General features: G+C 73.0%; 47 protein-coding genes and 1 pseudogene (1 of these 48 only partly in view). 23 read left to right on the top strand and 25 right to left on the bottom strand.

The window, feature by feature from the left end:
• Positions 1–564 carry the start of an FAD-dependent oxidoreductase gene (locus ACFXAZ_RS18795; protein WP_384591950.1) on the bottom strand. 846 nt of this gene lie to the left of the window's left edge, so only the first 564 of its 1,410 coding nucleotides appear in the window; its start codon is at positions 562–564; the stop codon falls past the left edge of the window.
• 53 nt (positions 565–617) lie between these two features.
• Positions 618–1,649 carry a DUF4349 domain-containing protein gene (locus tag ACFXAZ_RS18790; protein WP_384591947.1) on the bottom strand — a complete coding sequence of 344 codons (1,032 nt, stop codon included), beginning with the start codon at positions 1,647–1,649 and terminating at the stop codon, positions 618–620.
• Positions 1,650–1,848: 199 nt separating this feature from the next.
• On the opposite strand from ACFXAZ_RS18790, the pseudogene hemG reads away from it, so the two are divergent.
• Positions 1,849–3,349, top strand: a pseudogene (gene hemG, locus ACFXAZ_RS18785) (protoporphyrinogen oxidase).
• Positions 3,350–3,353: 4 nt separating this feature from the next.
• Positions 3,354–4,079 (top strand): hydrogen peroxide-dependent heme synthase, encoded by a 726-nt coding sequence (gene hemQ, locus ACFXAZ_RS18780; protein WP_384591944.1) that lies wholly within the window; start codon positions 3,354–3,356, stop codon positions 4,077–4,079.
• A gap of 150 nt (positions 4,080–4,229) precedes the next feature.
• Here the strand turns inward: hemQ and ACFXAZ_RS18775 are convergent, their stop codons facing one another.
• From ACFXAZ_RS18775 to ACFXAZ_RS18765, 3 genes are all read right to left on the bottom strand, one after another.
• Positions 4,230–5,813 carry an alpha/beta hydrolase gene (locus tag ACFXAZ_RS18775; protein ID WP_384591942.1) on the bottom strand — a complete coding sequence of 528 codons (1,584 nt, stop codon included), beginning with the start codon at positions 5,811–5,813 and terminating at the stop codon, positions 4,230–4,232.
• 194 nt (positions 5,814–6,007) lie between these two features.
• On the bottom strand, positions 6,008–7,282 hold the full coding sequence (locus ACFXAZ_RS18770) for a DUF692 domain-containing protein (RefSeq protein ID WP_384591982.1): 1,275 nt from the start codon (positions 7,280–7,282) through the stop codon (positions 6,008–6,010).
• 320 nt (positions 7,283–7,602) lie between these two features.
• On the bottom strand, positions 7,603–8,220 hold the full coding sequence (locus ACFXAZ_RS18765; RefSeq protein ID WP_384591939.1) for a TetR/AcrR family transcriptional regulator: 618 nt from the start codon (positions 8,218–8,220) through the stop codon (positions 7,603–7,605).
• 122 nt (positions 8,221–8,342) lie between these two features.
• Here ACFXAZ_RS18765 and ACFXAZ_RS18760 point away from each other — a divergent pair, with 122 nt between their 5' ends.
• Positions 8,343–9,362 carry a phosphotransferase gene (locus tag ACFXAZ_RS18760; protein ID WP_384591937.1) on the top strand — a complete coding sequence of 340 codons (1,020 nt, stop codon included), beginning with the start codon at positions 8,343–8,345 and terminating at the stop codon, positions 9,360–9,362.
• 19 nt (positions 9,363–9,381) lie between these two features.
• On the opposite strand, the gene ACFXAZ_RS18755 is transcribed toward ACFXAZ_RS18760, so the two are convergent.
• The 7 genes from ACFXAZ_RS18755 to zapE all read right to left on the bottom strand — a co-directional run bounded on the left by ACFXAZ_RS18755 (position 9,382) and on the right by zapE (position 16,228).
• Positions 9,382–10,125: a peptidyl-tRNA hydrolase gene (locus ACFXAZ_RS18755; protein ID WP_384591934.1), complete on the bottom strand. Its 744-nt coding sequence runs from the start codon at positions 10,123–10,125 to the stop codon at positions 9,382–9,384.
• A 28-nt stretch (positions 10,126–10,153) separates the two neighbouring features.
• Positions 10,154–10,336 (bottom strand): hypothetical protein, encoded by a 183-nt coding sequence (locus ACFXAZ_RS18750; protein WP_384591931.1) that lies wholly within the window; start codon positions 10,334–10,336, stop codon positions 10,154–10,156.
• Positions 10,337–10,403: 67 nt separating this feature from the next.
• Positions 10,404–11,258: a polysaccharide deacetylase family protein gene (locus ACFXAZ_RS18745; RefSeq protein WP_384591928.1), complete on the bottom strand. Its 855-nt coding sequence runs from the start codon at positions 11,256–11,258 to the stop codon at positions 10,404–10,406.
• 145 nt (positions 11,259–11,403) lie between these two features.
• Entirely contained in the window at positions 11,404–12,195 is a 792-nt protein-coding gene (locus ACFXAZ_RS18740) for a slipin family protein (protein ID WP_384591925.1), read from the bottom strand.
• Between the two features lie 154 nt (positions 12,196–12,349).
• Positions 12,350–13,846 carry a SulP family inorganic anion transporter gene (locus ACFXAZ_RS18735; RefSeq protein WP_384591922.1) on the bottom strand — a complete coding sequence of 499 codons (1,497 nt, stop codon included), beginning with the start codon at positions 13,844–13,846 and terminating at the stop codon, positions 12,350–12,352.
• Between the two features lie 8 nt (positions 13,847–13,854).
• Positions 13,855–14,436, bottom strand: a complete 582-nt coding sequence (locus ACFXAZ_RS18730; protein WP_384591920.1) for a carbonic anhydrase — start codon at positions 14,434–14,436, stop codon at positions 13,855–13,857.
• A 676-nt stretch (positions 14,437–15,112) separates the two neighbouring features.
• The gene (gene zapE, locus ACFXAZ_RS18725; RefSeq protein ID WP_384591917.1) at positions 15,113–16,228 is read right to left on the bottom strand and encodes a cell division protein ZapE; all 1,116 of its coding nucleotides are present in this window, start codon (positions 16,226–16,228) and stop codon (positions 15,113–15,115) included.
• Positions 16,229–16,265: 37 nt separating this feature from the next.
• Between zapE and ACFXAZ_RS18720 the strand changes: the two genes are divergently transcribed.
• From ACFXAZ_RS18720 to msrB, 4 genes are all read left to right on the top strand, one after another.
• The gene (locus ACFXAZ_RS18720; RefSeq protein WP_384591914.1) at positions 16,266–17,177 is read left to right on the top strand and encodes a pyrimidine reductase family protein; all 912 of its coding nucleotides are present in this window, start codon (positions 16,266–16,268) and stop codon (positions 17,175–17,177) included.
• 124 nt (positions 17,178–17,301) lie between these two features.
• Entirely contained in the window at positions 17,302–17,775 is a 474-nt protein-coding gene (locus ACFXAZ_RS18715; RefSeq protein ID WP_384591911.1) for an indole-3-glycerol phosphate synthase, read from the top strand.
• Between the two features lie 272 nt (positions 17,776–18,047).
• A complete protein-coding gene (murC, locus tag ACFXAZ_RS18710; RefSeq protein WP_384591908.1) occupies positions 18,048–19,439 on the top strand; it encodes a UDP-N-acetylmuramate--L-alanine ligase in 1,392 nt (463 codons plus the stop codon).
• Between the two features lie 13 nt (positions 19,440–19,452).
• Positions 19,453–19,860, top strand: coding sequence for a peptide-methionine (R)-S-oxide reductase MsrB (gene msrB, locus ACFXAZ_RS18705; protein ID WP_382690345.1), 408 nt, complete (start codon positions 19,453–19,455; stop codon positions 19,858–19,860).
• A gap of 59 nt (positions 19,861–19,919) precedes the next feature.
• Here msrB and ACFXAZ_RS18700 read toward each other — a convergent pair whose 3' ends face one another.
• The 3 genes from ACFXAZ_RS18700 to ACFXAZ_RS18690 form a co-directional block, all read right to left on the bottom strand.
• Positions 19,920–20,924, bottom strand: a complete 1,005-nt coding sequence (locus tag ACFXAZ_RS18700; protein WP_384591905.1) for a YbhN family protein — start codon at positions 20,922–20,924, stop codon at positions 19,920–19,922.
• 695 nt (positions 20,925–21,619) lie between these two features.
• On the bottom strand, positions 21,620–23,119 hold the full coding sequence (locus ACFXAZ_RS18695) for a sensor histidine kinase (protein WP_384591902.1): 1,500 nt from the start codon (positions 23,117–23,119) through the stop codon (positions 21,620–21,622).
• Complete coding sequence (locus ACFXAZ_RS18690; RefSeq protein WP_384591899.1) at positions 23,116–23,805, bottom strand: response regulator transcription factor; 690 nt, start codon at positions 23,803–23,805, stop codon at positions 23,116–23,118. The genes ACFXAZ_RS18695 and ACFXAZ_RS18690 overlap by 4 nt, the downstream gene beginning before the upstream one ends.
• 152 nt (positions 23,806–23,957) lie before the next feature.
• Here ACFXAZ_RS18690 and ACFXAZ_RS18685 point away from each other — a divergent pair, with 152 nt between their 5' ends.
• The 6 genes from ACFXAZ_RS18685 (at position 23,958) to ACFXAZ_RS18660 (ending at position 29,428) form a co-directional block, all read left to right on the top strand.
• The gene (locus tag ACFXAZ_RS18685; protein WP_384591896.1) at positions 23,958–25,295 is read left to right on the top strand and encodes a ferric reductase-like transmembrane domain-containing protein; all 1,338 of its coding nucleotides are present in this window, start codon (positions 23,958–23,960) and stop codon (positions 25,293–25,295) included.
• 87 nt (positions 25,296–25,382) lie between these two features.
• Positions 25,383–25,811, top strand: a complete 429-nt coding sequence (locus ACFXAZ_RS18680) for an FMN-binding protein (RefSeq protein ID WP_384591894.1) — start codon at positions 25,383–25,385, stop codon at positions 25,809–25,811.
• A gap of 1 nt (position 25,812) precedes the next feature.
• Positions 25,813–26,565 carry an FAD:protein FMN transferase gene (locus tag ACFXAZ_RS18675; RefSeq protein WP_384591891.1) on the top strand — a complete coding sequence of 251 codons (753 nt, stop codon included), beginning with the start codon at positions 25,813–25,815 and terminating at the stop codon, positions 26,563–26,565.
• Between the two features lie 297 nt (positions 26,566–26,862).
• On the top strand, positions 26,863–28,050 hold the full coding sequence (locus ACFXAZ_RS18670) for an ABC transporter ATP-binding protein (protein WP_384591888.1): 1,188 nt from the start codon (positions 26,863–26,865) through the stop codon (positions 28,048–28,050).
• Entirely contained in the window at positions 28,047–28,754 is a 708-nt protein-coding gene (locus ACFXAZ_RS18665; RefSeq protein ID WP_384591885.1) for an ABC transporter permease, read from the top strand. Before ACFXAZ_RS18670 ends, ACFXAZ_RS18665 begins: the two co-directional genes overlap by 4 nt.
• A complete protein-coding gene (locus ACFXAZ_RS18660) occupies positions 28,751–29,428 on the top strand; it encodes an ABC transporter permease (RefSeq protein WP_384591882.1) in 678 nt (225 codons plus the stop codon). The genes ACFXAZ_RS18665 and ACFXAZ_RS18660 overlap by 4 nt, the downstream gene beginning before the upstream one ends.
• Before the next feature lie 91 nt (positions 29,429–29,519).
• Here the strand turns inward: ACFXAZ_RS18660 and ACFXAZ_RS18655 are convergent, their stop codons facing one another.
• The 4 genes from ACFXAZ_RS18655 to ACFXAZ_RS18640 are packed head-to-tail and all read right to left on the bottom strand — an operon-like array spanning position 29,520 to position 33,687.
• On the bottom strand, positions 29,520–30,119 hold the full coding sequence (locus ACFXAZ_RS18655; protein WP_384591879.1) for an ATP/GTP-binding protein: 600 nt from the start codon (positions 30,117–30,119) through the stop codon (positions 29,520–29,522).
• A complete protein-coding gene (locus tag ACFXAZ_RS18650; RefSeq protein WP_384591876.1) occupies positions 30,106–30,528 on the bottom strand; it encodes a DUF742 domain-containing protein in 423 nt (140 codons plus the stop codon). Before ACFXAZ_RS18650 ends, ACFXAZ_RS18655 begins: the two co-directional genes overlap by 14 nt.
• A gap of 43 nt (positions 30,529–30,571) precedes the next feature.
• Positions 30,572–31,048, bottom strand: a complete 477-nt coding sequence (locus ACFXAZ_RS18645) for a roadblock/LC7 domain-containing protein (protein WP_384591874.1) — start codon at positions 31,046–31,048, stop codon at positions 30,572–30,574.
• On the bottom strand, positions 31,045–33,687 hold the full coding sequence (locus ACFXAZ_RS18640) for an ATP-binding protein (RefSeq protein ID WP_384591979.1): 2,643 nt from the start codon (positions 33,685–33,687) through the stop codon (positions 31,045–31,047). Before ACFXAZ_RS18640 ends, ACFXAZ_RS18645 begins: the two co-directional genes overlap by 4 nt.
• Positions 33,688–34,108: 421 nt before the next feature.
• Here ACFXAZ_RS18640 and ACFXAZ_RS18635 point away from each other — a divergent pair, with 421 nt between their 5' ends.
• The gene (locus ACFXAZ_RS18635; protein WP_384591871.1) at positions 34,109–35,068 is read left to right on the top strand and encodes an ABC transporter substrate-binding protein; all 960 of its coding nucleotides are present in this window, start codon (positions 34,109–34,111) and stop codon (positions 35,066–35,068) included.
• Positions 35,069–35,221: 153 nt separating this feature from the next.
• Here the strand turns inward: ACFXAZ_RS18635 and ACFXAZ_RS18630 are convergent, their stop codons facing one another.
• Positions 35,222–36,574, bottom strand: a complete 1,353-nt coding sequence (locus ACFXAZ_RS18630) for an endonuclease/exonuclease/phosphatase family protein (protein ID WP_384591868.1) — start codon at positions 36,572–36,574, stop codon at positions 35,222–35,224.
• Positions 36,575–36,797: 223 nt separating this feature from the next.
• Between ACFXAZ_RS18630 and cyc2 the strand changes: the two genes are divergently transcribed.
• On the top strand, positions 36,798–39,071 hold the full coding sequence (gene cyc2 / locus ACFXAZ_RS18625) for a germacradienol/geosmin synthase Cyc2 (protein WP_384591865.1): 2,274 nt from the start codon (positions 36,798–36,800) through the stop codon (positions 39,069–39,071).
• Here cyc2 and ACFXAZ_RS18620 read toward each other — a convergent pair.
• On the bottom strand, positions 39,064–40,593 hold the full coding sequence (locus ACFXAZ_RS18620; RefSeq protein WP_384591862.1) for a hypothetical protein: 1,530 nt from the start codon (positions 40,591–40,593) through the stop codon (positions 39,064–39,066). The genes cyc2 and ACFXAZ_RS18620 overlap by 8 nt on opposite strands.
• Positions 40,594–40,862: 269 nt before the next feature.
• Between ACFXAZ_RS18620 and ACFXAZ_RS18615 the strand changes: the two genes are divergently transcribed.
• The 3 genes from ACFXAZ_RS18615 to ACFXAZ_RS18605 all read left to right on the top strand — a co-directional run bounded on the left by ACFXAZ_RS18615 (position 40,863) and on the right by ACFXAZ_RS18605 (position 43,874).
• Complete coding sequence (locus ACFXAZ_RS18615; RefSeq protein ID WP_384591859.1) at positions 40,863–41,471, top strand: PDZ domain-containing protein; 609 nt, start codon at positions 40,863–40,865, stop codon at positions 41,469–41,471.
• A 336-nt stretch (positions 41,472–41,807) separates the two neighbouring features.
• Positions 41,808–42,935 (top strand): aminopeptidase P family protein, encoded by a 1,128-nt coding sequence (locus ACFXAZ_RS18610; protein ID WP_384591856.1) that lies wholly within the window; start codon positions 41,808–41,810, stop codon positions 42,933–42,935.
• Between the two features lie 27 nt (positions 42,936–42,962).
• Positions 42,963–43,874 carry an aminoglycoside phosphotransferase family protein gene (locus ACFXAZ_RS18605; protein WP_384591853.1) on the top strand — a complete coding sequence of 304 codons (912 nt, stop codon included), beginning with the start codon at positions 42,963–42,965 and terminating at the stop codon, positions 43,872–43,874.
• 629 nt (positions 43,875–44,503) lie between these two features.
• Here the strand turns inward: ACFXAZ_RS18605 and treZ are convergent.
• Complete coding sequence (treZ, locus tag ACFXAZ_RS18600; protein ID WP_384591850.1) at positions 44,504–46,249, bottom strand: malto-oligosyltrehalose trehalohydrolase; 1,746 nt, start codon at positions 46,247–46,249, stop codon at positions 44,504–44,506.
• A 191-nt stretch (positions 46,250–46,440) separates the two neighbouring features.
• On the opposite strand from treZ, the gene ACFXAZ_RS18595 reads away from it, so the two are divergent.
• From ACFXAZ_RS18595 to ACFXAZ_RS18585, 3 genes are all read left to right on the top strand, one after another.
• Positions 46,441–46,992 (top strand): FHA domain-containing protein, encoded by a 552-nt coding sequence (locus ACFXAZ_RS18595; protein WP_384591847.1) that lies wholly within the window; start codon positions 46,441–46,443, stop codon positions 46,990–46,992.
• A gap of 70 nt (positions 46,993–47,062) precedes the next feature.
• Positions 47,063–47,227 carry a hypothetical protein gene (locus tag ACFXAZ_RS18590; protein WP_384591844.1) on the top strand — a complete coding sequence of 55 codons (165 nt, stop codon included), beginning with the start codon at positions 47,063–47,065 and terminating at the stop codon, positions 47,225–47,227.
• Between the two features lie 112 nt (positions 47,228–47,339).
• Positions 47,340–47,768: an SSI family serine proteinase inhibitor gene (locus tag ACFXAZ_RS18585; protein WP_384591841.1), complete on the top strand. Its 429-nt coding sequence runs from the start codon at positions 47,340–47,342 to the stop codon at positions 47,766–47,768.
• 627 nt (positions 47,769–48,395) lie between these two features.
• Here the strand turns inward: ACFXAZ_RS18585 and ACFXAZ_RS18580 are convergent.
• From ACFXAZ_RS18580 to ACFXAZ_RS18570, 3 genes are all read right to left on the bottom strand, one after another.
• Positions 48,396–49,628 carry a M14 family zinc carboxypeptidase gene (locus ACFXAZ_RS18580; RefSeq protein ID WP_384591838.1) on the bottom strand — a complete coding sequence of 411 codons (1,233 nt, stop codon included), beginning with the start codon at positions 49,626–49,628 and terminating at the stop codon, positions 48,396–48,398.
• Between the two features lie 258 nt (positions 49,629–49,886).
• A complete protein-coding gene (gene treY, locus ACFXAZ_RS18575) occupies positions 49,887–52,268 on the bottom strand; it encodes a malto-oligosyltrehalose synthase (protein ID WP_384591835.1) in 2,382 nt (793 codons plus the stop codon).
• Between the two features lie 141 nt (positions 52,269–52,409).
• Entirely contained in the window at positions 52,410–52,892 is a 483-nt protein-coding gene (locus ACFXAZ_RS18570; protein ID WP_384591833.1) for a hypothetical protein, read from the bottom strand.
• A 1,083-nt stretch (positions 52,893–53,975) separates the two neighbouring features.
• Here ACFXAZ_RS18570 and ACFXAZ_RS18565 point away from each other — a divergent pair.
• Both ACFXAZ_RS18565 and ACFXAZ_RS18560 read left to right on the top strand, forming a co-directional pair.
• Positions 53,976–54,956, top strand: coding sequence for a ParB/RepB/Spo0J family partition protein (locus ACFXAZ_RS18565; RefSeq protein WP_384591830.1), 981 nt, complete (start codon positions 53,976–53,978; stop codon positions 54,954–54,956).
• Positions 54,957–55,555: 599 nt separating this feature from the next.
• Positions 55,556–57,671, top strand: a 2,116-nt coding sequence (locus ACFXAZ_RS18560; RefSeq protein ID WP_384591827.1) for an ABC transporter ATP-binding protein, incomplete at its 3' end; no start/stop codon positions are given.

Raw genomic sequence — 57,671 nt, 5'->3', positions numbered from 1 at the left:
GCCGCGGTTGATCAGCGCCTCGGCCATCTCCACGCCGATGTACCCGGCCCCGACGACCACCGCGCGGCGGCCCCGCGTCGCCCCGAGCGTGTCGAGCAGTGCCTGTCCGTCGTCCAGCGTCTGCACCCCGTGCACACCGGGCGCGTCCATGCCCGGCAGATCCGGCCGGATCGGCCGCGCCCCGGTGGCGATCACGAGTTTGTCGTACGACGTCCAGGACCCGGCCCCGGAATCGACGTCCCGCGCGCGTACCCGCCCGCCCGGCACGTCGATCTCCGTCACCTCGGTGCGCATCCGCAGATCGATGGCACGCGCGCGATGCTCGTCCGGCGTACGGGCGATCAGATCGTCCCGCGCCGGTACGTCGCCGCCGACCCAGTACGGGATCCCGCACGCCGAGTAGGAGGTGAAGTGTCCGCGCTCGAACGCCACGATCTCCAGTTCGTCGGGGCCCTTCTGCCGGCGGGCCTGTGACGCCGCGGACAAGCCCGCGGCGTCACCGCCGATCACGACCAGTCGTTCCCGTTCCGGTTTCCGCGCGTCCCGCGTGCCGCTGATGGTCATGGGCCCACGCTACGGGCCCACGCGAGGCCGGTCCCGGCCGCCCCGCTGCGGGGTCAGTCCTTCCCGGAGTCCTCCTGGGGGGCGCCGTCCTCCGACACCGGCCGGGCGGACGGCAGGGGGCCCAGGGCCGTCGTCGCGGGCACCGACTCCGCGCGGCGCGGCAGCCGGGGCCGTACGATCCGCAGCCACACCAGCAGCAGCAGCGCCCCCGCCGCCACGAACGGCAGCACCGCGCCGATCATCACCAGCAGCCAGCGCAGCATCGCCACGAACGCGTCCCAGCCGCCGGAGAGGGCGTCCACGAAGCCGGGGTCGTCGTCCTTGACGTCCGGGTCGATCGGGGTCTCGGTCAGGGTGAGGGTGATGGTCGCCAGCGTGGTCCGGTCCGCAAGGGAGGACTGGCGGGCGAGCAGGGCCTCCAGCTCGGTCTGACGCCTGCTCAGCTCGCCCTCCAGGGTGACCACGTCGCTGAGCTTCTCGGCCTGGTCCATCAGCTCGCGGACCCGGTCCACGCTGGCCCGCTGGGACTTGATCCGGCTCTCGACGTCCACCACCTCGTCGGTGACGTCCTCGGCCTTGGTGGCGCGTTCCAGCAGCTTGCCCGAGCCGACGCCCTCCAGATCGCCCAGGACACCGTCGTAGCGCTCGACGGGCACACGCAGGGTGACATCGGTGTACTCGGCGTCGTCCTCGTCGCGCGTGGTGTGCTCCTCGCCGACATAGCCGCCCGCCCCCTCGACGGCCGTACGCGCCTCCCGCAGCGCCTTGGGCACGTCCTTGACCTGCACGGTCAGGGACGCCGTACGGATGATGTGGCTCGCGGGGAGGCCGGGCTGCTCGGTGGACGCCTCGGTGGCCTCGTCCTTGGCGGCGCCCTCCTGTGCCCCGGCCGCCGCCTCGGCCGCCGCCTTGCCGTCGGCCGCCCCGGCGTCAGCGGAGGAGGTGGCCCGGTCGTCGGCGCCGGTGCAGCCGGTGAGCGCCAGCGCCCCGGCGAGCAGCAGGCCCGCGAGCACCTGGACCGGGCGTCGGACGGGCGGCCGTACGGACGGTCGTACGGGCGGTCTTACGGATCGATGTGCGCGCATCTGCGCCTACCCCCGAGGGTCTTGACGATGTTGACGTGCTGACGTTCTGTCGCTCCTTCGACGCCGGAGCCGGGCCGGACGTTGGACCTCACGGGTCCCGATGCGGTCACGGTCGGGACTCGGGGCGGGCACGGGGGGAGCGGGCCGGTCGTCAGTGGGGTCCGCGCGGGTTGTCAGTGGGGTCTGAGAAGGTGGACGCATGAGCGTTGCTGCTACGGACACCAGGCATGTCGTCGTCATCGGGGCCGGGATCGCCGGGCTCGCCGCCGCGCACCGGCTGCTGGGGCGCGGGGCCTCGGTGACCGTCCTGGAGGCGGCGGACAGAGTGGGCGGCAAGCTGCTGCCGGGGCGGATCGCCGGGGTGCGGGTCGACCTCGGTGCCGAGTCGCTGCTCGCCCGGCGCCCCGAGGCGATCGGGCTGGCCCGCGAGGTGGGTCTCGCCGACCGGCTCCAGCCGCCCGCCACGGCCTCCGCGTCGCTGTGGACGCGCGGCACGCTGCGCCCGATGCCCAAGGGGCATGTCATGGGCGTACCGGGGGCGGCCGACGCGCTCACCGGAGTGCTCTCGGCGGACGGCGTCCGGCGGATCGCCGAGGACGCCGAGCTGCCGCCCACGGAGATCGGTGACGACGTGGCGGTGGGCGGGTTCGTGGCCGCCCGGGTCGGGCGCGAGGTCGTCGACCGGCTGGTGGAGCCGCTGCTGGGCGGGGTCTACGCCGGGGACGCGTACCGCATCTCGATGCGCTCCGCCGTGCCCCAGCTGTTCGAGGCCGCCAAGACGCACACCTCGCTCACGGAGGCGGTCCGCGAGATCCAGGCCAGGGCGGCCGGCGCGGCGGCGGCCGGTCCGGTGTTCATGGGCATCACGGGCGGCGTCGGGACCCTGCCGCTCGCGGTGGCGGACGCGGTACGCGCGCGGGGCGGCGAGATCGTCACCGGGGCCGCCGTGACCGCGCTGCGGCGCGAGCGCACCGGCTGGCGGATCGACGCCGGGGACCGGACCGTGCACGCCGACGCCGTGGTCGTCGCCCTGCCCGCGCCCGCCGCGGCCACCCTTCTGCGCGCCGAGGCCCCGGCCGCGGCGGCCGAGCTGGCGGCGGTGGAGTACGCGTCGATGGCGCTGATCACCCTGGCCTACCGCCGCGCGGACGTCCGTCTCCCCGAGGGCAGCGGCTTCCTGGTCCCGCCGGTCGACGGCCGCGGCATCAAGGCGTCGACGTTCGCCTCCCAGAAGTGGGGCTGGATCGCCGACGAGGACCCGGACACCCTCGTCCTGCGCACTTCCGTCGGGCGGTACGGCGAGACGGCGATCCTGGACCGCCCCGACGCCGACCTGGTGGCCGTCTCCCGGCACGACCTGCGCGAGGCGCTCGGGCTGGCCGCCGCCCCGGTCGAGACCCGGGTGACCCGCTGGCCGGACGGCCTGCCCCAGTACCCGGTGGGCCACCACGCGCGCGTGGCCCGCGTCCGCGAGCACGTGGGCAAGCTCCCCGGGCTCGCGGTGTGCGGCGCGGTCTACGACGGGGTGGGCGTCCCGGCGTGCGTCGCGAGCGCGTACGCCGCCGTCGACCAGCTCGACGGCGACCTGGGGCGTGTCTGACAATTCCCGCCTGCCCCGCGACGCCACGCACGCGCTCCGGGCCGTGCGGCAGCTCACCTCGGCCCCGGTGCGGAGCCCGCACGGCGGAGCGGGAGAATAGCCGCATGAGTGACGACGCCCCCACCACCGACCGGATTCCGAACAAGGGCAAGCTGGCGAAGGACCTCAACGAGGTCATCCGTTACACGCTGTGGTCCGTCTTCAAGCTGAAGGACGTGCTGCCCGAGAACCGCGCGGGGTACGCAGAAGAGGTCCAGGAGCTGTTCGACCAGCTCGCCGCCAAGGACGTCACCGTCCGGGGCACCTACGACGTCTCCGGCCTGCGCGCGGACGCCGACCTGATGATCTGGTGGCACGCCGAGACCAGCGACCAGCTCCAGGAGGCCTACAACCTCTTCCGCCGCACCCGCCTCGGCCGCGCGCTGGAGCCGGTGTGGTCGAACATGGCGCTGCACCGCCCCGCCGAGTTCAACCGCTCGCACATCCCGGCCTTCCTCGCCGACGAGACGCCCCGCGACTACATCAGCGTGTACCCGTTCGTGCGCTCCTACGAGTGGTACCTGCTGCCGGACGAGGACCGCCGCCGGATGCTCGCCGACCACGGCAAGATGGCCCGCGGCTACCCCGACGTGCGCGCCAACACGGTCGCCTCCTTCTCCCTCGGCGACTACGAGTGGGTCCTGGCCTTCGAGGCCGACGACCTCTCCCGCATCGTCGACCTCATGCGCCACCTGCGCGCCTCGGAGGCCCGCCGCCACGTCCGCGAGGAGATCCCGTTCTACACGGGCCGCCGCAAGGACGTGGCGGACCTTGTCGCGGGCCTGGCCTGACCACGCCCCGAGCGCCCCGCGCCGCCCTGCCGGGGCGCGGGGCTGTGGCCGCCGGTTCGCCACCACGCCCCCAAGGGACGCGGGGCCGTGTCGATGCGCGGCTCCGCCGCGCGGGCCCGACCAGCCATGGCGGCGAGCCCGTGGACGGCGTCAGGACGCGCCCTCCGCCTCCGGCTCCGCCCGCCCCTCGCAGGACGCGGACCGCGCCGGAAGCCGCCCCTCCAGCAAGTACGCGTCCACATACCCGTTCACACACGCGTTGGGCCCACCCACCACCCCATGGGACCCCGCGTCCCGCTCCGTCACCAGCACCGCCCCGGAAAGCCGCCGCTGCAACGCCACCGCCCCCCGGTGCGGCGCGGCAGCGTCCCGCTCGGCGGCCACGATCAGCGTCGGCGCCAGCTCACCGACCCCGGTCCGCACGTCGAGAGGCCGCTGACGCGGCACGGCCCAGTACGCGCACGGCAGATTCAGCCACACGTTGTCCCACGTCTCGAACGGCGCCACCCGCGCCAGCCGCGTGTTGTCCCGGTCCCACACCGCGAAATCCGTTGGCCAGGGCGCGTCGTTGCACTCGACGGCCGTGTACACCGCACGGGCGTTCTCCGCCTCCTTCGCCGCCTCCTCGACCGGCGCCGCGATGTCGATCAGCGGCTGCGGATCGCCCTTGAGGTACGCCGACAGCGCGTGCGCGCGATAGGGCCAGTGGTCGTCGTAGTACCCGGCCTCCAGGAACGTCCCTTGCAGCTGTCCGGGCCCGACCTTCCCGCCCGCCGGTTCGGCGGCGAGCCGCGCCCGTACGGTCTCGTAGCTGCGCAGCACCGCGTCCGGTGTGGCACCGAGTCCGTACACGTCGTCGTGGCGGGCCGCCCACACCCGGAAGTCCGCCCAGCGGCCCTCGAACGCGGCGGACTGGGCGAGGTTGCTGTGGTACCAGATCCGCGCCGGGTCGGGATCGACGGCCGAGTCGAACACCATCCGCCGTACGTGCGAGGGGAACAGCTCGGCGTACAGCGCCCCGAAGTAGGTGCCGTACGACGACCCCATGAAGGTCAGTTTCGGCTCACCCAGCGCGGCCCGCAGCACATCGAGGTCGCGGGCGTTGTTGAGCGAGTGGTAGTGCCGCAGATCGCCGCCCGACCGCTCGACGCACCCGCGCGCGTACGCCTTGGCCTGGGCGACACGCTCCTTCTTGTACGACTCCGAGGGGTGCGTCGGGGACTGGCTGGGGCCCTTGAAGAACCGTGCGGGGTCCTGGCAGGACAGCGGCGCCGAATCGCCGACGCCCCGTGGGTCGTAGCCGACCAGGTCGTACGCGGCGGCGAGGCGCTTCCACTCGGGGAGCATGCCGATGAGCGGGAAGTAGCGGCCCGAACCGCCGGGCCCGCCCAGGTTGTAGACCAGGGCGCCCTGTCGGGGCACCTTGCGCTTGCTGTTGCCGGGGTCGGTGTGGGTGGCCCGGACCCGGCTGACGGCGAGCTCGATCTGCTTGCCGCCGGGGTGCGCGTAGTCGACCGGGACGGAGACGGTGCCGCACTCCATGACGCCGGGCAGATCCTCGCCGTCGGCGCAGGAGCCGAAGGCGATACCGGCCACGCGGGCCCGCTCGGCGGCGACCTGGGTGCCGCGCGCCTCGGCCGTGTCCACGAGCGTGGGGGCGGCGCCCGCCGGGGTGGCGGTGAGGGCGGTCAGCAGCAAGGACCCGGCGGCCGAAAACAGGGCGGCGGCTCGCATAGGAGGTATCCCTTCGGTGCACGGGGTGAGGGGTGACAAAAGGGATGCTTGGTTCAGGGATGGGGGAAGGCAAGTACCGACGGCCGGTGTGGCGCACCCAATATGCCGATAAGCACCGCTTTATGACGCCGTCGCTCCCTCACGCGCGGGACGGCTCGAACTGCCGTAGGGCGGGCCGCCGCCCCGCCCTGCCGTCAGCCGCGCAGCAGCCCCCACCCCCGCCTGGCGGCCCGCGCGAGCCGTGCGCCGGGGCGGGCGGGGCGGGGGGCCGGGCCGGACCGGTCGAGCCACCACTCCCGCAACTCCCGGCGGGCGCGCGGGTCCTGCGGCTGTTCGCCGTTCAGAAGGTGGCGGACGAAGTCCAGGGCGTCCCGCCGGTACCCGCCCGCCATCGGCTGCCGGTGGGCGTACGCCAGGAACGCCGGCCGGTAGCCGCCGCCGAGGAGCGCCGCCACCTCGGGCGCCACCTTCGCCACCACGTCCGCCCGCTTCCCGGCGAGCGCCCGCGACTGCACCCGCAGCCGGGCCCGGTCGAACCCCTCGGGCGCGGGCGTACCGGCGACCAGGGCGGAGAGCAGCGCGGTCTGGGCCAGGCCGAGCCGCTGCCGGGCGGGCGCGGCGAGGTCCCCGTCCGGCGCCCCGCCGCCGCCCGCCCCCCGCTCCCCGCCCGGCACGCCCTCGCCGCACCCGGCGCTCCCCTTCCGCCGTCCCTGCGCCACGGCCTCCCGGATGCGCTCGACCTCGCGCTCCAGCTCGCCCGGCTCGGGGAAGTTCTCGTCGCGCTCCAGGAGCACGCCGGGCGGGGCCACCCGGGAGGCGAGGTCGGTGAGGATGTCCAGGACCGGCTCCGGCACCGGGTGGGCGTGGCTGTCGTGCCAGACGCCGTCCCGCTCGAAGCCGCCCGCGACATGGACGTACGCGAGGGCCTCCAGGGGCAGTTCGGCGAGCGCCTCGGCCGGGTCGTCGCCGCTGTTGACGTGGTTGGTGTGCAGATTGGCCACATCGATGAGGAGCCGTACGCCGGTCCGGTCGGCGAGTTCGTACAGGAACTGTCCCTCGGTCAGTTCGTCGCCGGGCCAGGACAGCAGGGCGGCGATGTTCTCGACGGCGAGCGGGACCGGCAGCGCGTCCTGCGCGATGCGGATGTTGGCGCAGAGCACGTCGAGGGCGTCGCGGGTGCGCGGCACGGGCAGCAGATGACCGGCTTCGAGCCGTGGCGACGCGGTGAGCGTGCCGCCCGCCCGGACGAACGCGATGTGCTCGGTGACCAGCGGTGCCCCCAGTGCCTCGGCCCGCTCGGCGAGCGCCGCGAGCCGCCCGGCGTCGGGCCGTTCGGCCCCGCCGAGCCCGAGCGACACCCCGTGCGGTACGACGGTCAGCCCGCGCTCGCGCAGCCGCACCAGCGACTCGGGAAGATGCCCGGGGCAGACGTTCTCGGCGACGACCTCCACCCAGTCGATACCCGGCATCCGCTCCACGGCGTCGGCGATCTCCGGCCGCCACCCGATCCCCGTCCCCAGCCCGCTCCCCGTACCCCGCCCGCTCCCCGGCCCCCGCCCCTGCGCGGGCGACGGTATTCGTGCGGTCCCCCGTGCCTGTGCGGTCGGTGCTGTCCGTGCCGTCCCCCATGCCTGTGCTGTCCCCATGTCCCCTCCTCCTACGGCACCCACGGTCCCGGTGTGACGGGGTATGGCCCCGGCCCGTCCCGCCGAACCCTGCCGGGCCACCCTTCAGAGCAACATTTGAGGTTCGGCCGGGCCCGGGGGACCCGACGACGGCCCCGGCCCGGTCAGCTTTCCCGCCGGGCCGCCGCCTCGATCAGCCGCCGGATGTCCGCCAGGTCGGCGTCGAACTCGGCGGTGAGGTCGAGCGGCAGCTCCAGCCAGGGGCCGAGCCTGCGGTGGCCGGGAAGCCCGACCTCGGGCGACGGGCCGCCCCGGTGGCCGGGGGCGAACCGGCCCGACGCCTCGGAGGCCGCGAAACCGATCACGAACGTACTGACCAGCCGCTCCAGCCGGGGCACGGCCGGCTCCGGGACCCCCGCGTCGAGCAGCGCGGTGTAGATGATGTCCACCGCGCGCACGGCGTCCGGGGTGACGGCGGGCCGGGAGAAGAGCAGGTGTGCCGCCCAGGGGTGACGCTGGGTCACCCCACGGCAGGCGTGCGCGAGGGCGGTGAGCCGGACGTCCCAGGGCTGCTCCGCCGTGTCACCCGCCGGGACCAGCGCGGCGAGCAGCCGCCCCGCCATCCCGTCAAGGAGTGCCGCCTTGTCCTCGACATGCCGGTACAACGCCATCGGTGTGACGCCCACGCGTTCGGCCAGCGTCCGCATCGACACGGCTTCGAGCCCGCGCTCATCGGCGATGGCCAACGCGGCGTCCAGGATCTCTTCCCGTCTGCCACTCATCAGTTTACAGTGTATACGTTTACGGCGTACACGCGGTAAACGGCCCCACGCCTGCCCTGGGGTACCGCCCTGACCAGGAAATACGCTGGAGGCGGTGCCCCGACCGGTGGTGGGATGGAGCGATGCGACTCGATCTCACGCCCTCGGCCGTCGACCGCGGCGGCTACGGGGACGCCGTCACCCCCTGGGAGAACCCCGGCTGGCGGGCGGACGCCCTCGCCTGGGCGACCCGGGAACTGTCCGGCGCCGGGCGCCCGGCGACGGGGGAGTGGCGGGCCCGGGTGCGGCCCTGGTCCGTGCTGCTGAGGTTCACCGTCGCGGACGGCGGTGTGGTGTGGTTCAAGGCCAACCCGCCCGGCAGCGCCTTCGAAGCCGGACTCGCCCGCGCGCTGGCCGACTGGGTGCCGGAACACGTCCTGCGCCCGCTCGCCGTCGACACCGGGCGCGGCTGGTCCCTGCTGCCCGACGGGGGCGACGACTTCCGTACGCTGCTCGCCCGCGAACCCGCCGACCCCCGGTCCTGGGAAGCGCCGCTCCACCAGTACGCCGCCATGCAGCGCGCCCTCGTCCCGCACGCCGACGCCATCGAACGGCTCGGCGTCCCCGGCGCCCGCACCACCGACCTGACCGGCCTGTTCGACCGCATCCTCACGGAGAGCACACAGAGCACCGCCCTGCGCCCCGACGACCGTACGCGTCTGCTCGCCCTCCGGCCCCAGGTGGCCCGGTGGTGCGCCGAACTCGCCGCCGCCGGTGTCGCGGACACCCTCGACCACGCCGATCTGCACGAGGGGCAGCTGTTCCGCCCACGGCCCGGCCGCTTCACCTTCTTCGACTGGGGCGATGCCCTGGTCTCCCACCCGTTCTGCAGTTTCCTGGTCCCCGCCCGCCAGGCGGTGCGGGCCCACGGCCCCGGCGTACTGCCCCGGCTGCGCGACGCCTACCTGGAACCCTGGACGGGCGACGGGCACACCGCCGCCGACCTCCGGCACGCCCTCCGCCCGGCCGGCCGCCTCGCCACCCTCGGCCGCGCCGCCGCCTGGGGCCGTCTCTTCCCCGGCGCGTACACCTCCGCGACCTCGACCGGCCCGGTGGAGACCGCCGGTTCCCTGCTCGCGATCCTCGACGAGCCGCCGGTCTAGGACCGGCCCCGGGCTCCGGCTAGCGCGTGCCCCCGCGCAGCGCCGGGTGGTCCGCCACCACCGTGGCGGAACCCGGCGCGATCTCCGTGTAACCCGCGTCCCTGACGACCGGCAGACCGCTTGTCGTCAGGGCCCGCCACCCGGCCGGGTCCGCCGTGCGCACGGACAGCGGGAAACCGGCGTCGTGCCAGGCCGCGCGCTCCGCGTCGGGCAGTTCCCACCAGGCGAGCTGGGCGCCATGACCGGCCTGGGCCATCGCCTTGCCCGCCGACATGTCGACGTCGGGGCTCAGCCACAGCACGGGCGCACCGCGCTCCGGGGCCGCCGGGGGTTCCGGGTCGTCCAGATCGGTGCCGGAGACCTGGAGCCGGGCGAGATCCTTGGGCCAGCCGTCCAGCGGAACGGGCGGGAAGACCCGTACCTCCGCCGCCTTCCCGGTCACCGTGATGCCGGGCAGCGCCTCCGCGCGCCGCCACTCCGCGCCGCGCGCCCGTCGCACCACCTTGCGGATCCGGGCGTCCTGCCAGTCCCGCACGGCCCCCGCCCACTCCCCGTCGCCCAGCGAGCGCGGGTCGGTGAGCATCACCAGCACCGCGCGGGCCGCCGTCTCCAGCGCGTCCGTGCGGGGCGGCGGGGCACCGCGCTCGATCCGCACGACCAGCGGCAGCACGAACTGCCGCGCCGTGTCACGGTCACCGGTCTCGGGCTGGAAAGGGCTGTCGTCGCTCACGGTCCGCAGGGTACTTGACGGCTCCCGGGGCATGTCAGGGCCCGGGAGCCGGCCCGCGCGATCATCCCGAGCACGCCGTCCGCTGCGCCTCCTGCCACTCGCAGACCGGGCACAGCGTGATGCCCTTGTACGACTCCGGGTACTCCGTCCGCTCCCGGCAGAGCACACACTCCGCGTACGGCGGCCCCGCGGCCTGCGACGGCCGGGTCGCGTCGATGAGGCAGGGGTCGCGGTCCTCGTTCATGTGTCCACCGTAGGCCGGGGCGGACAGGGGCGGACAGGGGCGCGTACGGGCACGGCGGTCGTGCCGCTCAGGAACGGCCCGCGCCGGATCCGATCAGCTCCGACACCTTCACGAACCGGAAGCCCCGCTCGCGCAGTTCCGGCACGATGGCCCGGATCGCCTCCTCGGTCACCGGCGCCGCGCTGCGCGTGCAGTGCATCACCACCACCGACCCGGGCCGTACGCCGTCCAGCACCTGCCGGGCCACCGCGTCCGCGTCCGTCGCGAACGCGTCGCCGCTGACCACGTCCCACTGCACCGCCGTGACCCCGGTGGCGCTGAGCGCGCGCAGTGCCTGCTGGTCGTAGCAGCCGCCCGGGAAACGGAAGTACGGCATCGGGTCCGGCACCCCGGCCGTGCGGAACGCGGCGTACGCCCGCTCCACGTCGGCCTTCATCCGCTCGGCGGGCACGGTCGGCAGGCCGTAGCAGTCGTCGGTGAAGGCGTAGTGGCTGTACGAGTGGTTCGCGACCTCGAAGAGCGGGTCCCGGCCGATGGCGCGCGCCTGCACCGGGTACTCCTCCGCCCAGCGGCCGGTCATGAACACCGTCGAAGGGACCTTGAGTTCGCGCAGGGTCGCGATGAGTTCCGGGTTGTCGAAGCGCTCGCCCGCCGCCGCCCGCTCGCCCTGATCCGCGGTCATGTCCGCGTCGAAGGTGAGGGCCACGGTCTTGTCCTGGGTCCGGAGGCCGTTGCTGAAGACGGGGGCCAGCGCGGAGGGGCCGGGGGCGAGCGTGGGGGGACGGGAGGCGGGGGCGGAGGAGGCCGGGTGCGCCTTGGCGGTGTGCGCGGGGTCGTCGCCGCAGGCGGTGAGGGAGGCGAGGGCGGCGGCGAGGGCGCAGGCCGCGGTGAGACGTCGTACGCGTCGAACGGGGAGGATCACCGGACGAACGTAACTGTGCAAATACTACTAAATATGTATTGCGGGGGTGTGGGGGTGGGGGCGCGGTCCGATCGGGCTAACGGGCGCTTCGGGGGCGGGGGGGCGGGAGTGGCGGCGTCCGGCACGCGCTTCCGCCGGCTCGTGCTCAGGCCTCCAGTGGCTTGTGCGGTGGCTCCGGCTGCTGTGCCTTCTCCAGGAAGCGCAGCAACTCCACCGGGAAGGGCAGCACCAGCGTGGAGTTCTTCTCCGCGGCGACCGCGACGATCGTCTGGAGCAGCCGGAGCTGGAGCGCGGACGGCGTGGCCTCCATCTGCTTCGCGGCCTCGGCGAGCTTCTTGGACGCCTGGAGTTCGGCGTCGGCGTTGATGACCCGGGCGCGGCGCTCACGGTCGGCCTCGGCCTGGCGGGCCATGGAACGCTTCATGGTCTCCGGCAGTGACACGTCCTTGATCTCGACCCGGTCGATCTGCACACCCCAGCCGACCGCCGGGCTGTCGATCATCAGTTCAAGTCCCTGGTTGAGCTTCTCGCGGTCGGAGAGCATGTCGTCCAGCTCGCTCTTGCCGATGATCGAGCGCAGGGACGTCTGCGCCATCTGCGAGACCGCGAACCGGTAGTCCTCGACCTTGATGAGCGCGCTCGCCGGGTCGACCACCCGGAAGTAGACGACCGCGTCCACGCGCACCGTGACGTTGTCCCGGGTGATGCCTTCCTGGGCCGGGACCGGCATGGTGACGATCTGCATGTTGACCCGGGTCAGATGGTCCACGAAGGGCACGATCATCGTCAGCCCCGGGGGCCGGACATTGCCCCGGAGGCGGCCCAGCCGCAGGATCACACCGCGTTCGTACTGCTTGACGACCCGGGCCGACGCGGCGAGATACACCAGACCCACCGCGCCGATCGTCACGATGGTCACCAGGAGTGCTTCGAGCATGTCGACCTCCTCGCGCAGAGGCCCGTAGGTGCTGGTCCCTTATGGGTCATTCGTATGTCAATTAACGATATGCCCGAAAGGTGAATTCGTATGCCGCTGTCCGGCCGGAAGGCCGTGAGGCCCCCGGCCGGACACCGGGACTGTCAGCGCGGGGTCACCGGGCCGTCACCGTCGCCGTCACCTTCACCGGGTCCGTGCCCGCCGCGCTGTGCCGCTCCGCCCAGCTCTCCAGGGCCGTACGGCAGGCGTGGTCCAGGTGGTGCAGACCGGAGAGGTCCAGCTCGACCGGGCGGTCCTGGGGGAGCGCCTCCAGGCTGTCGAGTATTTTCGGCAGCCGCAGGAAGGTCGCGTTGCCCGACAGATAGGCCTGGACCGGTCCGGCGCCCTTGTCGATGACGTCCAGCTTGAGGTGCGAGGCCTCCCAGGCGGCTTTGACGACGGACAGGGCGAGCCCGATCAGAACGCCCTCGAACATGTTCACCGCGACGATCGCCACGGCGGTGACCACCAGGATCACCGCCTCGCCCCGGTGCTCCCGCCACAGCCCGCCGAACTGCCGGAACGGGATCAGCTTCCAGCCCGCGTGCACCAGGATGCCGGCCAGCGCGGGTATCGGGATCAGCGCGAGCGCCTGGGGCAGCAGCGCCGCGAACAGCAGCAGCCACACGCCGTGCAGCACCCGGGACGCCTTCGTCCGGGCGCCCGCCTGCACATTGGCCGAGCTGCGCACGATGACGGCCGTCATGGGCAGCGCGCCCAGCGCCCCGCACACGGCGTTGCCCGCGCCCTGGGCCATCAGCTCCTTGTCGTACTGGGTGCGCGGACCGTCGTGCAGCCGGTCCACCGCCGCCGCGCTGAACAGGCTCTCGGCGGAGGCGATCAGGGTGAAGGCGAGGATCGTGCCCAGCAGGGCCGGGGTGACCAGCTCGCCCAGCGCGTCCGCCCCGGGCGGCTGGATCGCGTCCAGCAGGCCCCGGACCTCGACCGTGGCCACCGGCAGGTCGAACACCAGCGTGACCAGGGTGGCCAGCCCGACGGCCACGAGCGCGCCGGGCACGGCCCTGGCCCGCGCGGGCAGCCGCGGCCACAGCGCCAGTACGGCCATGGTGCCCGCGCCGATCGCGAGCGAGGTCAGGGCGGCGCTGCTGCCCAGCGCCTCGACGGCCGCGCCCGGCAGTCCGATGAGTTTGTCCAGGCCGGAGACGGGGGCGGCCAGGCCCGCCGCCGTGTAGAGCTGCCCGGCGATGATCACCAGGCCGATCCCGGCCAGCATGCCTTCCACGACGGAGACGGAGATGGCCCGGAACCAGCGCCCCAGGCGCAGGGCGCCCATCAGGAGCTGGAGCGCGCCCGCCGCGAGCACGATCACGCCGAGCGCGGGCAGCCCGAACTCCTGGACGGCCTCGAAGACGAGCACGGTCAGGCCCGCCGCCGGGCCCGACACCTGGAGGCTGCTGCCCCGCATCATTCCGGTGACGATGCCGCCCACGATGCCGGTGACCAGGCCGAGTTCGGCCGGCACACCGGAGGCGACGGCCACGCCGACGCACAGCGGCAGCGCGACCAGGAACACGACCAGCGAGGCCGCGAAGTCCTGCTTGAGGAAGGGATACCTGGGAGGAACCCGGGTCGGGTGAGGGTGGTGGTTCATGGCAGGACTCACAGAGCCTCGAAGCGATCGGTGTCGGCGCGGTGTGCGCGGACACCACCGGTGTGCACCTCGTAGTACCAGCCGTGCAGGGTCAGCCGGCCGGCGGCCAGACCGCGTTCCACACAGGGGTACGAGCGCAGCCGCAGCAGCTGGGCCAGCACATGGTGCTGCACGCCGCCCTCGACCGTGGGATCGGCCGGGTCGTCGGACGGTGGCTCGTCGGCGGCGTGGCCCAGCCAGTCGCGCACGGCGGGCACGGCGTCGAGGTCGTCGCCGCGCACCAGCGCGCCGACCGCGCCGCAATGGGAGTGGCCGCACACCACGATGTCGCGGACGCCGAGCACCTCCACCGCGTACTCGATGGTGGCCGCCTCGCCCGTGGGCTGCTGCGAGGCGTAGGGCGGGACGATGTTGCCCGCGGTGCGCAGCTCGAAGAGCTGGCCGGGGCGGGCGCCCGTGATCAGGGCCGGGACGACCCGGGAGTCGGAGCAGGTGATGAAGAGCACCTGGGGGGACTGGCCGGAGGCCAGCTGGGCGAACTCCTCAGGGCGCTGTCCGAACGTACGGGCGTTGTCGATGAGGGGCTGCATGTGTCGTGTTTCCTCCTGGCGCGCTGTGGGGTGCGCGTCGGCGGGCCTGCGGGACGGTGAGAGGGGCCGCCCGCGCGTCGTCGCGACGCGGGAGAGCGGGTTCGTCCCTCTCGGTGGCCGAGCGCGGGAGAGATCCCGCTCGGCGGCTGAAGCACCGGGGTGGCGGCCGTTGACCGGCTGTCGGGCTACTCGGCTATTCGATGCCCTGAGGCGTCCGAGGCGTCCGGCCGGCCCGGTGGTCTCGATGCGCCCGACGGTCTCGACGGACCGTCGGACCCGGCGGTGGACGCCGGTGCGGTGCGTATGCCCCGGGGGTGGAGCGCGACCTCGATGTCACGCGCGGTGGCCCGGGAGCACGGGGATACCGGCCAAGCTTTGGCCGTGGTTTGACGGATCGTATGCACGGTCGCGAAGAGCGGCGCGAACACGGCGAGCGGGAGTCCCCGGGGCGCGACGGCGTACGGCGGCTGCGCCGCTCGTACCGTCGTACCTCGCATCTTGTGCTCCCTCACGCGTCTCATACACATACCAACAGTTGGTCAACAGCTGGTCAAGAAACACGTTAACCCTGCAATGTTGTTTGCAGGGTTAACTCGACGTTTCACATCGGAGGGAGCCTCAAAAGTGCGGGTCCGATGGCGTGAACCCGTCCATGATCCCGGCGTGTCGGGGTGGGTCAGCGGGCCTCGGTCAGCCGCTGCGCGTCGCGGGCCAGCGCGGTCAGCCGGGAGATCGCACGGAAATACTTCTTGCGGTAGCCGCCGGCCAGCATGTCCGCGCTGAACAGCTGATCGAACGGAATTCCCGCCGCCAGCACGGGCACCTCGCGGTCGTACAACCGGTCCGCGAGCACGACGAGACGCAGCGCGGTCGACTGGTCGGGCACCGGCCCGACGTCCGTCAGGCACACCGCTTTCAGGCCGTCGGTCAGCGCGCCGTACCGGCTCGGGTGCACCTTGGCCAGATGCTCCAGCAACCGGGGAAAACCGTCGAGCGAGGCGCCGGGGGTGGCATGAGCCGTCCGGGTGACCACCTCCTCGGGGAAGGGCGCCGGTGCCTGCGGCAGACCGCGGTGGCGGTAGTCCTCACCGTCGATCCGCAGGGCGTGGAAGTGCGCGGACAGACCCTGGATCTCGCGCAGGAAGTCCGCCGCGGCGAACCGGCCCTCACCGAGCTTGCCCGGCAGGGTGTTGGAGGTGGCGGCGAGCGCGACGCCCGCGTCCACCAGCTTGCCCAGCAGCGTCGAGACCAGCACGGTGTCGCCCGGGTCGTCCAGCTCGAACTCGTCGATGCACAGCAGCCGGTGGCCGGAGAGCGTGCTCACGGTCTGCTGGAAGCCCAGCGCGCCGACGAGGTTGGTCAGCTCCACGAAGGTGCCGAACGCCTTGCGGGCGGGCTCCGCCGGGGTGGCGTGCCACAGGGAGGCCAGCAGATGGGTCTTGCCGACGCCGTAGCCGCCGTCCAGATAGACACCGCGCGGGCCGGCCGGCCGGCTGGGCGCCTTCGCCCTGCCGAAGCCCAGGAAACCGCGCCTGCCACCGCCGCTCGCGGGCGCCCCGTCGAGCCCCGCCGCGAAGCCCTCCAGCACCCGGACGGCCTCGGTCTGGCTGGGCTGTCCCGGATCCGGCAGATACGTACTGAAGCGCACCGAGTCGAACCTGGGCGGCGGCACCATCTCGGCGACCAGCCGGTCCGCCGGGACACGCGGCTCGCGGGCGCACAGGGAGAGCGGGGCCGCGCCGGCTATCGGACCGGAGGCGGGGCCGGGGGCGGCGGCGGGGGAGGAGGACACGGTTCACCATGGTAGGCGGCGTGGAACACTGCACGACATGCGACGCCTGTTCCCTGTGACCGATGAGACAGCGACTGCCACGGGGGGTGGTGGGAGCGGGGGTGTGACGGGGGGTGAGTGGAGTCTCGACGCGCTCGCCGACGCGTACGCCTATCCGTCGGCGGCCGGGGAGGCCGGGGGTGGCCGGGACTCCGGGGACGGCGGGGATTCCGGGGGTGCCGGGGATTCCGGGGCCGCCAGGGATCTCGCCGGGGAGCCCCGGGCATGGCTGCGGGCCAACATGGTGTCCACCCTCGACGGGGCCGCTCAGCACGACGGGCGGTCGCAGCCGATCTCCTGCGCGGCGGACATGCGGCTCTTCGGCGTCCTGCGGGCGCTGGCCGATGTCGTGGTCGTTGGCGCAGAAACGGTACGCCAGGAGCAGTACCGGCCGGCCCGCGCCCGAAGTGAGTTCGCCGCGCGACGGGCGGCGGCCGGGCAGGCGCAAGCTCCGGCGATCGCGGTGATCTCAGCCGGTCTCGACCTGGACTTCTCGCTGCCCCTGTTCACCTCGCCGCTGGTGCCCACGCTGGTGCTCACCGGGTCCGCGGCCCCGCCCGAACGGGTCGCGGCGGCGGAACGGGCCGGGGCCCGGGTGGTGGTCGCCGGGGACGGAACCCGGGTGGAGCCCGCCCGGGTCGTGGGGGCGCTGGCCGCTCAGGGCCACCGCCGGCTGCTCACCGAGGGGGGACCGCGGCTGCTGGGGCAGTTCGTGGCCGCCGGGGTGCTGGACGAGCTGTGTCTGACCCTCTCGCCGATGCTCACCGCGGGGGACGCGCAGCGGATCGCGGGCGGGCCCCGGGTGATCGTGCCCGAGCGTTTCGAACTAGTGTCTTTGCTGGAAGAAGCCGGGTTTTTGTTCGGGCGCTACCGTCGGCCGGAAATCAGCGGAATCTATCGTTCCGTTTAGCTTCCGGTGGGCACACTAGACACGCAGTGCCCGTGCGATCACGGGGCAGGATGGTTTCAGCAGGGCCTGGAACGGCCCACGCAGGACGGAGGGCCCGAGGGCCCTCGAAGAGAAGGGGCGTCTGGTGTTCACAAGCGTTTTGATGATCGAGAAGGCCCTGACGTCCGCCGACGTGGAGTTCGTCACGACCTTGCACGGGGACGAGTCGGTCGCCTTCCACGTGCTGCTCCAGCCGCGGGGGGATCAGGCGGACCGGTTGCTGCGGGCCATCGACGATCTCGCCCTCGGCGAACTCGACGAGGCGGCGCGCGAGCGGGAGACCCCGGAGGGGGATGCCGCCCGGGGCGAGGGGCGGCAGGCGCTGGACGTGTCCTTGCAGGCGTTGCGCTCCGCGGGGAGTCGGGCGGAGGGGCGGCTGATCGAGGATCATCCGCTGGACTCGCTGAGGGGGTTGGTGGAGGAGGTCGGCGCGGATGAGGTGATCGTGCTGACGGATCCCCACTATGTGGAGGAGTTCTTTCACCGGGACTGGGCGTCTCGGGCGCGGCACAAGGTGGGGGTGCCGGTGTTGAAGCTGTTCTCGCACAGCAAGGTGTAGTCGGGGGGCGCGGTCGGGGGTGGGGGGTCGGGGTTCTCGTGCGGGTGCGGGTGCGGGTGCGGGTGGGGGTGGGCTGGTCGCGCCCCGCGGCGCAGCCGCAGATCGATACAGCCCCGCGCCCCTCAACCCGGCGTCACTGTCGGCGTCGGCGTCACTTGCCAGGAGCCCGGGGTCCGCACGCAAGGTAGGGCCGTGAGCCGTCCGAGGTCCACGTCTCCCAGGCAATAGGCTGAGGGCGATTTCGGATCTCGGTACGGCATAGGAGAACGCGCATGGCATCCGGTATTCCTCCCGCCATGGAACGGCCCCACTTCATCGGGATCGGGGGGGCCGGGATGTCGGGGATCGCGAAGATCCTGGCCCAGCGGGGGGCCCGGGTCGCCGGGAGCGATGCCAAGGAGTCGGCGACCGCCGAGGCGCTGCGCGGGCTCGGGGCCACGGTGCACATCGGGCACGCGGCCGGGCATCTCGCGGACGACGCCAGCAGCGTCGTCGTGTCGTCGGCGATCCGCGACGACAATCCGGAGCTGGTGCGCGCCGCCGAACTGGGCGTGCCCGTCGTGCACCGGTCCGACGCGCTGGCCGCGCTGATGGACGGGCTGCGGCCCATCGCGGTCGCCGGCACGCACGGCAAGACCACCACCACGTCGATGCTGGCGGTCTCCCTGACCGAACTGGGGCTGCACCCGTCGTACGCCATCGGCGGCGACCTGGACGCGCCCGGCTCGAACGCCCTGCACGGCCCCGGCGAGATCTTCGTGGCCGAGGCGGATGAAAGCGACCGCAGCTTCCACAAGTACGCGCCCGAGGTCGCCGTCGTCCTCAACGTGGAGCTGGACCACCACGCGAACTACGCCTCGATGGAGGAGATCCACGAGTCCTTCGTGACCTTCGTGGACCGGATCACCGAGGGCGGCACGCTGGTGATCGCCGCCGACCAGGAGGGCGCCCGGGAACTGACCCGGCGGGTCGCCGGGCGGGGCGTGCGGGTGGTGACGTACGGGGAGTCCGCCGAGGCCGGGGTGCGGATCACCTCGATCGTGCCGCAGGGACTGAAGAGCGAGGTCACCGTCCTGCTCGACGGGACCGAGCTGACCTTCGCCGTGTCCGTGCCCGGCCGGCACTACGCGCACAACGCCGTCGCCGCGCTCGCCGCGGGCGTGGCCCTCGGGGTGCCCGCCGCCGAGCTGGCGTCCGCGCTGGGCGCGTACACGGGCGTCAAGCGGCGGCTCCAGCTCAAGGGCGAGGCCGGGGGCGTCCAGGTGATCGACTCCTACGCCCATCACCCCACCGAGATGACCGCGGATCTGGAGGCCATGCGGTCGGCGGCCGGGGACGGCCGGATCCTGGTCCTCTTCCAGCCGCATCTGTTCTCCCGCACCCAGGAACTGGGCAAGGAGATGGGCGCGGCCCTCGCGCTCGCCGACGCCTCCGTCGTGCTGGACATCTATCCGGCGCGCGAGGACCCGATCCCGGGCGTCACCAGCGAGCTGATCATCGGGGCGGCCCGCGCGGCGGGCGCCGACGTGACCGCCGTCCACGACCAGGGCGAGGCCCCGGCCGTGATCGCGGGAATGGCGAAGCCGGGCGATCTCGTTCTCACCATGGGCGCGGGAGATGTCACCGACCTGGGCCCGCACATCCTGGACCGCCTGTCGAATTAAGGGGCTGAAGGCCATGTCGTACGACGTCGAGAAGCCGGACGAGCAGTGGCGCGCGGAGCTGAGCCCGGCGGAGTACGCCGTACTGCGCCAGGCCGGCACCGAGCCCGCGTTCGTGGGGGAGTACACCGACACCAAGACCACGGGTGTCTACTCCTGCCGCGCGTGTGGCGCCGAGCTGTTCACCTCGGACACCAAGTTCGAGTCGCACTGCGGCTGGCCGAGTTTCTTCGATCCGAAGGACACCGACGCCGTGGAGCTGATCGAGGACCGTTCGCACGGGATGGTGCGCACGGAGGTGCGGTGCGCGCGCTGCGGCTCGCATCTCGGGCATGTGTTCGAGGGGGAGGGGTATCCGACCCCGACCGATCAGCGGTACTGCATCAACAGCATCTCGCTGCGGCTGGCGCCCACGGAGGCGTGAGCCGGGCGGGTCCCGGTCCCCCCGGGTCCGAACCGATCCGGGGGAGATCCGCCGAGGGGTCAGAGCACCTTGCGCTGGACGAGTGCCGACAGGACCAGCGCGCCCGGGATCAGCGGGATCCAGACCGTCATCACGCGGTAGCCGATGACGGTGGCGGTGGCGAGGCCGACGGGGGCGCCGAAGGCGCTCATGGTGAAGACCATCGCCGCGTCGACCGGGCCGATGCCGCCCGGCGCGGGCACCGCGCCCACCGCCGTGCTGGCGATCAGCAGCGCGAAGATCACCTGCGCCCAGGACAGCGGCAGGCCCAGCGCGTAGCCGACGGCGGCGATCACACTGCCCTGGAGGAGCGGGGTGGCGGCGGCGCCGAGCCACAGCGGCAGATAGCGGCTGGGGCGGGTGTGCAGGACGCGCGCGTCGGTCAGCGCCGTGCGCAGCAGACCGGTCAGCGGGCGGCGCAGCGCCGGTACGACGGTCATGAGGACGCCCGTGGCCGCGAGGGCCACCGCGGCGCCGCCCGCCATCAGCAGCAGGGTCCAGGAGTCGGGCATCAGGTCCCCGAAGTGCAGCATGCCGGGGAAGGCCACCAGGAACACCAGCAGGACGACGGTCTTCGCCACCGGCTTGACCACCGAGTACAGGGCGAGGGACGCGGTGCCGCGGGCCAGCGGGATGCCCTGGCCCTGGAGGAAGCGCAGGGTCACGGCGTGGGCGCCGATGCTGGCGGGCAGGACGTGGTTCGCGGCGCCCGCGGCGACCTGCGAGGCCAGCAGCAGCCCCGGCGGCAGCCGCTCGGGGACGGCGCCCTGCCGGACACAGGCGGCGGCCACCCAGCCCAGGCAGGTGAAGACGCCCGCGACCAGCAGCCATCCGGGGTCGGCGGCGGCGAGGCGGGCGACACCGTCGTACAGGGAACGCCAGTCGAGCACGGCCCAGGCGGCGATCAGCAGCAACGGCAGCAGGCTGACGGCCAGCCGGACGGCTCGCGCGTGGGTGGGCGCGGCCGGGGGAGCGGCGGGGTCCGGGGCGGGACCGGGCAGGCCGTCGAGCGGCGTGAGCGTCACGGCGTACGTCGTCCTTTCGCATCGCGCCCGGGTGATGAGGGGTGCGGACGGATGCAAGGCGAGCGAGCGGGGAGGGGACGGGGCGGCACCCGGCTGGGGAAACCGGGTGAGGAACCTAGGGAAAGGTCCCCGCTCGGTGTGACGGACGGGTGTCCAGGAGCCGACGAAGTGCGGGCGGATGGGCGACACCGCCTCCGGCACCGCTCCGGGCGGCTGCCCGGCGCCGGTTTCGGGCCACCACGGAGGTCATCCCCGCCACCACCCCGTGCCACACCCATACACCCCCCGGACCGCCCGACGGTGGGACAAAACCCGCAGGCCGAAGCCACATGGTGTGGCGGATGCCACGCGCACCCGCCCCGGGCCAACACCCCATCGCCTCGCCGGTACGGGCCGCCCGCCCGCTCGGCCGGACCACCCTCCGGGACGGACGAGCCACCCGCTCGCTCGGACGCGCCGTCCGCCGGCCGGTGCGGGTCGCTCGCTCCTTCGGCCAGGCCAACCTTGGGGCTCGGACATGGCGCCCGCCGGCTCGGACACGCCACCTGCCCGCCCCGCGTGGGCCACCCGCCCGCCCGGACGCGCCACCCGCACGCCCGGCCGGGCCCCGCGCACATGCGGGCCCGCCTGCTCACGCGGGACGCCCGCCCGCTCAACCGCACGTGGCATCACGGCGCCCGTAAGGGCACGGGGCGTCACGGTGCCGTGGCGGGGGCGATTTGTTGGTTCTTGCGGAGTGCGGTCGGGCGGGTGGCGGGTTTCAGGGGGAGGTGGATGGTGAAGGCCGTGTGGCCCGGGGTGCTGGTCAGGTCGATCGTGCCGCCGTGGGCGTGGATCAGGGAGGCCGCGACCGCCAGGCCCAGGCCGCTGCCGCCGCGGTCGCGGGTGCGGGCCTTGTCCACCCGGTAGAAGCGGTCGAAGACCCGCTCCTGGTCGGCGGGCGGGACACCGGGCCCGGCGTCGGTCACCCGCACCAGCGACTCGTCGCCCGCGACCGTCAGGGACACCGACACCCGTGTGCCGGGCGGAGTGTGCACCGCCGCGTTGGCCAGCAGATTGTCCAGGACCTGGCGCAGCCGCTGGGCGTCCACCGGCAGGCGGAGCGGGGCCGGGCCGGTCGTCACGGTGAGCGGATGGTCCGGGCGGGTCGCCTCGAACGCGTCCGCCGCCTGCCGCACCAGCTCCCTCAGATCCGTCTCCGCCAGCCGCAGCGGCGCCTCCACCTCCGCCGCGTCCAGCCGCGCCAGCAGCAGCAGATCGTCCAGCAGGACACCCATCCGGGCCGCCTCCGCGCGCAGCCGGGACAGATGCCGGTCACGCTCCGCCGGCTCGTTCGCCGCCGCGTACTGGAAGAGGTCCGCGTAGCCCCGTACCGACATCAGCGGGGTGCGCAGCTCGTGCGAGGCGTCCGCCACGAACCGGCGCAGCCGCTGCTCGGCCTCCGCGCGCACCGCCAGCGAGTCGTCGATGTGCTCCAGCATCGTGTTGAACGCCGTGCGCAGCTCCTCCACCTCCGGCCCGCCGCCCCGCCGGTCCGCGCGCAGCGGCAGCCGGGCCGCCGACTCGGTCAGATCGTGCGAGGCGATGCCGTGCGCGGTGTGCGCCATGTCGCTGAGCGGCTTCAGCCCGCGCCGCAGCGTGCGCCGCCCGAACACGACCAGCGCCAGCAGCGCCAGCGCGAACGCGATCACCTGGACCGTGATCAGCTGGGTGACGGTGTTCTCGATGTCCGTCGTCGGCGCCGCCGTCACCAGCACCACCCCGGGCTCCACCTCACAGGCCCGCAGCCGGTAGGTGCCCTCCCCGTCGATGAACCGGGTCGCGAACACATCGCTGACCTGCGTATCGGCCAACTGCCCGGCCAGCGCGGCGAACGCGCTGCTGTCGGCCGGCAGCGCGGCCGGGGTCCGCACCAGCGGATCACCGCCGGAGACGTCGTACACCGCCTGGTACCAGCCGATGTACGTCTCCCGCTTGAGGGTGCCGTGCTCGATGGCGTCCTTCGCCTGGACCACCTGCGCCGACCGCATCTGCTCGGCGAGCTGCGCCTCCAGATAGTCCCGCATGTACGTGGTCATCGCCGTGCCGACGATCGCGAACACCAGCAGCGACAGCACGCCCAGGCCCAGCGCCAGCCGCGTACCCAGGCGCAGCCTGCCGTACGTGTGCCGCAGCCGGGCCGCCGCCCGCCTCACCCGGCGGCCTGCTTGATGACGTACCCGAAGCCGCGCACGGTGTGGATCAGCGGGTCACCCGTGTCGTCCAGCTTGCGGCGCAGCCTGCTGACCACCAGCTCCACCACGTTCGAGCGGCCCCCGAAGCCGTACTCCCACACATGGTCGAGGATCTGCGCCTTGGTGAGGACGGTCGGGGAGCGGCGCATCAGATAGCGCAGCACCTCGTACTCGGTCGGGGTGAGGGTGAGCACCCGCTCGGCGCGGCGCACCTCCCGGGTGTCCTCGTCCATCGTCAGATCGCCCACCCGCAGCACCGAGCGCTGGAAACCGGGCCCCGCGCTGCGCCGCAGCACGGTCCGCAGCCGGGCCATCAGCTCCTCCACCGCGAACGGCTTGACGAGATAGTCGTCCCCGCCCCGGGTCAGCCCCGCCACCCGGTCCGCGACCCCGTCCCGGGCGGTGAGGAACACCACCGGCACCATCGTCCCGGAGCGCCGCAGCCGGTCCAGCACCCCGAAGCCGTCCACGTCCGGCAGCATCAGGTCGAGCACCACGATGTCCGGCCGGAACTCCCCGGCGAGCCGTAGCGCGTCCTCGCCGCAGTTCGCCGTCACCGCGTCCCAGCCCTCGTAGCGGGCGACGGTCGCCACGAGGTCGGCGATGGGCGGGTCGTCGTCCACGACCAGCACTCGAACTTTGTCCACCCGTCCATACTGCGGCACCCGCCCGCCCGCGCCAGACCCCCGTCATGGTCCGGCGGCGATCGATAAAGACTTGAAAGTGGTCCGACAGGGGTTCGACAGCTTCCGGCCGTCAAGCTCGGTGGTACCGAGACCCGATCGAGGAGTTGCCGTCCGTGACGACCGTAGAATCGCGTCCCACCCCCACCACGGGCATACGGCCGAAAGTGCTGGCCCGCACCGGCCTCTACGCCGCCCTCGCCGCCAACGCGGCCATCGTGACGTACTTCTTCGTCCAGGCCGGATTCGCCTCCAACGCGCTGATCGTGCTGGGCCGGCTGACCGGCCTGTACGCCGCCCTGCTGATGGCCTTCCAACTGCTGCTGGTGGCCCGGCTGCCCTGGCTGGACCGCCGCATCGGCATGGACCGGCTCACCTCCTGGCACCGCTGGACCGGCTTCGGCCTGCTGTGGCTGCTGCTCGGCCACGCCGTCTTCATCGTCCTCGGATACGCCGAGCCCACCGGCATGGACCCGGTCAACCAGCTCGTCGACCTCGCCGAGACCGTCGAGGGCGTGCTCCGCGCGATCGTCGCCCTGGCCCTGATCCTGCTGGTCGGCGCGGTCTCCGCGCGCTTCGCCCGGCGCCGGCTCGCGTACGAGACCTGGCACTTCATCCACCTCTACACCTACCTCGCGGTGGTGCTGGCCTTCACCCACCAGGTCGCGGCCGGTACGTCCTTCGCCTCCTCGTCCCTCGCCACCGCGTACTGGTACCTGCTGTGGGGCGGCGCGCTCGGCGCGGTGGTCACCGGCCGGGTGGTGCTGCCGCTGTGGCGCAACTGGCGGCACCGGCTGGTCGTCACCGCCGTCGTCCCCGAGTCGGACGACGTCGTCTCCGTCTACATGACCGGCCGGGACCTGGACCGGCTGCCCGCCCGTGCCGGACAGTTCTTCCTGTGGCGGTTCCTCACCCGGGACCGCTGGTGGCAGGCCAACCCCTTCTCCCTGTCGGCCGCGCCCGACGGCCGCACGCTCCGGCTCACCGCCAAGGCCGCCGGGGCCGGCAGCGCCGCCCTGCGCCATCTCAGGCCCGGCACCCGCGTGTTCGCCGAGGGCCCTTACGGCGCCTTCACCACCCTGCACCGCACCCGCCCGGACGCCGTGCTGATCGCCGGCGGCGTCGGCGTCACCCCGATCCGCGCCCTCCTGGAGGACCTGCACGGCCACGCCGTCGTCCTCTACCGCGTCGGCAGCGACAAGGACGCCGTCCTCTACGACGAGCTGCGCGGCCTCGCCCTGGACCGGGGCGCCGAACTGCACCTGGTCGCCGGCCCGATCGCGCCGGACCCGCTGGCCCCCGGCGCACTGTCCCGGCTGGTGCCGGACATCGCCGGACGGGACGTGTACGTGTGCGGGCCGCCCGGGATGACCACCGCCGTCCTCGGCCACCTGCGCGAACTGGGTGTGCCGAAGCAGCAGATCCACTTCGAGCGGTTCAGCCTCGCGGGCTGACCGCCTGCCTGACTGCCTGCCTGACTGCCTGGCGGGCTGACCGCCTCTGACCGTCTGACCGGCAGTCGTGACGACAAGGAAGCGATCGTGAAGCGAGTACTGCCCGTTCTGGCCCTGACCGTCGCGGGTCTGATCCCGCTGTGGCGCTACGCGCCCTCCCACGACACCGGCACGACCGTCGAGGCGGCACCCGCCCCCGCGCCCTCCACGACCGGCGGCTCCACGGACGGCTCCGCCGGAGGCGCGGGCGGCGGCGCGAGCGTGTTCGCCGGGTCCGTCATCGACACCGAGAAGGGCCCCGTGCAGGTGGAGGTCACCTTCGACGGGGACCGGATCAGCGCCGTACGGATGCTCCAGCAGCCGAACCATCCGCAGACCACGGCCGCCGTGCCGCAGCTCATCGAGGAGACCTTGCGGGCGCAGGGCGCCGACATCGACACCGTCTCCGGCGCCACCATCACCAGCGAGGGGTACAAGGAGTCCCTCCAGGCCGCGCTCGACGCGAAGGGCGTCTGACATGCGCCGGGTCGAGCAGGTGATGGGGTTCCCCGTCTCGCTGCGGATCGACGACCCGCGGGTGCCGGAGGGGCTCGCGGACGCCGTGTTCGCCTGGCTGCGGGAGGTCGACGAACGGTTCAGCCCGTTCAGGGCGGACAGCGAGGTGTGCCGGCTCGACCGGGGGGAGACCGGGCCGGACGACATCAGCGCCGACCTGGCCGAGGTGCTGTGCCTCGCCGAGCGGTACCGGGTGGCGACCGGGGGCGCGTTCGACGTGCGGCTGCCGGGGCGGGGGCTCGATCCCTGCGCGGTGGTGAAGGGGTGGTCCGTGCAGCGTGCGGCACGATTGCTGCGGGAGGCCGGGGTGCGGCGGTTCTGCCTCAACGCCGGGGGCGATGTGGTCGCGGGCGGGGGGCCGTGGCGGGTGGGGGTGCGGCATCCCGAGATCGCGGATCAGGTGTGCGTGGTGCTGGAGATCGAGGACGGGGCGGTGGCGACGTCCGCGCGGTACGAGCGGGGGGATCACATCCTCGACGGGCGTACGGGGCGGGCGGCGACGGAGTTGCTGAGTCTGACGGTCGTCGCACCCACGCTGACCGAGGCGGACGTGACGGCGACGGCCGCGTTCGCGCTCGGTGCGCAGGGGGTGGGGTGGGCTGCCGCCCGGGAGGGGTGCGAGGTGTTCGCGGTGGACGGGGCGCGGCGGGTGCGGAGGAGCGCGGGGCTGCCGGTTCTTCAGGGGTTTCGGGGGTTTCAGGGGTTTCGGAGGTGAGGTCGCGCCCAGGTGGTGCGGGTGCGTTGTGGTTGCTCGCGCAGTTCCCCGCACCCCTGGGCGGCGAGGCGGTTCGCTGAGTTTCCGGCCGGCCCCGGCTGAAATCGGGTCGACCCCGGCACCGCCCCCGTGATGCACTGCCCGACGGGTGTCCTACTGTTCTGGTCGGAAACGGTGTGCGTTCGCCAAGTTTTGGCAACACAAGCGGTCTAAACTCTCTCCGCGACCGGCCGAGACCGCGCACAAGGTGCGTGAACGCGCTCAGCAACTGGCCAACCCCGAAGGGTATTCGGCGCTTTGATACGGATAGATTCAGTCACCAAGCGGTACCCGGACGGCACGGTGGCGGTGGACCGGCTCTCCCTGGACATACCGGACCGTTCCATCACGGTCCTGGTCGGACCGTCCGGCTGCGGCAAGACCACGACCCTGCGCATGATCAACCGGATGATCGAGCCGTCCGAGGGCACCATCCTCATCGACGGCACCGACATCACCCAGCAGCCGGTCAACACCCTGCGCCGGTCCATGGGGTACGTCATCCAGAACGCCGGCCTCTTCCAGCACCGCACGATCATCGACAACATCGCCACGGTGCCCCGGCTGCTCGGCTGGAGCAAGGACAAGGCCCGCACCCGGGCCCGCGAGCTGATGGACCGGGTCGGCCTCGACGCCGCCCTCGCCCGCCGCTACCCCTACCAGCTCTCCGGCGGCCAGCAGCAGCGCGTCGGCGTGGCCCGCGCCCTCGCCGCCGACCCGCCCGTCCTGCTGATGGACGAGCCGTTCTCCGCCGTCGACCCGATCGTCCGCAAGGGCCTCCAGGACGAACTGCTGCGGCTCCAGGCCGAGCTGGGCAAGACGATCGTCTTCGTCACCCATGACATCGACGAGGCCGTCAAGCTGGGCACCATGGTCGCCGTACTGCGCACCGGCGGCCGGCTCGCCCAGTTCGCCCCGCCCGCCGAACTGCTCACCCACCCCGCCGACGACTTCGTCGAGGACTTCCTCGGCGCCGACCGCGGGGTGCGCCGGCTGTCCTTCTTCCCGTCCGCCGGACTGCCGCTGCTCACCACGCCCATCGTCGCCGTCGACGCCACCGCCGAGCAGCTCGCCGCCCGCGACACCGAGGACGCCCCCTACCTCCTGGTCACCGCCCTCGACGGCCGGCCCCGGGGCTGGGGCGTACGGGGCGAACTGACCGCCGGTGACATCCGCCCCGAGCGGCTGCTGCCCTACGGGCACTCCTTCCGTCCCGCCGAGGACTCGCTGCGCGCCGCGCTGGACGCCGCCGTGCTGTCGCCGACCGGCTGGGCCGTCGCCGTGGACGCCGAGGGCCGCGCCTCGGGCGTGGTCTCCCAGATCACGATCGGCGAGACCATCCGGGGCGCGCACGCCAGGAGCACGCTGGGCGCACAGGGCGGCCCGGAGGCACCGGGCGCACCGGGCGCACCGGGCCGCGTCCGTACGGAGAAGGCCGCCCGATGAACGGCTTCTTCGACATGCCGAGCGACCTCCAGAACACCTACTGGGGCCTGATCGGCCTGCATCTGCGCAACGCCCTGATCCCCGTGCTCATCGGCCTGCTGGTGGCGCTGCCCGTCGCCCAGCTGTGCGTCCGGCTGCGCTGGCTGTACCCGCCCGTGCTGTGGGTGACGACCGTGCTCTACGCGATCCCGTCGCTGGCCTTCTTCGTCGTCCTCATCGACTACACCGGTCTGAGCGAGACGACCGTGATGATCCCGCTGGCCGTCTACAGCCTGGTCGTGTTCGTCCCGGCCATCGTGGACGGGGTGCGTTCGGTGCCGCGCGAGACCCTGGACGCCGCCACCGCCATGGGCTTCGGCCCGATCCGCCGTTACCTCCAGATCCAGCTGCCCATCGCCGCCCCCGCGATCATCGCCGGACTGCGGGTGGCGTCGGTCTCCAGCATCTCCCTGGTCAGCGTCGGCATGCTGATCGGCAATCAGGGCGCCCTCGGCAATCTGCTCAACAGCGGCATGATCTACAACCAGCCCCGGCTGATCTGGCTCTCCGTGATCGGCACGGCCGTCCTCGCCATCGTGGTGGACGCCCTGCTCATCGGTCTGCGGCTGCTGCTGACGCCGTGGATGCCACGCGGCGGCCGACCCGCCCCCGCCGACCGGCCCGGGGCCACCGCCGGTGCCGCCCCGGAGGAGGCCACGCTGTGAACATCCTGAACTTCATCGACGCCTTCTTCAGCGACAGCGCCCGGTGGCAGGGGTACGACGGCATCCCCACCCGGTTCCTGGAGCACGTCGAGTACACCCTGATGGCGCTCGGCATCGCCGCCGCCATCGGTCTGCCCGTCGGCCTGATCACCGGCCACACCGGACGCGGCGGCAACACCCTCGCCCTCATCGCCACGGCCGCCCGCGCGCTGCCCAGCTTCGGCCTGATGGTCCTGATGTTCGTCCTGCTCGGCCTGGGCCTGGCCCCCGTGATGATCCCGCTGGTGGTCCTCGCCGTCCCGCCGATCCTGGTCACCACCTACGAGGCGGTCCGCTCGGTCGACCCGGCCCCCGTGGACGCCGCCCGCGGCATGGGCATGGCCGAACCCGCCATCCTGCTGCGCGTCGAGGTCCCGGTCGCCCTCCCGCTGATCCTCAGCGGCCTGCGCTCGGCGGCCATCCAGATCGTCTCGACGGCGACCATCGCGGCGTACGTCAGCTTCGGCGGCCTGGGCCGCTACATCGTGGACGGCCTCTACCAGCGCGACTACGAGAAGGTCGTCGGCGGCGCCACCCTGGTGGCCGTGCTGGCCCTGGTCACCCTGGGCCTGTTCTGGGCGGTGGCGAGACTGACGGTGTCGAGGGGGGTACGGCGGCCGAACGCCGCCGCGTAGGGGGAGGGCGAGGCGCCCGCAGGGCGCGAGTCTTTCGGGGGCGCGGGGAACCGCCGACCAGCCACCGCCGGTCCGCGGTTTCCCCACGACCTCACCCTTCGGCCCGCTCCAGCGCCAGCTCCAGCACCACCAGCAGAGCGTCCCGTACGGACCCCCGCTCACGCGCATCGAAACGCACCACCGGCACCCGCTCGGCCACGTCGAGCGCCCACCGCACCTCGTCCAGCGCGTGCTCGATCCGCCCGTCGAACGCGTTGACGGCGACGGCGAACGGAATCCGCCGGTGCTCGAAGTAGTCGACGGCGGCATAGCAGTCGTCCAGCCGCCGGGTGTCCACGATGACGAGCGCGCCCACCGCGCCCTCCACGATGTCGTCCCACATGAACCCGAACCGCTCCTGTCCGGGCGTACCGAACAGATACAGCTTCAGCGTCGGGTCGATGGTGATGCACCCGAAGTCCATCGCGACGGTCGTGGTGGTCTTGCGCGGGGTGTGGCTGAGATCGTCCACCCCCGCCGCGACCTCGGTGATCGCGGCCTCGGTGGTCAGCGGCTCGATCTCGGAGATCGCGCCGACGGTGGTGGTCTTGCCCACCCCGAACCCGCCCGCGATCACCAGTTTGACCGGCAGCGGCGGACGGACGCCCCGCTGCCCGGCCGGGCCGGCGGCGAGACGGTCAGTCGGTGTCACGGAGTACCCCTCGGGAGTCGGGAATGGCCCGCAGGCCATCGATAACCCTTCGCAGGACGGATGCGTCATGGGTGGCGGCGGAGTCGGGCACATGCACCGCGAGCAGATCCTCGGCCCGCAGATCCTCGGCGAGGACCCGGACCACGTTCAGATGCAGCCGCAGCCGGGACGCCAGCTCCGCGATCGACTGCGGGACGGCGCACGCGGCCACGATGTCGTGCTGCTCGAAGGAGAGCCGCCCGAGCGCGCCGAGCCCCGCGGCCGTGGCGATCACCTGGGTCTCGACCGGCATCGTCCGGCCGGTGGCCGCGCCCGCCACCCGGCCCGCGGTGACCAGGAACGGCCGGACGGCGGCGACGGGTTCCACCGGGTCCGGGCCCGGGGCACCGGGGGTGCGGCCGTCCGCCATGGCTGCTCTCTTCTCTTTCTTCCGCGAACCGGACGGCTGCCGGTCAGCCCGTCGAGGCCACGCCGACCGTGTTCTTCAGCTCCAGCACCAGCTGCGGACTGAGCGCGGCACCGGCCCGGTTGGCGAACAGCGTCATCTCGTACGCGATGTTGCCGAGCTTGGCCTCCTTGTCGGCGACCACGCCGAGCACGGCCCCGCTGCCGATCGCGGAGACCAGCACATGGCCGCCCTCCAGATCGATGATGACCTTGTTCAGAGCGCCCAGGCCGTAGTTGCCGGACGCACCGGCGGCCAGGCTGGTCAGGCCGGAGACGATCGCGGCGAGCCGCTCCGAGTGGGCGCGCTCGCGCAACTGCGCCACGGCGATCAGCAGCCCGTCGGAGGAGACCGCGATGGCGTCCACGACACCCGCCGTCTCGGTCGCGAAGCGGTTGAGCAGCCAAGTGAAATCGGCGGCTGCGGCCCGCAGTTCGTCCGGCGTGGCGTCCGGCACCGGAGCGCCACCTGTCGACGTACTCACTGCTCCGCTCCTTCCGGGAGGTGATTCTGGTGGTTCGGGTTCAGGTTCGGGTTCGGGTTCGGCTGGTCTGTCGGGTCTGTCGGGTCTGTCGGGTGTGGCGGTGGTCGGTGTGGCTGGTTCGGCTGGTGGTGGCCGGGATCGGGCCCGGGTGGTGTGCCGGGGGGCGCGGCGGGGGGTGTGGCGGGCGGCTGCGCCGGGCGGGTGCCCGCTTCGGGCCCGGCGGACCCGGCGGGCCCGGTCGAGCCGCCGCCGCTGTCGCGGTGGGCCCGCTCGATCGCCGCCTCGAACTCCTCCAGCGCGTCCCGTACGGCGTCGGCGTCGGCGGGTTGCGCGGCGGAGGCGGGCTGCCGCTCGGCCTCGGTGCCGAGGGTGGTGCGCAGGGTCGCGCCGCGCACCCGGCGCCGCAGCGGGCGCGCGGTGGCCTCCGCCGCGCCGAGGGGCGGCTCCGTGCGGGCCCTGGGGATCAGCGAGGTGCCCTCGTCCTCGGCGGCCGGGTCCCGGCGCGGAACCCGGCGGGGCAGCGGGACCGCGTCGGGGGGCGCGGGGAGGGTGGCGGCGGGCAGCGGGCCGGAGTCGCCGGGGGGCGCCTGTCCGGCCGTACTGTCGGGTGCCGGGGACTGTCCACCCGTACCGTTCGCGGTGGGGACCGTCGTGCCGTTCGCCGACAGGGCCCGGTCGGCTGAGGCGGGGGCGCCCACCGCGCTCATCGTCAGCAGCAGGGACGCCGGGATGTGGATCCCGGCGGTGACGCCGCCGCCCTGGGTGCGGGCGAGGTCCACGCCGATCTCCCAGCGCCGGGCGAGCGTGCCGACCACGAACAGGCCGAGGACCTTCGTCGGTACGAGGTCCAGGCGCTCGCGGCGCACCAGCCGGGCGTTCTCCTCGGCCAGCCGCTCGGGGCTCATGCCCAGGCCGTGGTCGGCGACGGTGATCGTCGCCTCGCCGCCGGCCCCGGTGCGCACGGTGACCTCGACGGGGCTGCCGGCCGGGGGGAACGCCACCGCGTTCTCCAGCAGCTCGGCCACCATCAGGGTCAGGTCGCCGATGATGTCGGGCTCGACCATCACCTCCGTACCGGCGTGCAGTTCGACGCGCTGATAGCCCTCGATCTGGCCGAGCGCGGCGCGTACGACGTTGGTGAGCGCGGCCGGGCCGGAGGCGAGGACCGTCTCGCGCAGCCCGGCCAGCAGCATCAGGCTGTCGGCGTTGCGGCGCAGCCGGACCGCGATGTGGTCGATGCGGTACAGCCGCTCCAGCAGCTCCGGGTCGGTCTCGCCGCGCTCGACGGCGTCGATGAGGGCGAGCTGGCGGGTGGTGAGGTTGCTGACCCGGCGGCCCACGTTGCCGAACATCTCGGCGACGTTGCGGCGGCTGAGCACCTGGCGGGCCAGCAGCGCGACGGCGGTGGTCTGCACCCGGTTGAAGGCGTCGGCCAGCTCGCCGATCTCGTCGTCGGCGGTGACCGGCATGTCCCGCAGCAGCGGCGGCCCCTCGTCCTCGGTGTCGTCGTCGGCCACCCGGGCCAGCTCACGCCCGGCGGCCTCGGCGACCTCCCGCGCGGCGCCGGTCAGTGCCAGCACCGGGCGCACCACCGAGCGGCGCACCACCACGGACAGACCGAACCACAGCCCGTAACCGAGCAGCGCGGCGCCCAGCAGCCAGCCCGCGTTCCACCAGGCGTCGGTGGAGGCGGCGTCGGCGCGGTCGGCGATCTGGCCGATGAGGGAGGCGGTGATCTCCAGCCGTGCCTCGGCCTGGGCACGGTAGGTGGGGAAGGTGGCCAGCGCGTCGGTGAAGGAGTCCCGGATCTCCTCGGGGGACTCGGCCTGGAGGCCGCTGGGGTCGATCTGCTGCTCCGCGTACTCCAGCTCGATGGCGGCCAGCGCGGAGCCGTGCTCGATACCGGCCAGCTCGGCGGCCTGCTCCTCGGTGGCGAACCGGGCGAATCGTTCCGCCTGATGGGTGTACAGGTCGTGGGCGCCGACGGCCCCGATGAACTGGATCTGCGCGTTGGAGTCACGGGTCGCCGCCGAGAACACGCCCGTCTCGAAGGCGGCGTGGGCGGTGTCCGCGCGCAGCAGCGAGTCCAGCAGATTGCCGGTGAAGGTGGCCGCGAGGGCGGAGTTGCGGTCCAGGCCGAGCCCGTCGATCAGCGCGTCCGCGGCACTGGTGTACGCGGGGTCGATGTTGTCGGCGGGCAGATAGCCCTGCTCGATGGTGGCGCGCAGGGCGGTCAGGCCGTCGATCTCGCGCAGCGCGCCGGCGGCGGACTCGGGGAGCCGGTCGCCGAAGGTGTCGCGGACCTTGTCCACCTGCTCGTCCACCGAGCCCTGGGCCAGCCGGTAGTCGGCCGACGACTGGCCGGTGCCGATCGCCTCGAAACGCACCGAGAGCAGGATCGCCTGCTGGTGCTCGGTCTGCACCCGGTCCACCAGCTCCGCGACCTGCACGCTGTCCCGGACCAGCTGGGCGGCCTCCGCCGCGTCCCGGGCCTGGCCGACCTGGCCGGCGATCAGATAGGAGAGCAGCAGGGCCAGTCCGGCGAGCGGCACCCCGACCAGGACGTTCAGCTTCTGCCGGAAGGGCCAGCGGACGGCGAGATTGCGCAGACCGCGGGGGGTGGGCGGGCCTCCTCCCATGGACACCGGGCCTCCTCCAGGGGTGTCACGCGCGAAGATTTCACATGACTGTCGCAGAACGACCGCAGATCGATTCTGATCGTTTCTGGCCGGTCGAAGACGGTTTGAAGACGGGCGTGGGGGCGACACCAGAGCGGCTCTCGTATGCCTGTGTGACGCCCGTCAACTCGGGGGAGACTACCGTCTCTTGCGGTGATCACTCGGAGACCCCAAGTCAAGAATCCGTTACAACCTGCTGCGGGTCAGCGGCATGTCGTCCGTGTCTTCTTCACAAGTGATTACTCTTCGCAACCGCCTGGTTACCTTGCTGCACTTGACTGAGCGAGAAGCGGCTGGATTGGATCAGAAAGCGCCAGCGACCGGGGCGGCTCCATCGACTCCATCGACAGTCCACCCAACCTCTCAGCACGGAACGGGAATCGTGACTTCTACCGCGAAGAGCAGCTGGTCCAGTACGAGACATCCCGGCGCAGCCGCCGCCGCACTCGCCGTCGTGGCGGCGCTCGTCGCGGGTTGTGGCTCGTCCGACAACACCTCCGACGACCCGCTCGCGGAGGACCAGGCGGCCGGCGGCAAGGTCGTCGTGGGCTCCAACAACTTCGCCGAGAGCATCCTGCTCGCCGACATCTACGGCGAGGCGCTCAAGGCCAAGGGCATCGAGGTCGAGTACCGGCCCAACATCGGCAGCCGGGAGACCACCTACGGTCTGCTGGAGAACGGCACGATCACCGTGCTGCCCGAGTACAACGGTTCCCTCCTCGCCTACCTCGACCCCGAGGCCACGCAGGAGTCGGCGGACGCCGTCAACGCGGCCGTCAAGACCAAGCTCGCCAATGAGCTGACACTGCTGGAGTCCTCCCCGGCCGAGGACAAGGACTCGGTGTCGGTGAACGCCGAGACCGCCGAGAAGTACGGCCTCACCGCCGAGTCCACCCTCGACGACCTCAAGGACATCGCGCCCGAGATGGTCATCGGCGGCTCGCCCGAGTTCCAGACCCGCCAGCAGGGGCTGCCCGGGCTGGAGGCGGAGTACGGGCTGAAGTTCAAGTCCTTCAAGGCGCTCGACGCCGGCGGTCCGCTCACCCAGGCGGCGCTGACGAACAACACCGTGCAGGCCGCGGACATCTTCACCACGGACCCGACCATCAAGAAGGAGGGCTTCGTGGTCCTCCAGGACCCGAAGAACCTCTTCGGGTTCGCCAATGTGACGCCGCTGGTCTACAAGTCCGGGCTGTCGCAGGACGGTGTCGACGCGCTCAACGCCGTTTCCGCGAAGCTGGACACCGTGACGTTGCTGGAGCTGGACGCGCAGGTGCAGCTGGAGAACAAGGACCCGCTGGATGTGGCCAAGGAGTGGCTGGCCGGGGCAGGGCTGGACTGACGGGTCCATCCGGGGCCTCGGGGTTCGTCCGCGGGTGCGTGGGGGCTGGTCGCGCAGTTCCCCGCGCCCCCGGTGAGGTTGGGATGAACCGGAGTTCGAAGTCCCCGGCGTGGTGCGGCGGCGCCGCGCCGGGGGCGCTCCTGGCCGTGTCGGTCAGGGCACTCTGATGTCCTGCCAGACCAGGCGGTGGTCCGAGGTCGGGACCGTGCGGCCGTCGCCCACCAGGCGGTACAGGGGGTCGTCCGAGGTGGGCCAGAAGACGCCGTTGCCGGCCGGGGTCAGGCCCTTCGACGGCAGGACGTAGTCCACGCGGAGGTTTCCGGGCGCCACGTCGTTGAAGTCGGCCGTGTCGTACGCCGCGTCGCCCCGGTGCGGTGCGTTCGCCCCGCCCTGGAGGCGCGCCGCCTCGGCCCCGCCCGCGCTGGCCGGGGGCCGGGCCGGAAGGCGCAGCCCGGGGTGGTCGAGGAGCTGGAGGATCGCGCCGCCGTAGCTGTCGCCGTCGTACGGGTCGGCGTTCTGGTCCCCGGCGATCACGAAGCGCGAGCCGGGCCGCAGCCCGCCCCGCACGCCCTTGTCGTCGTACAGGTACGCGCCGCGCCGGCCCCCGGAGATGTAGTCCGCCCACAGCCGGATCTCGTCGTGGTTGCGTCGCCCGTTGCGGTCCTCGGGGCCGTCGAAGGTGGGCGGCGTGGGGTGGGAGACCAGGAAGTGGACGGTCTCCCGGCCGATCCGCACCGGCACGTCCCAGTGGCTCTTGGACGACAGCCGCAGAACGGCACGCGCCTCGGCGCCGTAGTGGTCGGCCGGCAGCAGATGGCCCGGCATGTCCCGCCACAGGAACCGCTGGAACGTACGCACCGCGCGCGTGTCGATCGGGAACTTCGACAGCACGAGCATCCCGTACTGCCCCGGGAACCACCCGTACCCGAACGCGTCCTGCCCGTACGCGTCCGAACCCGGGGTCGTCACCGCCCCGCCGCGCCCGTCGAGATCGACGCCCGACGCCACCCCCGTGTTCACGGGAGCCGTGAAGCGGTACGGGTAGCGGACCGCGCGGGCTCCGCTCTGCCCGACGGCGAGGTAGTCGCGGACGAAGAGCGCGGCGGCCGTGCCGTCGGCGTCGTGGTCGAACTCGTTGATCAGCAGCACGTCCGGATCCACCCGCTGGATCGTCTCGGCCGCGTTGCGCGCCTGCGTGTTGCCGGGCGTCGACAGGTCGCTGATCAGCGCGCCCTGCGCCGAGCGGTTCAGCGAGGCGTTGAACGTGGCGAACCGCACCGAGGCGCGGGACCCGCCGCCGGACGCGGCGGCGGAGACGGAGGACGCGGTGGTGGACGCGGCGGCGGGGACGGCCGCCGTACCGGCCAGGGCCGCGCCGGCGAGCGAGACCAGCGCGGTGCGGCGGGAGAGGGAGCGCGGGGACGGGTACCTGGGCTCGTTCAACCGGGTCGGGTCGCTCACCCGGCTCGGGCGGCTCGCCCGGCTCGGGCGGTACGGCTGGGTCATCGGGGGCTCCGGTGGGTCGGGGGCACGGGGCACGGGGCGTCCTGCCGCCGGGAACGCCGTGGGCCGCGCGCTCCCGGTCCGCGAACCTCCGTAGTCTGCGCGCGTAGAGATGAACGTCACAAGAGTCCATGAGAACTCCCGGATTCACCCTCAATTCACGCGATGGTGTGATCATGTGCCGCCGGGTGGATGGCCGCCCGGAACCACGGGTAGCCCACCGCCCATGACTCAGCCGTTCGAACTCCCGCACTTCTACATGCCGTATCCGGCACGCCTCAATCCACATCTCGACGAGGCCCGCGCCCACTCCACCGCCTGGGCGCGCGAGATGGGCATGCTGGAAGGCTCCGGGGTCTGGGAGCAGTCCGACCTGGAGGCGCACGACTACGGCCTCCTGTGCGCGTACACCCACCCTGACTGCGACGGGCCCGCGCTGTCCCTGATCACCGACTGGTACGTGTGGGTGTTCTTCTTCGACGACCACTTCCTGGAGATCTTCAAACGCTCCCAGGACCGCGCGGGCGGCAAGGCGTATCTCGACCGGCTTCCGATGTTCATGCCGCTCGACTCGGGCGCGCCCGTGCCCGAGCCGCAGAACCCGGTCGAGGCCGGGCTCGCCGACCTGTGGGCGCGCACGGTGCCCGCCATGTCGGAGGACTGGAGGAAGCGTTTCGCCATCGCCACCGAGCATCTGCTCAACGAGTCCCTGTGGGAGCTGTCCAACATCAACGAGGGGCGGATCGCCAACCCCGTCGAGTACATCGAGATGCGCCGCAAGGTCGGCGGCGCCCCCTGGTCCGCCGGGCTCGTGGAGTACGCCACCGCCGAGGTCCCGGCCGCTGTCTCGCGCGCCCGCCCGCTGCGGGTGCTGATGGAGACCTTCTCCGACGGCGTCCATCTGCGCAACGACCTGTTCTCCTACCAGCGCGAGGTCGAGGACGAGGGCGAACTCAGCAACGGCGTCCTGGTCCTGGAGACGTTCTTCGGCTGCCCCACCCAGGAGGCCGCCGAACACGTCAACGACATCCTCACCTCCCGCCTCCACCAGTTCGAGCACACCGCCCTCACCGAGGTCCCCGCCCTCGCCCTCGAACACGGCCTCACCCCCGGCGAGGTGGCCGCGATCGCCGCGTACACCAAGGGGCTCCAGGACTGGCAGTCCGGCGGCCATGAATGGCATCTGCGCTCCAGCCGCTACATGAACAAGAACGCCCGCACCACCACCCCCTGGTCCGCCCCGACCGGCCTGGGCACCTCGGCCGCCGGACTCGCCGCCCTGCTCGCCTCGGCCGGCGGATCGGCCTCGGCCACCACCCACTTCGGACGCGCCGGACGGCTGCGCCCCTACAGCCATGTCCCGTTCCAGAAGGTCGGCCCGTCCCTCATCCCCGATATCTACATGCCCTACGAACTCCAGCTCAGCCCGCACCTCGACACCGCCCGCGCCCGGCTGCGCGACTGGACGTGGGAGATGGGCATCCTCCAGGAGGGCGTCTGGGACGAGGACAAGCTGCGCGCCTACGACCTGGCACTGTGCTCCGCCGGTATCGACCCGGACGCCAGCGAGGAGGCCCTCGACCTCAGCGCCGGATGGCTCGCCTGGGGCACCTACGGCGATGACTACTACCCCCTGGTCTACGGCCACCGCCGCGACCTCGCCGCCGCCCGGCTGACCACCGCCCGCCTCTCCGACTGCATGCCCGTGCACGACGAGACCGTCCCTCCCGCGGCCAACGCCATGGAGCGCGGCCTGATCGACCTGTGGACCCGCACCACCGCCCGGATGTCGACCGCGCACCGCGAGCGGCTCAAGGACGCCATCAACCGGATGACCGAGTCCTGGGTGTGGGAACTGATCAACCAGTCCCAGAACCGGGTCCCCGACCCCGTCGACTACCTGGAGATGCGCCGCGACACCTTCGGCTCCGATCTCACCCTCGGCCTGTGCCGGATGGGCCACGGCCCCGCCGTCCCCGAGGAGATCTACCGCAGCGGCCCCGTCCGCTCCCTGGAGAACGCCGCCTGCGACTACGCCTGCCTGCTCAACGACGTGTTCTCCTACCAGAAGGAGATCGAGTACGAGGGCGAGATCCACAACGCGATCCTGGTGGTGCAGAACTTCTTCGGCTGCGACTACCCGACCGCCCTCGGCATCGTCAACGATCTGATGACCCAGCGGATGAGACAGTTCGAACACGTCGTCGCGCACGAGCTGCCCATCGTCTACGACGACTTCGATCTGTCCACCGAGGCCCGCCAGATCATGCGGGACTATGTGGCCGACCTCCAGAACTGGATGTCGGGCATCCTCAACTGGCACCGCTCGGTCGACCGCTACAAGGCCGCCTATCTGGGCGGGCGCACCCACGGCTTCCTGCCGGACCGCCCGCCCGCGCCGCTCCCGCCGCTCGGCGCCCCGTCCTTCGGCGCCCCGTCGTTCGGCGCCCCGTCGTTCGGTGCCTCGGCTCTTCTGCCGCTGCTCCAGCCGGTCAGCTGACGCCCCACACCCAGGTGGCCGTCTCCTCGGCGAGCTGCCGGACGCCCTTCGCGGCCTGGTCCGACAGCTCGCCGAGGATCGCGTCACCGGCCGCCAGCACCGCGCGGGCCTGCTGCGGCAGCCGCGCGTCCGCGAGGGCGTTGGCCAGCGTGTAGTGCTCCTCGGCGATGAACCGGCCCAGATTCACCCGCCGCCAGTAGGCCACCGAGCCGTCGCCCGGATCCGCCAGCACGGCCCGGACGGCGGCCAGCGTGCCGACGGCCTGGACCGCGAGCCCCTCCTCACGCTCCAGCCGGGACTGCGTCAGCCGCGCCGAGACCCGGTCCCAGGCCGTCTCCAGCAGCGCCGCGTACAACCGCTGGGCGCGCAGCGCCTGCCCCAGGTCGCCCAGGCGCCGGAACTCGCGGGCCAGCGAGCCGAGCGGCGCCGGATTCAGCCGGTCCGGGGCGTCCGGCCGTCTGAGCCGGCTCTGGTCCGTCTCGATGCCGTCCAGCTCGTGGATCAGGGCCACCCGGGCGTGCTCGGTCATGCCCTGGTCCAGTGCCAGGCCGGTCCAGGTCAGCAGCGGCTCGTCCGCCGGGTCCGTACCGAATCTCGATGTGTCGAGCCACTGTGCCCAGCGCGCCAGCTCCGCCCCGCCCGCGTCGAGTCCGGGCAGCTCGCTCAGCCCGCACGCGGTGTCGTAGTCGGTCTCCCGCACCTCGTGCAGCAGCGGCAGATCCGCCGCCCGGCCGAACCGCCCCACCAGCATGGCCGCCAGCCGCAGCTCCTCGGTCATGGACGCGCTCGCCTCCAGGCGCAGCAGCCGCCGCAGCAGCCCGAGGTCGCCGTCCGCGCGGTCGAACTGCGCGGCCCGCAGCACCACCCGCCGCCGCACCGCGTCCGCCCGCATCGCCTCGGCGGCCGTCGGGTCCCCGGCCCGCAGCAGCGCGAGATCGGCCCGGCCCCGCGCCAGCACCGGCTCCCACAGGGGCGGACGCGGACCGTCGAGCAGCGGCTCGTAGGCGTGTCCCTCCTCGTCGTTGAGCAGCAGGAAGTCCGGCTCGGTGCGCAGCAGTGCCGTGTGCAGCATCGCCACCAGCTCGACCGGGGAACGCTCCGGCAGCCCCAGACCGGCGCGCAGCGCGACCCGCTCCTCGTCGATGCCGTGGTACTCGCGGATCTCGTCCTCCGTCCGCGCTATCTCGGCGAGGATCTTCGCCTCGCCGTCGGCCCCGGACAGCGCGACATACGCGCCCCAGCCCGGCAGACCGACCACTATCTCCAGGGCCTCGTCCACGGACGAGCCGATGATGCCCGCGACCCCGTCCGAGGACGCGTAGAGCACCGAACCGTCGGCGCACACGAAATACGAACCCCCCGTGTCGTCGCCCGCCACCACGGCCAGGGGGCCGCCCGAGGCGAGGCGGACCGGCTCGATGTGACCATCGGCGGCTCGGGCCAGGTCGAAATCGAAAGGGAACGCGGCCAGCCCGGCCAGCCGCGGGTGCTGCCGCAGCAGCCGGAGCGCGTTATCCGTCATGTCACAGAACGTAACAGTGAGCACTGACAATCCGGGCCAGGCGATCCGGTCGTCCGGACGGATCGGGGGATGGCCGGAGCACCGCCGGTGCGGCCCGGGCCCGGTAGGGGACCGGTAGGAGTCCGGCATGGGATCGGCACCGGACCGGTAGGGGACCGGCACGGTGTCCCGGCGGGTGCCACGCGCGTCAAATCCGCTGTTCAGTCTCACTCTTTCGAGGATCGTCGGGGGCCGGTGCGCCGGGTAGAGCACCAGCCGGAGGCGATCCGATGGAACAGACTGCGTTGCGTCCCAAGCCGTTGCCCGGCCGGGAGCCCGGCGGTGACCGACCCGCCGCCGCCCGTCGTCCGCGCGCCGCCCGGCGCCGGGGACGACGGCTGCGGTCCCTCCTGTTCGGCCTCCTCGCCAGTGCCGTACTGGTGCTGTCCGGGATCGGCCTCGGCACGGTCGGCGCCACCGTGATCGGCATGAGCCGACTCGCCGAACTCCAGGGGCAGGCCGCGCAGCAGCCGTCGCAGCCCGGCGGTCCCGGTCCGCGGAGCGCGGCGGCCCCGGCCGCCGGGTCCGGTGCGCCGAGGTCAGCGGTCCCCGCCGCCCCGGTGCCCGCCCCGCCCGGAGCCGCGCTCGGCGTGGAGGCCGTCGACGCCGAGAAGGTCGGCGCCCTGCTCATCGGCGTCCATGTGCCCGGCCCCGGGTACACGGCAGGACTGGTCCGCGGGGATGTCGTGCTCACCTTCGCGGGCGCCCGCGTGGACACGGCGGCGGATCTCGTCCGCGCGGTGGACACGGCCGACCCGGGCAGGGCGGTCACGATCACGGTGCGGCACGAGAGCGGCGGCTATCAGCAGTTGTCCGTCACGCCTGGGGTTGTCGTCTGAGGGGCGGGGCGTGGAGGCGGGGTGGGCGGAGCACGTCGGTGGGTTGTGGCCCTGTGGCCCTGTGGCCTTGTGGGTCCGGGCCGCTGCCTTTGGGCCCGGCGAGTGGATGCTCCCGCGCGCGTTCCGGCCGCCGCGCCGCGACCGGAAACCGGTGGCCGCCGCGCGGTGCTGGAGCCGAGAGGCCCTCGCACCGCGCCTGATCCCGTACGAGCCCCACCCGAGCCCCGCCCGCGCGGACTCCGCGACATCCGTGCGGACCGCTCGCGCGGCACCCGTGGTGCGGGCAGGATGCTGCCGACGGACCCAGTCCACCCCGCCGCCAGGGAGGCCCCCCCGATGACCGCCAGCACGCGCGCGTCCTTCACCGCCGACGACTACCGGGCCCGCATGGACCGCGCCGCGCGGCAGGCCGAGGACGCGGGACTCGCCGGACTGCTCATCGCGCCGGGCCCCGACCTCGTCTGGCTCACCGGATACGCCCCGCCCGCGGCCACCGAACGGCTCACCCTGCTGGTGCTCGCCGCCGGCCAGGACCCGGCGCTCGTCGGGCCCGCCCTGGAAGCGCCCGACGCCGCCAAGGCCGTCGGGGCGCCCGCGTTCACCCTGCGGGACTGGACCGACGGCAAGGACCCCTACGCCCTCACCGCCACGCTGCTCGCCCGCGCGGGGCGGTTCGGCATCAGCGACAACGCCTGGGCGATGCATCTGCTCGGCCTGCAAAAGGCGCTGCCGGACACCTCGTACGCCGACCTCACGGACGCGCTGCCGATGCTCCGCGCGGTCAAGGACACGGCGGAGCTGGAACTGATGGCCGCCGCGGGCGCGGCGGCCGACGCGACGTACGAGGAGATCCGGAAGGTGCCCTTCGGCGGACGCCGGGAGTCCGAGGTCGCCGCCGACCTCGACGCGCTGCTGCGCCGCAACGGTCACGAACAGGTCGACTTCACCATCGTCGCCTCCGGCCCCAACGGGGCCAACCCGCACCATGAGGCGGGCGACCGGGTCATCGAGCACGGCGACATGGTCGTCCTCGACTTCGGCGGTCTCAGGGACGGCTACGGCTCCGACACCTCCCGCACGGTCCACGTCGGCGGGCCGACGGACGAGGAACGCCGGGTGCACGACCTGGTACGCGCCGCCCAGCAGGCCGGGTTCGAGGCGGTACGGCCCGGCGTCGCCTGCCAGGAGGTCGACCGGGCCGCCCGCGCGGTCATCGCCGACGCCGGGTACGGCGAGTTCTTCATCCACCGCACCGGGCACGGCATCGGCGTCACCACCCACGAGCCGCCCTACATGATCGAGGGCGAGGAACAGCCCCTGGTGCCCGGCATGTGCTTCTCCGTGGAACCCGGCGTCTATCTGCCCGGCCGCTTCGGCGTCCGGATCGAGGACATCGTGACCGTCACCGAGGACGGCGGCAGGCGGCTGAACGACACCACGCGCGACCTGGTCGTCGTGGACTGACGTGGACCGACAAAGACCCCCGCGACCATGAGCCAGGCACCGAGACCCACCGAGGACACCGTCCGCAGGCTGGCCCGCACCCTGCTCCAGGATGTCCCGGACGGCCCCGGCGGCCCCGAGGTCCGCCCCGCCTCCGCCACCGGCGCCACCTGGCGGGTCGGCACCCGCCATGTGCTGCGCCTCGCCCTCGACCCCGAGGCGGCCGTGCGCAGGCGCCGCGAACTGCGCGTGCGCGATCTGGTGCGCCCGTACCTCCCGGTCGCCGTGCCCGGCAGCGTCGCGCACGGCGAATGGGCTCCCGGGCTCGGCTACACCCTCGACACGCTGGTGCCCGGCGGCTCGGGCGAGCGCCGCGATGTGTCCGCCGTGGGCGAGGCCGACCTGGCCGCCGTCCTCACCGGGCTGCACGCGGTGCCGGTACGGCAGGCCGAGTCGCTCGGTGTGCCACGCCGGGCGCCGCGCTCGCTGGAGGCGCTGCGCGGGGCCGCCGCGCGGGCCGCCGAACGGCTGGCCGCCGCCGACGAGTTGGACCCCGCGCGCGTGCACCAGCTCACCCCGGCCGCCGCCGCTCAGCTCGGCGCGCAGACGTCCGCCGCCGTCCTGGTCCACCACGCCCTGACCGCCGATCACCTCGTGGTCAGTGCCGAGGGCCGGGTACGGGGTGTCCTGGGCTGGGACGAGGCGGTTCTCGGCGACCCCGCCGAGGACATCGCCGGGCTCGCCGTCGCCGTCGGCTCCCCGGCCGCCGTCCGCGCCGCCACTCTCGCCGGCTACGGCCCCCGCCCCTGCCTGCGCGGCCTCTGGCTGGCCCGCTGCGACGCCGTACTCCGCCTCGGCGCGGCCCTCGCCGGGCAGGGTTCCACCCCCCTGCCCCTCCTCCGCGACCGCCTGCACCACGCCTGGGAGGCGATCCTGCTGGAACGGGTGACGGATTTGTGAGAGGGGGTGGACGGGGGCGGGGGCTGTGTCTGGCGAAGCCCGCCCTGCGGGGCGTAGGGGGCTTGTGAGCCGCGTTGACTTGCGAGCCGGGCTGGCTTCTGACGGGCTGTGGGGGGCGAGGCGGTGATGCGTGGTCTGCGGGGCGCGATGCGTGAGGTGCGGTGGGATTCATGACGTGCGGGGCCGAGGGGGCTTGCGGGGTTCCGGTTCCGGCGCTGCTGTGGGGGCCGGAGGGGCTCTGTGGTGCTTCCGGGGCCCGTGGGACGTCTCAGGGCCCCGCGGTGCGCCTGACGGCCTGTGAGGGCACGGGGTGGGACCTGTGCCGCCCTGGCGGGTACGGGGGCCTGCGATGCGGGTGATGTCTGAGGGGGCGACCGGGGTTTTGGGCGCGGGGTGCCTTGGCGACGGCGAGTGCCGCTTGTACGGCCCTCGGCCCGTTCGGCTTGGGTCCGTCCCGGTGCCCCGATGCGGGCCCGCCGCCCGGCGCTCTGGCGAGCCCGCTGCTGAGGGTGCTTGGGGTTGCCCTGGTGCGTCGGCCCTCTCCCTGCGGACGAGGGCGGTGGTCACCCCCGGGTGGGTGGGGGCCCGGTGTCGGGCACGGATCCGCCCTCCCGTGCCCCCGGCAGGGGCTACGGCTGGGTCAGGACTGTGCAGGATTCGGCTGGGAGGTGCAGCAGGCCGTCGGGGGTGGGTGGCGGGATGGGGTCCCAGGCGGCGAGGATCACCGCGCGGCGGGGGCCCAGGGGGATCTCGGTGGGGGCGGTGCCGGGGTTGATGGCCACGCAGATGTCGCCGCGGCGGAAGGCGAACCAGCGGGCGGTCTCGTCGTAGGCGACCTTGAGGTCCGACAGGTCGGGGTTGGTGAGGTCGGGGTGGTCGCGGCGGAGGGCGATCAGACGCCGGTACCAGGCCAGCACGCGCGCGTGCGGCTCGTTCGCGGGCTCGGACCAGTCGAGGCAGGAGCGGTCCCGGGTCGCCGGGTCCTGCGGGTCGGGGACGTCCTCCTCGGCCCACCCGTGCGACGCGAACTCACGCCGCCTGCCCCGCCGTACCGCGTCGGCGAGCTGCGGGTCGGTGTGGTCGGTGAAGAACTGCCAGGGCGTGGCGGCGGCCCACTCCTCGCCCATGAACAGCATCGGGGTGAACGGGCCGGTCAGCGTCAGGGTCGCCGCGCAGGCCAGCAGGCCCGGGGAGAGGATGGCGGACAGCCGGTCGCCCTGGGCGCGGTTGCCGATCTGGTCGTGGGTCTGGGCGTAGCCCAGGAGCCGGTGCGCGGCGACGCGCGTACGGTCCAGGGGGCGGCCATGATGCCGGCCGCGGAAGCCGGAGTACGTGCCGTCGTGGAAGTAGCCGCCCGTGAGGGTCTTGGCGAGGGCGGCGAAGGGGGCGCGCGCGAAATCGGCGTAGTAGCCCTGCGACTCGCCGGTCAGGGTGGTGTGCAGGGCGTGGTGGAAGTCGTCGCTCCACTGCGCGTGCACTCCCAGACCGCCCCGCGCGCGGGGGGTGATCAGCCGCGGGTCGTTGAGATCGGACTCGGCGATCAGGAACAGCGGCCGGCCCACCTCGGCGGCGAGCGCGTCGACGGCCTCGGACAGCTCCTCCAGGAACGGGTACGCGCGGGTGTCCGCGAGCGTGTGCACGGCGTCCAGGCGCAGGCCGTCCAGCCGGTAGTCCCGCAGCCAGGCCAGCGCGCTGCCCAGCAGATAGGCGCGGACCTCGTCCGACCCGGGCGCGTCCAGGTTCACCGCCGATCCCCACGGGGTGTGGTGGGTGTCGGTGAAGTACGGGCCGAACTCGGGCAGATAGTTCCCGGACGGCCCCAGATGGTTGTGCACGACGTCCAGGACCACCCCGAGACCGAGAACGTGCGCCCGGTCCACGAACCGCTTCAGGGCGTCCGGGCCGCCGTAGGGCTCGTGCACCGCCCACGGCGACACCCCCTCGTAGCCCCAGCCGTGCCGCCCGGGGAAGGGGCACAGCGGCATCAACTCGACGTGCGTGACGCCCAGTTCGACCAGATGCTCCAGGCGCGCGGCGGCGGCGTCCAGGGTGCCCTCGGGCGTGTACGTGCCCACGTGCAGCTCGTACAGCACCGCGCCCGGGAGCGGGCGCCCCGGCCACCGCGCGTGCCAGGTGTGGCGGGCCTGGTCGACGACCGCGCTGAGCCCGTCGGGGCCGTCCGGCTGGCGCCGTGAGCGCGGGTCGGGGCGCACCGGCCCGTCGTCCAGCGCGAAGCCGTACCGCGTGCCGTCCACCGCCTCGGCCTCCCCGGTCCACCATCCCGCGCGCCCCGGATCGCGCTCCATCGCGCGCGAGCGGCCCTCGCACTCCAGGGTCACGCGTTCTGCCTGCGGTGCCCACACCTCGAACTGCACGGACGGCTCCCCTTCGTCTGCCCACCGGGAGGTAGCGCGTCCATCGTGCGGGACGCGCGCGCGGTCCGCTGGCGCATACCCCCATTTGCGGTCGGCCCCTTTTCCTCTCCGGTGCCGTCGGGTACGCGCGCGGGGGCGCCCTTTCCTCGATTCCTGGACACCTGGGGTTTCGCTGACCGACAATCACCTGCGTGACGTCGTCTTTCGAGTTCCCCACGTACCCCGCGAGGCTGTCCGACGCGGAGCGCGACAAGGCGCTGAAGGTATTGCGTGACGGCGTCGCCATGGGCCGTCTGTCGCACGACACGTTCGTGCGTCGCATGGAACTGGCGCTGGCCGCCCGGCGCCCCGACGAACTCGCTCTGCTCACCGCCGACCTGCCCACCGAGGGACGGCTCTCCCGCGCGGTGTTCGGCACGGTCGAGGCGGTCTCCGGCTTCACCGTACGGCTGCGGCGGGCCTGGCAGGCCGAGCGGCTGCCCAAGCTGCTGCTGCCGCACCCCGCGTCCGGGCACGGCCTGCGCATAGGCCGCGACCCCGCGAACGGGCTCCGCCTGAACCACGAGACGGTCTCCCGCGTGCACGCCGAACTCACCCGCCAGGGCGGCATGTGGGTGCTGCGCGACCTCGGCTCCACCAACGGCACCAGCGTCAACGGGCGCCGGGTCATCGGCGCCGTGGTCGTCTCCGAGGGCGACCAGGTCTCCTTCGGCACCATGGCGTTCCGGCTGGCCGCGGGCTGAGCCGCCCGCGAATCGCCACCCGCGGGGCATGCCGAGGGTGATCCGGCGTCCTCCCGCGCGGGCCCCCGCTGTGGCCGCTGCCCATGGCCACGGCACCCGGCAGACCCTGGTCGTCGTCGGCCTGTACGCCGACGAGCCGGGCGGCGGCAGCACCGCGCGGCACCTCGCCGCCCCCTGGCTTCCACTACGGGTGCGGGGCGCGCCGGATCCCGGTGGAGCGGCCGGGCGCCCCTGAGGCGCGGGTCGGGGTCCACGTCTCCGGAATCGCCCCGCAGCCGGGCGTCAGAGGCATCCCGTTCGGGTGAGTCGGGGTGGGGTTCGACCGCCGCCGTGCCGATGCACCGGGAATGACGTACACGACGTATCCGCAGATCAGGAGAGCGGGGCGCGGCACTCTGCTCGCGGGCCTGCTCCTCGCCACCGCCGCGGTCCCCGCCGGGGCGACCGAACAGCCCTCCCTCCCGGGCAACTGGCTCTACCTCACCGTCACCCGCGGCGACACCCAGTCCAGCGACACGCGCGGCACCCTCCTGATGTGCAATCCGCCCCAGGGCCACAGCCAGGCCACCACCGCCTGCGGCCAACTCGCCTCCGCCGACGGCGACATCGGCAACATCTCGTCGCTCGCCGCCACGACCTGCCCCATGCTCTACTCGCCGGTCACCGCCCACGCGCGCGGCCAGTGGAGCGGCCGTTCCGTCGAATTCCGCCAGACCTTCTCCAACGACTGCGAGCTGCGGGGGAGCACGGGGGTGGTGTTCGAGCTGGACGCCTGAGCCGGGCCGTCCCGGCTGGGGTTCGGTGCTGTCCGAGCCGGGGCCATGGCGCTGGGCCACACGGCGTGCGCGGGGTGATCGGGGCAGCCTGCGGCACGCGCGCGTGCGGGCGGTAGCCGGGCGGGGTTCGGGTGCGCGGGTGACGGGCGTGTGCCTCTACGGACGCCCGCGCGGGTGCGGGCCGCGCACCTGGCAGCGCCCGGTCGGGTGTGCGCCGAGCGCGTGACTGACGGGGGTGCCTCCGCGTACGCGCGTGGGTGCGCGGCTTCGAGGCGGCCCCGCGCGCGTGGCCGTTTGGGGCATCCGCGTGTGTGGCCGTCAGACGGTCGGCCCCGCTGTGGTGGTGCCGCGCCCTCACGCGTCCGGGGAGTCCACTCGCGTGCCGGGAGCGTGACCGGCGTGCCGCGTGCGTGCCGCTCGTCCTTCGGCGAGTCGTCACCGCGACCGTCAGTGCGCGCTCGCGCTCGCTCGCGCCGAGAGGTCGGCCGTAGTGCTGTGTGCCCCGTCCGCCACTGCCGAGCCGCCGCCATGGCCGCCAGAGCCCCGCTCGGGCCGTTGTGCCGTGTGGGCCGTTCGCGCCCCCGGTGGACCGGCGGAGAGAATGCCCCCAGACCTTTTCCCGCGCTCTCAGGACGCCCGCTCCCGGGCGTGCAGGGCTGCTGCCAGGACGGTGCGGGTCTGGTGTTCTGTCTGGTGTTGCAGGGGGACCCAGCGGGCGTGGAAGCGGTGGGCGAAGGTGGTGCTCCAGGTGGTGACCAGGCGCTCCAGGCGGGAGGCCGCGCGGGCGTCGGTCTCCTGGAGGGCCCGTAGCAGCATGGCCGCCGCGCGCAGCGGCAGTCGGCGGGCGAAGGCGTCGACGCTGCCTACGTAGGCCATCGTGGAGCCCGCCGGCGGGGTGTCGATCCAGTCGGCGGCCAGCCCCGGCACCAGGCCGAGGCCCCATTGGGCGGCCCGCAGGAGCGGACCGCTCGCGCCTTCGAGGCGGGGCAGCGCGTCCGCCATCACCCGTTCCACCTCCAGGGTGTCCCGCAGCAGCCGCTGGGCGAGCCGGCGCAGGGCCACCGCCGGGGCCGGATGCGGCGCCAGATCGGTGACCAGGTCGCTGGCCCACATCGGCACCTCCACGACCGCGGTCAGCCCGCCGTAGCGGTGCGCGTGGTACCAGGTGCTGTTGCGCGCGTCGTCCGGCATGCTCGGGTAGGCCGCGCCGGCGTCCGGCGGGGGCATCACATGGACGCCGGGCCCGGCCACGGGCCAGCCCGCGGCGTCCGAGGCGCCCGTCTCCACCGGGATGCGCAGCTCCGCCGCCGACCGGGCGAACGGCTCCGCGAGCCCCGGGATGTCCTTCGTCAACTGCACCCAGCTGCCGCCCAGGTCGGTGCCGTGCAGGGTCACCTGGAGGTAGGGGCGCAGTTCGTCGATCACGCCGGTCAGGGCGCGGGTCTCGGGCGGCAGCCGGTCCGGGGGCAGCGCGGCCGGTGACCACTCGGGCTGCTCGGGGCCGGGCGGCCGGTAGAAGCCGCGGTGGTAGTCCAGCAGGCTGTGCGGGGCCGGGGTGATGTGCAGGCTCGCCCCGTCGGGGTCGGCGCACAGCAGGAAGTGCCACGACAGGCCGTCCCGCAGTCCTCTGTCGTGCACGACCCGCCGGGCCAGCGTCAGCAGGGTGCGCCCGCCCGTCGGCTCGTTGGCGTGCGCGCCCGCCACGACCAGCACCGCGCGGCGGGCGCGGCCCACGGACAGCAGGTGCAGCGGCCGTCCCGCGCGGGAGGCCCCCACCTGCCGCAGCGTGCACAGACCGGGATGGTCCGTGGTCAGCGCCCGCGTGGACGACACCAACTCAGTGACCGTGGGATAGCGCATGTGCGGCAGCAGACCCACCCCCCGACCTGTCGTCGAGTCCGCTTTGCCTCGCCTCCGCAGTACCCCACGGCCGACCGTGGCTGTCAAGGACGTCACCGGGGCGGCACAAGGTGGCATCGGGAGGCGTCCGGAAGCACCAGGAAGGCCTGGACGCGCCCCGGCCGCCGCGAGGCCCGCACACCGATGGGTGCGGTGGGGCCGCCGGTGCGGGTCGGCGGGTACCGGTGCGTCGTGGCTTGTCGCGCAGTCCCCGCGCCGCTAAGGGGCGCCGATCACTCCGTTCGGCTGTGGCTCCGCGCTCCGTTCCAGCAGGGCCACCGGCAAGCTCTCGAAAAGGTCCGCCACGCGCGCGTGGCCCGTAAAACGGCGTTCCGGGTCCAGGAGGTCCACCCAGTGGCCCGGCGGCAGCGGGAGGTGGGTGCCGGACCAGCCGCCCGCCTCTTCGAGCCGCAGGGACAGCCGGGTGACGGCGGTGATCACCTGGCCGGAGCGGATGAAAGCGAGGCAGTGGGCGGCGGCGGGGCCCTCGGCGGGGAGCGGCGCGTACGAGGCGTTCTCGCCGAAGGCGTCCGGGCGGCGGGCCCGCAGCCGCAGGGCCGCGGCCGTCAGCGCGTTCTTGGCGCCCGGCTCCGGCGGCGGGAACATGGCGACACCGCGGTTGTCCGGGTCCACCAGCGCCCGGTACTCGCCCTCCGTGCCCTGGTAGACATCCGGCACGCCCGGCATGGTGAGGTGGACCAGGGCCGTGCCGAGCACATTGGCCCGGATGTACGGCTCCAGCGCCGCCCGGAAGGCCGCCACGCGGGCGCCGGGCGGCCCGCAGGGCCCCGTCCCGACGAACGCCGCGACCGCCTCCTCGTACGGCGGCTCCGGCTCCGTCCAGCTCGTGTACAGGCCCGCCTCGCGCACATGCTTCAGCAGGGCCTCCCGCACCCGCTCCGGCGCGGCCGGGCCCAGGCCGAACACCGTCTGCCAGGCCACCCACGCCAACTGGGCGTCCGGCCCGCCCTCGCCGTCGCGCACCACCTCCGCCAGCACATCCGCCCAGCGCCCGGGACATTCGGTGAGCACCGCCAGCGCGGCCCGTACGTCCGCGCTGCGCTTGGTGTCGTGCGTGGACACCACCGTGCCCGTGGTCGGCCAATCGCGTTGCACGCGCGCGCAGTACGCGTGGAAGTCCGCCGGCGACACGCCGGGCGCGCCCGGATTCCCGCCCACCTCCGTCGCCGCGAGCAGTGGCACATAGCGGTAGAACGCCGTGTCCTCCACCGACTTGGCCCGCAGCGCCGACGCCGTCTGCGCGAACCGCGCCCGCAGCTCCGCCACGCCGGGCAGCTCCCCGTGCCGCCCCAGCAGCAGATCCCGTACGACATCGACCGCGCCCGCCTCCTCCGGCACGGCATAGGCCGCCTTCGCCTCCTCGGCCGCCTCCTCGGTGACCACCTCGGCCGCGTCGGTGGAGGCGTAGGGCCGGTAGACCCCGAGGCGGACCAGCAGCTCGCGCAGGGCGGTGCGCAGCGCCCAGGGAGCCCGGTCGCGCAGCACCGGGTCCGGCGCGCCCGCGCACACCCGGTGCGCCACCCGCGTCAGCCGGTCCATCTCCGCCGCCAGCTCATGCCCCAGGACCCGGTACGCCGCTCTGCGCACCGTCGCCGCCCACGCGCCGCCCCGGTCGGTCTGCGGGGCCGCGAACCGCCGGTACCGCCCGACGAGTTCCCCGGCGCCCGCCGGGTCGGTGAACAGGCCGTCGACGTGGCGCAGGGCGTCGTAGCCCGTGGTGCCCGCGACCGGCCAGGCGGCCGGCAGCCGTTCGCCGTCGGCCAGGATCTTCTCCACGACCGTCCAGCGCCCGCCGGTCGCCTCGTGCAGCCGCCGCAGATAGCCGTCGGGGTCGGCGAGCCCGTCGGGGTGGTCGACGCGCAGCCCGTCCAGCACCCCCTCGCGCAGCAGGGCGAGGATCTTCGCGTGTGTCGCCTCGAACACCTCGGGGTCCTCGACCCGCACCCCGATCAGCTCGGAGATGCTGAAGAACCGCCGGTAGTTCAGCTCGGTACGGGCCAGCCGCCACCACACCGGGCGGTACCACTGGGCGTCCAGCAGCGCGGTCAGCGGCAGCCCGCCCGTGCCCTCGCGCAGCGGGAACACCTGGTCGCAGTAGCGCAGGACGTCCCCGTCGACCGTCAGCCGCCCGGCCTCCGCGCCCAGCGGACCGCCGAGCACCGGCAGCAGCACCTGTCCGCCCCCCGCCTCCCAGTCGATGTCGAACCAGCGCGCGTACGGCGACTCCGGGCCCTCGCGCAGCACCTCCCACAGGGCGTGGTTGTGGCGCGCGGACAGCGCCATGTGGTTGGGCACCAGATCCGCCACCAGGCCGAGCCCGTGTTCCCGCGCGGTGCGCGACAGCGCGCGCAGCCCCTGTTCGCCGCCCAGTTCGTCCCGCACGCGCGCGTGGTCGACGACGTCGTACCCATGCGCCGACCCGGGCACCGCCTCCAGCACCGGCGACAGATGCAGATGCGACACGCCGAGCGAGGCGAGATACGGCACCGCCCGCGCGGCAGCCGCGAACGGGAAGCCCGGCTGCAACTGGAGGCGGTAGGTGGCGGTGGGCACCAAGAGGGCGGGGCGCACAGATGTCATGCAAACCTACGTACCCCCGGCGCCGCATTTCGTGTCACCCACAGCCCTCGCTGCCCGCTTCGGAGGGCCGCCGCAATCGCCCACATGGGTGACGCGCCCGCCACCGCCTCGACGTCAGAGGATCTTCACGCGCTCAGGCCCTCACGCTGTCGGGCGTTCCGGCGAGGACTGCTCCGGGACCTCCACACAGGCGCCGCCCGCCCCCGTGTCCCCCGTGGAATCCAGGCTCGGCAGTACGAAGTTGACGATGGTCAGCTGGTGGCCGCAATGGGGGCAGGAGTGCTCGGTGCCGAGCGGCGGCAGGGGTGTCGCACAATCGGCCCCGGACCCGATTCCGGACCCGGACCCGAATCCGGCCCCGATCTCGATCCCGGCCCTGGAACCGGCCTCGGCCCTCGCCCCGGCCCTCGCCTCACCTGCACCGCCCCCATCGCCCGTACCGCCCGTACCGGCCCCGTCGCTCCCGTCGCCCGCGGCTTCCGACCCGCCCCGCGCGCCATGGGCCCGCTCCCACAGGGTGCGGCAAGTGGCGGTGCAGAAGCGGGAGTCGGGGCGGCCCCGGCGGCGGGGGGAGGGGACGAACTCGACGCCGCAGGTGGCGCAGAGACCGGGTGCGGTGGGCATGGGACCTCCTGAAAAGGGAGCGGGGGGTTGGTCATCGCGATCCGCCGCCCAGTACAGCGCGCCGATGGTTACCGCGCCGGAACGCCTCCCGTTACCCCGCTGCAACCCCCTGTGTGCGCATTCCCCGGGATCCCGCAGGCCGTACGGCTGTTACGTCGCTGAAACCATGGCGGTGAGAGCATCGGGCGCCGGCGGTCAGGCCAGGGCGGGGCACTTCCATGCCCGTGAATCGGTATTGGCCGGTCGCCGGGTTTTTACGCATGCCTGTTCGGCGGCCCCGACGGGAAGGTGGGAATTCCCTTCCCGGTTACGGCCCTTTGGCGCGTGCCGCCATGGCCGTCGTTTTATGCTGCCGGTTTGTATCCTTACCCGACCGGGCGGTCGGACGGTGGTTGAATGCGCAGTGAATAGCCGGAAAGTAAAGGGAGAATGGCTCATTCCGGCCGTAGGGGCTCCCTGTGGGACCTCAAGGCGGACTCAAGGGTCCAATCAAGGGCGTCGTCAAGGCCGCCACAGGCTTCCGGGGGCGTTCCGAAGGCTTCTGAAACACCCTCGCACCTGCTGTTCGGTGAAATTGATGGCCCGTCTCAAATACTGGAATGCAGGATGTGCGCCGTCTGGACTGTGAGTTGGCTGTTAGAGTGAAGCGTCAGGGAAAAGGAATCTTCTTCGCCTGGAGCCTCGTTCGAAATTGCGAGTGCGCCCCCGGTTCGGCTCCTCGCAGTGAGCGGACTCCACAGGTCTACGAACCGAAGTGATCAGGGACCCGACTACAGCGGTGCAGTGGTGAGGCAGTCGTGCAGTGCCGGCGCGCCGAGGACCCGGTCGCCATGAAATGAGCGCGAGAAGTCGGTGGACGCCGCCGGGCATTTGTGGCGTGCGCCGGTCGATCGGCTCGTGGCAGCGGAATCGGTGTGTGCCGGCAGGCGTCGCCGGATGTCGCGACGCACGAGGAAGGCGTGAGCCGAGCGAACGGAGAGGTAAGTGCGACGGGGGAGTACGGATGACAGGATCGTCGACGTCGACATTCGATCATTATCAGCGGACGGTTCACCGAGAAACGCGGGTGAGGATCCGGACCATGTGGCGACACTCGCGGAGCTGGACATCGCGCTGCCGCCCATCATCGTGCACCGTGCCTCGATGCGGGTCATCGACGGACTGCACCGGCTGCGCGCCGCCCAGTTGCGCGGCCGGCACACCATCGCGGTGACGTTCTACGACGGCACGGAAGCGGACGCCTTCGTGCTGGCCGTGGAGTCCAATGTGCGGCACGGCCTGCCGCTGTCGCTGCCCGACCGCAAACGGGCCGCCGCGCGGATCGTCGCCACGCATCCGCAGTGGTCGGACCGGAAAATAGCCTCCGTGACGGGCATCGCGCCCGGCACGGTCGCCGAGGTGCGCCGGAGGGCCCAGGCCGGAGGCGCCGGGGAGGATCTCCCCCGGATCGGCCGGGACGGGCGGGTGCGTCCCGTCGACATCGCCGAGGGGCGCAGACGGGCGGGGCAGCTGATCAGCGAGAACCCCGATCTGTCCCTGCGCCAGATAGCCCGCGCCGCCGGTATCTCCCCGGAGACCGCCCGGGACGTGCGCAATCGCCTCAGCCGGGGGGAGGAACCGTTGCTCCCCGCGCGTCCCCGGGGCGCCCGGCCAAGACCGCGCGAGGAGATACTCAGAGTCGTGCCGCACTCGGGCTATGGGGAAACGGTCCGGCACGACACCGCCGCCGTCCCCGCCTTCACGGAGGGGCTCTCGGCGGTGAACCGGCTCAAGGCGGACCCCGCCCTCCGGCTCAACGAGACGGGCCGGCAATTGCTGCGGCTGCTCAGTGTTCATATGCTCCCGCCCGACGAGTGGGAGGGAATCATCGACACCGTGCCGCCGTACTGGAGCGGCACCGTGGCCCATCTGGCCCGTGAGTGCGCGCATATCTGGGAAGAGGTCGCCGCCCGGGTGGAGAAGAACCTCGCCCAAGGCAATGATTCCCCGGTTCCGGCGGCTACCGCGGTTCCCGCCGCCGCGCCGGTCCTTCCGGTGGATTCCCCGGCCATTCCACGCGTCTGAGTTCCCCGGCACGTCCGGCGGACAACTCCGACGGGGCTATCCGGACGGGGCTTCCCACGGGACTCCCACGGGACTCCACGGGGCTCCGACGGGCCACTTCGGCCGACACTCAGACCGGCCACTCAGACCGGCCACTCAGGCTGACCACTTCGACCGGCCATGTCGACCGGCCATGTCGACCGGCTGTGCCGACCGGCCACTTCGGCCGGTCATCGGGCCCGGTCGCCCCATGCGCCGAGCCGACCCGCCGTATGGTCCGACGACCCGTCCGAACCGGCCGTGCGTCCGACTGCCCATTCGAGCAGGCTGGGTTGTCCAACCGGGCAATTCGGTCGGTTGGACGCCGCCGCGGCTCCAGTGACGCACGGAACCGTCCCGCCGGGCGGCGGTGCGGCATGCCGCCCGGCCGGAACGGCATCCGGCCGACGAGCCGCCGTATCTTCCATGCCCAAAACCTCACTCTGTGTGCGTGGTTGGTCGGAATTCAGACAGGTATCGTCGGCCCCGGATCGCGAGACACCGGAATGGCCCGAGAACTCACTCCGCCCATTTACGGCCGCTGTTTCCCTGAATCCCTACCGCAGGAGGTTCCCTTCGACATGCTGATCACTCAGACCCCCGGTGGGGTGATGATGAAGGGCGGCGACGATTCGGAGCCGTCCACGATCAGGCCGGGAACATCGCGGCGGGTACTCGCCTTTGTCACACCGCATCGCGCGACGGTGATCGCGCTCATTCTGGTCACCCTCGTCGATTCGCTCATCATCGTCGCGACCCCTCTGCTGCTGAAGGAGATCGTCGACAGCGGAATCATGAAAGACGACTCCCAGGTCGTCCTGGTCTTCGCGCTGCTGGTCGCCGCACTCGCCCTGGTGGGCTCGGTCACCCAGCTCGCCCAGAGCTATCTCTCCGGCCGGATCGGCCAGGGTGTCAGCTATGACCTGCGGGTTCAGGCGTTCCGCCATGTGCAGCGCATGCCGCTGGCCTTCTTCACCCGCACCCAGACCGGCGCCCTCTCCAGCCGGCTCAGCACCGATGTGGTGATGGCCCAGCAGGCCCTCACCACCCTGCTGATGTCGGCGACCGGCGCCCTCACCGTGGTGCTGGTGCTCGCCGAGATGTTCTATCTCTCCTGGCTCGTCACCCTGATCGCTCTCGTCCTCCTTCCCGTCTTCTTCCTGCCCTGGCTCTACATCGGCCGCCGTCTCCAGGCGTATTCCAGGAAGCAGATGGAATTGCACGCCAACCTGAGCGGCACCATTCACGAGCGCTTCAATGTGCAGGGCGCCATGCTCGCCAAGCTCTTCGGCCGCCCGGCCGAGGAACTCGGCAGGTACCAAGACCAAGCGGCGAACGTCCGGGAGGTCGGCGTACGGCTCACGGTCTTCAGCCGTATGGCGTTCATTCTCATGGCCCTGCTCACCGCGCTCACCACCGCCCTCGTGTACGGCGTCGGCGGCGGCCTGGTCCTCAACGGGGCCATCGGACTGGGCACCCTCGTCGCCCTCGCCACCCTGCTGGGCCGGCTGTTCGGTCCCATCACCCAGCTCTCCAGCATGCAGGCCAACGCCCTCACGGTGCTGATCAGCTTCGACCGGATCTTCGAACTCCTCGACATCAAACCGCTCATCGAGGAACGCCCCGACGCCACCGCGCTCCCCGCCCCGAGCAGCGCCCCGGCCCCCGAGATCCGCTTCGAGGGCGTCTCCTTCGCCTACCCCCGCCCCGAAGAGGTCTCGCTCGCCTCCCTGGAGAGCCACCCCGGAGCCGACGGCGAACGCACCCGGCCCGCCGACCAGGTCCTGCACGGCCTCGACTTCACCGTCGCCCCGGGCACCCTCACCGCCCTCGTCGGCCCCTCGGGCGCCGGCAAGACCACCATCACCCACCTGGTGTCCCGGCTGTACGACGTGTCCGGCGGAACCGTCCGCATCGACGGCGAGGACGTCCGCGACCTCACCTTCGACTCGCTGCGCGCCGCCGTCGGCGTGGTCGCCCAGGACGCCTATCTCTTCCACGACACCATCCGCGCCAACCTCGCCTACGCCCGGCCCGACGCCACCGAGGCGGAGCTGATCGAGGCGTGCGACCAGGCCCGTATCTGGGATCTGATCCAGTCCCTGCCCGACGGTCTCGACACCGTCGTCGGGGACCGTGGCTTCCGGCTCTCGGGCGGTGAGAAGCAGCGTGTCGCCGTCGCCCGGCTGCTGCTGAAGGCACCGGCGATCGTCGTCCTGGACGAGGCCACCGCCCATCTCGACTCCGAGGCGGAGGCCGCCGTGCAGCGCGCCCTGAAGACCGCCCTGCGCGACCGCACCTCCCTGGTGATCGCCCACCGGCTCTCCACCGTCCGCGAGGCCGACCAGATCCTCGTCATCGACGACGGCCGGGTCCGCGAACGCGGCACCCACGACGAACTCCTCGCCGCCGGGGGCCTCTACACCCAGCTGCACACCACCCAGTTCAGCAGGTCCCCCGACGCCGTGCCCCACCCCCGCGACAACGGCCACCGCGAGCCCGACACCCACGAGCAGCAGCCGATGCCGGCCATCCGCACCCGAGGCGGGGGAATGCCCGGTGGGATGCCGGGTGGGATGCCTGGAGGAATGTCGGGGGGCATGCCGGGCGGCGGACTCCCGGGCCCCGGGGGGGGGGGGGGCCCCCCCCGGGCGCCCGCCAGGCGGCCCCGCGGGGGGGGGCGCACGCCGCCCCCCG

The organism is Streptomyces sp. NPDC059477, assembly GCF_042749375.1.
Lineage (GTDB): Bacteria > Actinomycetota > Actinomycetes > Streptomycetales > Streptomycetaceae > Streptomyces.
Note: the sequence above shows the minus strand (reverse complement) of the source record. Positions and strands in the feature narration are given on the sequence as shown.

Excerpts from the sequence above, each read along its gene's own strand:
- ACFXAZ_RS18570 (WP_384591833.1), bottom strand. The coding sequence starts at position 52,892 with ATGCCCACCGCACCCGGTCTCTGCGCCACCTGCGGCGTCGAGTTCGTC.
- hemQ (WP_384591944.1), top strand. The coding sequence starts at position 3,354 with ATGAGTGACGACGCCCCCACCACCGACCGGATTCCGAACAAGGGCAAG.
- msrB (WP_382690345.1), top strand. The coding sequence starts at position 19,453 with ATGTCGTACGACGTCGAGAAGCCGGACGAGCAGTGGCGCGCGGAGCTG.
- ACFXAZ_RS18640 (WP_384591979.1), bottom strand. The coding sequence starts at position 33,687 with ATGGGAGGAGGCCCGCCCACCCCCCGCGGTCTGCGCAATCTCGCCGTC.
- treY (WP_384591835.1), bottom strand. The coding sequence starts at position 52,268 with ATGACATCTGTGCGCCCCGCCCTCTTGGTGCCCACCGCCACCTACCGC.
- ACFXAZ_RS18615 (WP_384591859.1), top strand. The coding sequence starts at position 40,863 with ATGGAACAGACTGCGTTGCGTCCCAAGCCGTTGCCCGGCCGGGAGCCC.
- ACFXAZ_RS18790 (WP_384591947.1), bottom strand. The coding sequence starts at position 1,649 with ATGCGCGCACATCGATCCGTAAGACCGCCCGTACGACCGTCCGTACGG.
- ACFXAZ_RS18605 (WP_384591853.1), top strand. The coding sequence starts at position 42,963 with ATGAGCCAGGCACCGAGACCCACCGAGGACACCGTCCGCAGGCTGGCC.
- ACFXAZ_RS18580 (WP_384591838.1), bottom strand. The coding sequence starts at position 49,628 with ATGCGCTATCCCACGGTCACTGAGTTGGTGTCGTCCACGCGGGCGCTG.
- ACFXAZ_RS18750 (WP_384591931.1), bottom strand. The coding sequence starts at position 10,336 with ATGAACGAGGACCGCGACCCCTGCCTCATCGACGCGACCCGGCCGTCG.
- ACFXAZ_RS18650 (WP_384591876.1), bottom strand. The coding sequence starts at position 30,528 with ATGGCGGACGGCCGCACCCCCGGTGCCCCGGGCCCGGACCCGGTGGAA.
- ACFXAZ_RS18755 (WP_384591934.1), bottom strand. The coding sequence starts at position 10,125 with ATGCCCCGGGAGCCGTCAAGTACCCTGCGGACCGTGAGCGACGACAGC.
- ACFXAZ_RS18585 (WP_384591841.1), top strand. The coding sequence starts at position 47,340 with ATGACGTACACGACGTATCCGCAGATCAGGAGAGCGGGGCGCGGCACT.
- ACFXAZ_RS18730 (WP_384591920.1), bottom strand. The coding sequence starts at position 14,436 with ATGCAGCCCCTCATCGACAACGCCCGTACGTTCGGACAGCGCCCTGAG.
- murC (WP_384591908.1), top strand. The coding sequence starts at position 18,048 with ATGGCATCCGGTATTCCTCCCGCCATGGAACGGCCCCACTTCATCGGG.
- ACFXAZ_RS18665 (WP_384591885.1), top strand. The coding sequence starts at position 28,047 with ATGAACGGCTTCTTCGACATGCCGAGCGACCTCCAGAACACCTACTGG.
- ACFXAZ_RS18735 (WP_384591922.1), bottom strand. The coding sequence starts at position 13,846 with ATGAACCACCACCCTCACCCGACCCGGGTTCCTCCCAGGTATCCCTTC.
- ACFXAZ_RS18760 (WP_384591937.1), top strand. The coding sequence starts at position 8,343 with ATGCGACTCGATCTCACGCCCTCGGCCGTCGACCGCGGCGGCTACGGG.
- ACFXAZ_RS18620 (WP_384591862.1), bottom strand. The coding sequence starts at position 40,593 with ATGACGGATAACGCGCTCCGGCTGCTGCGGCAGCACCCGCGGCTGGCC.
- ACFXAZ_RS18675 (WP_384591891.1), top strand. The coding sequence starts at position 25,813 with ATGCGCCGGGTCGAGCAGGTGATGGGGTTCCCCGTCTCGCTGCGGATC.
- ACFXAZ_RS18765 (WP_384591939.1), bottom strand. The coding sequence starts at position 8,220 with ATGAGTGGCAGACGGGAAGAGATCCTGGACGCCGCGTTGGCCATCGCC.
- ACFXAZ_RS18720 (WP_384591914.1), top strand. The coding sequence starts at position 16,266 with ATGCGACGCCTGTTCCCTGTGACCGATGAGACAGCGACTGCCACGGGG.
- ACFXAZ_RS18610 (WP_384591856.1), top strand. The coding sequence starts at position 41,808 with ATGACCGCCAGCACGCGCGCGTCCTTCACCGCCGACGACTACCGGGCC.
- cyc2 (WP_384591865.1), top strand. The coding sequence starts at position 36,798 with ATGACTCAGCCGTTCGAACTCCCGCACTTCTACATGCCGTATCCGGCA.
- ACFXAZ_RS18740 (WP_384591925.1), bottom strand. The coding sequence starts at position 12,195 with ATGCTCGAAGCACTCCTGGTGACCATCGTGACGATCGGCGCGGTGGGT.
- ACFXAZ_RS18630 (WP_384591868.1), bottom strand. The coding sequence starts at position 36,574 with ATGACCCAGCCGTACCGCCCGAGCCGGGCGAGCCGCCCGAGCCGGGTG.
- ACFXAZ_RS18775 (WP_384591942.1), bottom strand. The coding sequence starts at position 5,813 with ATGCGAGCCGCCGCCCTGTTTTCGGCCGCCGGGTCCTTGCTGCTGACC.
- ACFXAZ_RS18770 (WP_384591982.1), bottom strand. The coding sequence starts at position 7,282 with ATGCCGGGTATCGACTGGGTGGAGGTCGTCGCCGAGAACGTCTGCCCC.